Origin of the sequence: Chryseobacterium sp., assembly GCF_029240215.1 — a bacterium.
Taxonomy (GTDB): domain Bacteria; phylum Bacteroidota; class Bacteroidia; order Flavobacteriales; family Weeksellaceae; genus Chryseobacterium.
In genome coordinates this window covers 1-57,671 of sequence record NZ_JARBTK010000001.1, presented here as the reverse complement: position 1 = coordinate 57,671, position 57,671 = coordinate 1, and the positions used below count along the sequence as shown (strand labels likewise).

At 34.1% G+C, this 57,671-nt stretch carries 54 protein-coding genes, 1 tRNA gene and 1 pseudogene (1 of these 56 running past the window's edge); 36 read left to right on the top strand and 20 right to left on the bottom strand.

Annotation, left to right across the window (positions count from 1 at the left end; translation table 11 throughout):
- Window positions 1–1,260 carry the 5' end (the start) of a DNA translocase FtsK gene (locus K0R77_RS00280; protein ID WP_300346090.1) on the bottom strand. Its footprint begins 1,269 nt before the window's first position, so the window shows 1,260 of its 2,529 coding nt (coding positions 1–1,260); it begins with the start codon at window positions 1,258–1,260; its stop codon lies beyond the left edge, outside the window.
- Between the two features lie 236 nt (window positions 1,261–1,496).
- On the opposite strand from K0R77_RS00280, the gene ccsA reads away from it, so the two are divergent.
- The 3 genes from ccsA (at window position 1,497) to K0R77_RS00265 (ending at window position 6,296) form a co-directional block, all read left to right on the top strand.
- A complete protein-coding gene (gene ccsA / locus K0R77_RS00275; RefSeq protein ID WP_300346088.1) occupies window positions 1,497–4,763 on the top strand; it encodes a cytochrome c biogenesis protein in 3,267 nt (1,088 codons plus the stop codon).
- A 276-nt stretch (window positions 4,764–5,039) separates the two neighbouring features.
- Window positions 5,040–5,906 (top strand): SPFH domain-containing protein, encoded by an 867-nt coding sequence (locus tag K0R77_RS00270; RefSeq protein ID WP_300346072.1) that lies wholly within the window; start codon window positions 5,040–5,042, stop codon window positions 5,904–5,906.
- Window positions 5,907–6,101: 195 nt separating this feature from the next.
- A complete protein-coding gene (locus K0R77_RS00265) occupies window positions 6,102–6,296 on the top strand; it encodes an Arc family DNA binding domain-containing protein (protein ID WP_300346067.1) in 195 nt (64 codons plus the stop codon).
- A gap of 41 nt (window positions 6,297–6,337) precedes the next feature.
- Here the strand turns inward: K0R77_RS00265 and K0R77_RS00260 are convergent, their stop codons facing one another.
- Window positions 6,338–6,532 (bottom strand): hypothetical protein, encoded by a 195-nt coding sequence (locus tag K0R77_RS00260; protein ID WP_300346060.1) that lies wholly within the window; start codon window positions 6,530–6,532, stop codon window positions 6,338–6,340.
- Between the two features lie 130 nt (window positions 6,533–6,662).
- On the opposite strand from K0R77_RS00260, the gene K0R77_RS00255 reads away from it, so the two are divergent.
- The 10 genes from K0R77_RS00255 to K0R77_RS00210 all read left to right on the top strand — a co-directional run bounded on the left by K0R77_RS00255 (window position 6,663) and on the right by K0R77_RS00210 (window position 18,177).
- Window positions 6,663–8,213 carry an aldehyde dehydrogenase family protein gene (locus K0R77_RS00255; RefSeq protein ID WP_300346058.1) on the top strand — a complete coding sequence of 517 codons (1,551 nt, stop codon included), beginning with the start codon at window positions 6,663–6,665 and terminating at the stop codon, window positions 8,211–8,213.
- 102 nt (window positions 8,214–8,315) lie between these two features.
- Window positions 8,316–9,641: an L-lysine 6-transaminase gene (lat, locus tag K0R77_RS00250; RefSeq protein ID WP_300346056.1), complete on the top strand. Its 1,326-nt coding sequence runs from the start codon at window positions 8,316–8,318 to the stop codon at window positions 9,639–9,641.
- A gap of 63 nt (window positions 9,642–9,704) precedes the next feature.
- Window positions 9,705–9,935, top strand: coding sequence for a DUF2007 domain-containing protein (locus tag K0R77_RS00245; protein ID WP_300346039.1), 231 nt, complete (start codon window positions 9,705–9,707; stop codon window positions 9,933–9,935).
- Between the two features lie 173 nt (window positions 9,936–10,108).
- The gene (locus K0R77_RS00240; RefSeq protein ID WP_300346032.1) at window positions 10,109–10,627 is read left to right on the top strand and encodes a GNAT family N-acetyltransferase; all 519 of its coding nucleotides are present in this window, start codon (window positions 10,109–10,111) and stop codon (window positions 10,625–10,627) included.
- A gap of 192 nt (window positions 10,628–10,819) precedes the next feature.
- A complete protein-coding gene (locus tag K0R77_RS00235; RefSeq protein WP_300346027.1) occupies window positions 10,820–11,284 on the top strand; it encodes a transcriptional regulator in 465 nt (154 codons plus the stop codon).
- A 2-nt stretch (window positions 11,285–11,286) separates the two neighbouring features.
- Window positions 11,287–12,471, top strand: coding sequence for an efflux RND transporter periplasmic adaptor subunit (locus tag K0R77_RS00230; protein WP_300346024.1), 1,185 nt, complete (start codon window positions 11,287–11,289; stop codon window positions 12,469–12,471).
- Window positions 12,471–15,617, top strand: a complete 3,147-nt coding sequence (locus K0R77_RS00225; protein WP_300346018.1) for an efflux RND transporter permease subunit — start codon at window positions 12,471–12,473, stop codon at window positions 15,615–15,617. Before K0R77_RS00230 ends, K0R77_RS00225 begins: the two co-directional genes overlap by 1 nt.
- A 21-nt stretch (window positions 15,618–15,638) precedes the next feature.
- Window positions 15,639–17,054, top strand: a complete 1,416-nt coding sequence (locus K0R77_RS00220) for an efflux transporter outer membrane subunit (protein ID WP_300346016.1) — start codon at window positions 15,639–15,641, stop codon at window positions 17,052–17,054.
- A 233-nt stretch (window positions 17,055–17,287) separates the two neighbouring features.
- A complete protein-coding gene (locus K0R77_RS00215) occupies window positions 17,288–17,695 on the top strand; it encodes a GNAT family N-acetyltransferase (protein WP_367182676.1) in 408 nt (135 codons plus the stop codon).
- Window positions 17,695–18,177: a MarR family transcriptional regulator gene (locus K0R77_RS00210; RefSeq protein ID WP_300346014.1), complete on the top strand. Its 483-nt coding sequence runs from the start codon at window positions 17,695–17,697 to the stop codon at window positions 18,175–18,177. Before K0R77_RS00215 ends, K0R77_RS00210 begins: the two co-directional genes overlap by 1 nt.
- Before the next feature lie 76 nt (window positions 18,178–18,253).
- Here the strand turns inward: K0R77_RS00210 and K0R77_RS00205 are convergent, their stop codons facing one another.
- From K0R77_RS00205 to K0R77_RS00195, 3 genes are all read right to left on the bottom strand, one after another.
- Complete coding sequence (locus K0R77_RS00205) at window positions 18,254–18,625, bottom strand: hypothetical protein (protein WP_300346012.1); 372 nt, start codon at window positions 18,623–18,625, stop codon at window positions 18,254–18,256.
- A 24-nt stretch (window positions 18,626–18,649) separates the two neighbouring features.
- A tRNA-Ala gene (locus K0R77_RS00200) sits at window positions 18,650–18,723 on the bottom strand.
- A 133-nt stretch (window positions 18,724–18,856) separates the two neighbouring features.
- Complete coding sequence (locus tag K0R77_RS00195) at window positions 18,857–19,507, bottom strand: hypothetical protein (RefSeq protein ID WP_300346010.1); 651 nt, start codon at window positions 19,505–19,507, stop codon at window positions 18,857–18,859.
- 162 nt (window positions 19,508–19,669) lie between these two features.
- On the opposite strand from K0R77_RS00195, the gene K0R77_RS00190 reads away from it, so the two are divergent.
- From K0R77_RS00190 to hisIE, 14 genes are all read left to right on the top strand, one after another.
- Window positions 19,670–20,239 (top strand): C40 family peptidase, encoded by a 570-nt coding sequence (locus tag K0R77_RS00190; RefSeq protein WP_300346008.1) that lies wholly within the window; start codon window positions 19,670–19,672, stop codon window positions 20,237–20,239.
- Between the two features lie 134 nt (window positions 20,240–20,373).
- Entirely contained in the window at window positions 20,374–21,186 is an 813-nt protein-coding gene (locus K0R77_RS00185; RefSeq protein WP_300346004.1) for a 2,3,4,5-tetrahydropyridine-2,6-dicarboxylate N-succinyltransferase, read from the top strand.
- A gap of 26 nt (window positions 21,187–21,212) precedes the next feature.
- Window positions 21,213–22,379 (top strand): glycosyltransferase family 87 protein, encoded by a 1,167-nt coding sequence (locus K0R77_RS00180; RefSeq protein ID WP_300345998.1) that lies wholly within the window; start codon window positions 21,213–21,215, stop codon window positions 22,377–22,379.
- Between the two features lie 95 nt (window positions 22,380–22,474).
- Window positions 22,475–23,404, top strand: coding sequence for a glycosyltransferase family 2 protein (locus K0R77_RS00175; protein ID WP_300345996.1), 930 nt, complete (start codon window positions 22,475–22,477; stop codon window positions 23,402–23,404).
- Window positions 23,405–23,406: 2 nt separating this feature from the next.
- The gene (locus K0R77_RS00170) at window positions 23,407–24,183 is read left to right on the top strand and encodes a polysaccharide deacetylase family protein (protein WP_300345995.1); all 777 of its coding nucleotides are present in this window, start codon (window positions 23,407–23,409) and stop codon (window positions 24,181–24,183) included.
- On the top strand, window positions 24,180–25,277 hold the full coding sequence (locus K0R77_RS00165) for a glycosyltransferase family 1 protein (RefSeq protein WP_300345994.1): 1,098 nt from the start codon (window positions 24,180–24,182) through the stop codon (window positions 25,275–25,277). Before K0R77_RS00170 ends, K0R77_RS00165 begins: the two co-directional genes overlap by 4 nt.
- A gap of 245 nt (window positions 25,278–25,522) precedes the next feature.
- Window positions 25,523–26,380 (top strand): ATP phosphoribosyltransferase, encoded by an 858-nt coding sequence (gene hisG / locus K0R77_RS00160; RefSeq protein WP_300345993.1) that lies wholly within the window; start codon window positions 25,523–25,525, stop codon window positions 26,378–26,380.
- A 1-nt stretch (window position 26,381) separates the two neighbouring features.
- Window positions 26,382–27,659 carry a histidinol dehydrogenase gene (hisD, locus tag K0R77_RS00155; RefSeq protein ID WP_300345992.1) on the top strand — a complete coding sequence of 426 codons (1,278 nt, stop codon included), beginning with the start codon at window positions 26,382–26,384 and terminating at the stop codon, window positions 27,657–27,659.
- A gap of 2 nt (window positions 27,660–27,661) precedes the next feature.
- Window positions 27,662–28,687: a histidinol-phosphate transaminase gene (hisC, locus tag K0R77_RS00150; protein WP_300345991.1), complete on the top strand. Its 1,026-nt coding sequence runs from the start codon at window positions 27,662–27,664 to the stop codon at window positions 28,685–28,687.
- A 2-nt stretch (window positions 28,688–28,689) separates the two neighbouring features.
- Entirely contained in the window at window positions 28,690–29,784 is a 1,095-nt protein-coding gene (hisB, locus tag K0R77_RS00145; RefSeq protein WP_300345990.1) for a bifunctional histidinol-phosphatase/imidazoleglycerol-phosphate dehydratase HisB, read from the top strand.
- Window positions 29,785–30,363, top strand: coding sequence for an imidazole glycerol phosphate synthase subunit HisH (gene hisH, locus K0R77_RS00140; RefSeq protein ID WP_300345989.1), 579 nt, complete (start codon window positions 29,785–29,787; stop codon window positions 30,361–30,363).
- Window positions 30,364–30,365: 2 nt separating this feature from the next.
- On the top strand, window positions 30,366–31,088 hold the full coding sequence (gene hisA / locus K0R77_RS00135; RefSeq protein ID WP_300345988.1) for a 1-(5-phosphoribosyl)-5-[(5-phosphoribosylamino)methylideneamino]imidazole-4-carboxamide isomerase: 723 nt from the start codon (window positions 30,366–30,368) through the stop codon (window positions 31,086–31,088).
- A complete protein-coding gene (hisF, locus tag K0R77_RS00130; RefSeq protein WP_300345987.1) occupies window positions 31,081–31,833 on the top strand; it encodes an imidazole glycerol phosphate synthase subunit HisF in 753 nt (250 codons plus the stop codon). Before hisA ends, hisF begins: the two co-directional genes overlap by 8 nt.
- Window positions 31,830–32,414 carry a bifunctional phosphoribosyl-AMP cyclohydrolase/phosphoribosyl-ATP diphosphatase HisIE gene (gene hisIE, locus K0R77_RS00125; RefSeq protein ID WP_300345986.1) on the top strand — a complete coding sequence of 195 codons (585 nt, stop codon included), beginning with the start codon at window positions 31,830–31,832 and terminating at the stop codon, window positions 32,412–32,414. Before hisF ends, hisIE begins: the two co-directional genes overlap by 4 nt.
- A 31-nt stretch (window positions 32,415–32,445) precedes the next feature.
- Here hisIE and K0R77_RS00120 read toward each other — a convergent pair whose 3' ends face one another.
- The 12 genes from K0R77_RS00120 to K0R77_RS00065 all read right to left on the bottom strand — a co-directional run bounded on the left by K0R77_RS00120 (window position 32,446) and on the right by K0R77_RS00065 (window position 45,127).
- A complete protein-coding gene (locus K0R77_RS00120; RefSeq protein WP_300345985.1) occupies window positions 32,446–33,627 on the bottom strand; it encodes a M28 family peptidase in 1,182 nt (393 codons plus the stop codon).
- A gap of 119 nt (window positions 33,628–33,746) precedes the next feature.
- Entirely contained in the window at window positions 33,747–34,922 is a 1,176-nt protein-coding gene (locus tag K0R77_RS00115) for a M28 family peptidase (RefSeq protein WP_300345984.1), read from the bottom strand.
- A 109-nt stretch (window positions 34,923–35,031) separates the two neighbouring features.
- Window positions 35,032–35,376, bottom strand: coding sequence for a 50S ribosomal protein L20 (gene rplT, locus K0R77_RS00110; protein WP_267599069.1), 345 nt, complete (start codon window positions 35,374–35,376; stop codon window positions 35,032–35,034).
- Window positions 35,377–35,493: 117 nt separating this feature from the next.
- Window positions 35,494–35,691, bottom strand: coding sequence for a 50S ribosomal protein L35 (rpmI, locus tag K0R77_RS00105; RefSeq protein WP_300345981.1), 198 nt, complete (start codon window positions 35,689–35,691; stop codon window positions 35,494–35,496).
- Window positions 35,692–36,013: 322 nt separating this feature from the next.
- The gene (infC, locus tag K0R77_RS00100; RefSeq protein ID WP_115596428.1) at window positions 36,014–36,514 is read right to left on the bottom strand and encodes a translation initiation factor IF-3; all 501 of its coding nucleotides are present in this window, start codon (window positions 36,512–36,514) and stop codon (window positions 36,014–36,016) included.
- Window positions 36,515–36,683: 169 nt separating this feature from the next.
- Window positions 36,684–38,603, bottom strand: a complete 1,920-nt coding sequence (thrS, locus tag K0R77_RS00095) for a threonine--tRNA ligase (protein ID WP_300345979.1) — start codon at window positions 38,601–38,603, stop codon at window positions 36,684–36,686.
- Between the two features lie 165 nt (window positions 38,604–38,768).
- Window positions 38,769–38,951, bottom strand: a complete 183-nt coding sequence (locus tag K0R77_RS00090) for a hypothetical protein (protein ID WP_300345978.1) — start codon at window positions 38,949–38,951, stop codon at window positions 38,769–38,771.
- 11 nt (window positions 38,952–38,962) lie between these two features.
- The gene (locus K0R77_RS00085) at window positions 38,963–39,568 is read right to left on the bottom strand and encodes a DUF4230 domain-containing protein (protein ID WP_300345976.1); all 606 of its coding nucleotides are present in this window, start codon (window positions 39,566–39,568) and stop codon (window positions 38,963–38,965) included.
- Window positions 39,565–40,137, bottom strand: a complete 573-nt coding sequence (locus K0R77_RS00080; RefSeq protein WP_300345975.1) for a thioredoxin family protein — start codon at window positions 40,135–40,137, stop codon at window positions 39,565–39,567. Before K0R77_RS00080 ends, K0R77_RS00085 begins: the two co-directional genes overlap by 4 nt.
- Before the next feature lies 1 nt (window position 40,138).
- Window positions 40,139–40,606: a nucleoside triphosphate pyrophosphohydrolase family protein gene (locus tag K0R77_RS00075; RefSeq protein ID WP_300345973.1), complete on the bottom strand. Its 468-nt coding sequence runs from the start codon at window positions 40,604–40,606 to the stop codon at window positions 40,139–40,141.
- 255 nt (window positions 40,607–40,861) lie between these two features.
- Entirely contained in the window at window positions 40,862–43,792 is a 2,931-nt protein-coding gene (locus tag K0R77_RS00070; RefSeq protein WP_300345971.1) for a reprolysin-like metallopeptidase, read from the bottom strand.
- Between the two features lie 195 nt (window positions 43,793–43,987).
- The gene (locus K0R77_RS00065; RefSeq protein WP_300345969.1) at window positions 43,988–45,127 is read right to left on the bottom strand and encodes an acyl-CoA dehydrogenase family protein; all 1,140 of its coding nucleotides are present in this window, start codon (window positions 45,125–45,127) and stop codon (window positions 43,988–43,990) included.
- Window positions 45,128–45,318: 191 nt separating this feature from the next.
- Between K0R77_RS00065 and K0R77_RS00060 the strand changes: the two genes are divergently transcribed.
- The 6 genes and pseudogenes from K0R77_RS00060 to purF all read left to right on the top strand — a co-directional run bounded on the left by K0R77_RS00060 (window position 45,319) and on the right by purF (window position 51,502).
- Window positions 45,319–47,184, top strand: a complete 1,866-nt coding sequence (locus K0R77_RS00060; RefSeq protein WP_300345967.1) for an endonuclease — start codon at window positions 45,319–45,321, stop codon at window positions 47,182–47,184.
- Window positions 47,185–47,498: 314 nt separating this feature from the next.
- Window positions 47,499–48,104: a SatD family protein gene (locus K0R77_RS00055; protein WP_300345966.1), complete on the top strand. Its 606-nt coding sequence runs from the start codon at window positions 47,499–47,501 to the stop codon at window positions 48,102–48,104.
- Between the two features lie 2 nt (window positions 48,105–48,106).
- On the top strand, window positions 48,107–48,802 hold the full coding sequence (locus tag K0R77_RS00050) for a DUF3307 domain-containing protein (protein ID WP_300345965.1): 696 nt from the start codon (window positions 48,107–48,109) through the stop codon (window positions 48,800–48,802).
- 21 nt (window positions 48,803–48,823) lie between these two features.
- A complete protein-coding gene (purC, locus tag K0R77_RS00045; RefSeq protein ID WP_300345964.1) occupies window positions 48,824–49,543 on the top strand; it encodes a phosphoribosylaminoimidazolesuccinocarboxamide synthase in 720 nt (239 codons plus the stop codon).
- A gap of 35 nt (window positions 49,544–49,578) precedes the next feature.
- A pseudogene (locus K0R77_RS00040) lies at window positions 49,579–49,938 on the top strand (four helix bundle protein).
- Window positions 49,939–50,002: 64 nt separating this feature from the next.
- Window positions 50,003–51,502: an amidophosphoribosyltransferase gene (purF, locus tag K0R77_RS00035; protein WP_300345963.1), complete on the top strand. Its 1,500-nt coding sequence runs from the start codon at window positions 50,003–50,005 to the stop codon at window positions 51,500–51,502.
- Between the two features lie 83 nt (window positions 51,503–51,585).
- On the opposite strand, the gene K0R77_RS00030 is transcribed toward purF, so the two are convergent.
- Window positions 51,586–52,239 (bottom strand): porin family protein, encoded by a 654-nt coding sequence (locus K0R77_RS00030; protein ID WP_300345961.1) that lies wholly within the window; start codon window positions 52,237–52,239, stop codon window positions 51,586–51,588.
- Between the two features lie 253 nt (window positions 52,240–52,492).
- Complete coding sequence (locus K0R77_RS00025; RefSeq protein ID WP_300345960.1) at window positions 52,493–53,485, bottom strand: 3-dehydroquinate synthase family protein; 993 nt, start codon at window positions 53,483–53,485, stop codon at window positions 52,493–52,495.
- A gap of 390 nt (window positions 53,486–53,875) precedes the next feature.
- Between K0R77_RS00025 and K0R77_RS00020 the strand changes: the two genes are divergently transcribed.
- Window positions 53,876–54,841, top strand: a complete 966-nt coding sequence (locus K0R77_RS00020) for a pseudouridine synthase (protein WP_300348213.1) — start codon at window positions 53,876–53,878, stop codon at window positions 54,839–54,841.
- A gap of 204 nt (window positions 54,842–55,045) precedes the next feature.
- Here K0R77_RS00020 and pncA read toward each other — a convergent pair whose 3' ends face one another.
- Window positions 55,046–55,651: a bifunctional nicotinamidase/pyrazinamidase gene (pncA, locus tag K0R77_RS00015; protein ID WP_300345959.1), complete on the bottom strand. Its 606-nt coding sequence runs from the start codon at window positions 55,649–55,651 to the stop codon at window positions 55,046–55,048.
- A 389-nt stretch (window positions 55,652–56,040) separates the two neighbouring features.
- Between pncA and K0R77_RS00010 the strand changes: the two genes are divergently transcribed.
- Together K0R77_RS00010 and K0R77_RS00005 are read left to right on the top strand one after the other, a co-directional pair.
- A complete protein-coding gene (locus K0R77_RS00010; RefSeq protein ID WP_300345958.1) occupies window positions 56,041–57,183 on the top strand; it encodes a DEAD/DEAH box helicase in 1,143 nt (380 codons plus the stop codon).
- Window positions 57,184–57,327: 144 nt separating this feature from the next.
- Window positions 57,328–57,618: a hypothetical protein gene (locus K0R77_RS00005; RefSeq protein ID WP_300345957.1), complete on the top strand. Its 291-nt coding sequence runs from the start codon at window positions 57,328–57,330 to the stop codon at window positions 57,616–57,618.
- Window positions 57,619–57,671 lie beyond the last annotated feature (53 nt).

The following is a 57,671-nucleotide window of genomic DNA, read 5'->3' as shown; positions in this document are numbered from 1 at the left end:
TTTAATTGCAGAAACTCTGATTCCCGCTTCCGGTACGATTTCGTATAAAGTAACTGTTGGTCCGATGGTCGCTTTAATTTCAGCAATTCCAACATTGAAGTTCTTTAGTAATCCGACAATTTTATTTTTGTTTTCTTCTAATTCTTCTTTATTAACCGAAATTTCTTCATTTCCGTAATCTTTCAGCAAATCTAAAGTTGGCATCTGGAATTTAGCCAGATCCAAACGATGATCATATAAACCGTGTTTTTCAACCAGATCATTCGACTGCTTTTCAGAATCATCCAAAATCTCAACAGCAGGAGCAACTTCTACATTAAATTTAATTCCATCCGATGACGAAGTAGAAGGTTTCATATCAAAAGCTTCTTCATGTTTCGCAACAGGAATTACGGGTTTTGTGTTTAAATCTAAACTTAAAGGTTGCGAAAATTCTTTTTTATCCTCTTCAAATGAAGTTTGATTAGGAGTAACAATGGTTTCTACACTGGAAGCCGGCAGAATTTCGACAGAAGTTTTTGTTGATTTTGAAGAATCTTTTGTTTTAGAGTTTTCAGAAAGATCAGTTACTGTAATATTCGGTGAGTTTTCCTGAATTTCATTTTCAAGTTCTTCATCTGCTTCAAAATTTTCACTGGAATTCGGCATCATTGATTTTACTCTGCCAATCGTATTTTCATTGATTTCATTAAATTTTGATTTGATTGAGCTTGGACGAAGATTAAATTCAAGAATAAAATACAAAGCAATACTTACTATTAAAACCAACCAAAGACCAACACTTCCGATGATTGCATTCAGAGAATCCATAATCTGATAGCCGTAAACTCCACTCAGAACTCCTGCATTTCCCTGACCTTTTGTGATGGCTCCGAAAAAAATAGGAAGCCAGCAAATGAAAAATAAAGAATGTCCGAAAGTCATCCATGGTTTAAAGATTTTTTTCTTCAGGATCATTGTCCCGAAAACCACAAAAAGAAATGCAACAATAAATGATGCAACCCCGATGCTTTCAAAGATAAAGATATTGCCCAGCCAATCGCCTAATTTTCCAAAAATATTGGAAGATTTTATGCTTTTATCAAGCATTGTTCCGGCTTGGCTCTGATCTGATTTCCAATTCATTAGATACGAAATGAACGACAGCGCAAGGACTCCCGAAAAAACGATGAACGTCAATCCGAAAAAGATGCGCGGTTTTGATAAGATCTTGCCTTTTTCAGGCGACTCGGTCTGTGGTTTTTGTGTTTTCTTTTCCATAATGTCAATCCTGGCAAATTTAGTGTTTTTTTAATATTGTCATTATTTTTTTTCATAAAAACGAAGTCGCTTTTCTATGTTGATTCACAGATAATTTAGATTTTTAAGAATGATTTTAAGGTTATTAAGAATGATTCAAAATAACACTTTCATAGGCTTCTGATGACAAAAAACAGCTTTTTTTCTCTCCCTTTCGTTTTATCATCCTTATTTTTGCATGTCAAGTAAAAAAAATCATGAAGAAGATCCAGGATATTCTTATTTCAACCAGAACAATGGCTATTCTATTGCTGGTTTACGCATTTTCTATGGCGTACGCAACATTTTTAGAAAACGACTATGGAACGCCCACAGCGAAAGCATTAATCTATGAAGCTAAATGGTTTGAACTGATCATGGTTCTTCTGATTCTGAATTTCATCGGAAATATTTCACGTTACCGTCTCTGGAAAAGAGAAAAATGGCCGGTTTTGGTTTTCCACCTTGCATTCATATTCATTTTTATTGGAGGGGCAATTACAAGATATATCAGTTTTGAAGGTCAAATGGTGATCAGAGAAGGAGAAACTTCTAATGAGATTGTTACGGATAAACATTTCTTTAAAATTAAAATAGAAGAAAAAGGTGATGCGCTTGACTATCAGGATATTCCTTATTTGATGTCGCCATTGCACAAAAATTTTGCTGCCACCTATGATTTCCACGGAAAGACCGTAAAAGTAAAAACGCTTGACTATGTTCAGAGAAAAAAAGACAGTTTAATTGCTGATCCAAACGGTGCGGAATATCTTCATCTGGTTTCCACTGCTGAAACCGGAAGACAGAATATTTATATCAAACCAGGTGAAACAAAATCAATCAACGGAACTTTAGTAACCTTCAACAGAGCTATTGACGGTGCCGTTGAATTCAGAAAAGAAAATGGGCAGATTTTAATTAAGACTCCTGTCAATGCCAATTACATGACGATGGCAACTCAGGCAACGGGAACTACTGTGAAAGATCAGTTCCAGCCTTTGGTTTTGAGAAGTTTATATACAATTAACGAATTAAAATTAGTTGTTCCCGAAGGTCTCAGAAAAGGTAAATTATTGGCTTTTGAAGGCGACAGAAAGAAAGATCAGAATGTTCCTGATGTAATGACCATTGAGCTTCAAGGTCCAAAAACTAAACAAATTGTTGATCTATCCGTAGAAAGAGGAAATCCAAATGCGTACAAACAGATTAATATAGATAATCTGAATATCATGGTTGGTTTTGGTCCGAAAATTTACAATACTCCATTTGCAATAAAATTAGATGACTTTGTAATGGAAACATATCCCGGAAGTTCATCTCCAAGTGCATATGAAAGTCATGTTAAAATTATAGATCAGGGAAAACAGACCCCTTATAAAATTTATATGAATAATGTGTTGAATTATAAAGGATACCGTTTCTTCCAGTCTAGTTTTTCACCAGACAGAATGGGAACTGTTTTATCTGTAAATCACGATTTCTGGGGAACTTTAATTTCTTATATAGGATATGCATTTTTATTTGGCGGAATGTTTGTGATCTTCTTCTGGAAAGGAACTCACTTCTGGAAATTAAACAAGATGCTGAAAGACATCAACAAGAAAAGAGCAGCAGCAATTCTGCTTCTATTTTTAAGTTTCGGCTTAAATGCACAGAAAATTGAGACTCATGGAAACACAGATGGAAGTAGAGAACATGTACATGTAGAAGGAGACGGTCATACGCATGAAGCGCCTTCGGAAACACATAAGCCACAGCCAAGTGTACAACAAAATTCTGTGGCTGCACCTTTAACGAAAATGAAAATGATTTCAGCAGACGAGATCATTGCAAGAAATAAAATCAGTAAAGAACACGCAGATAAATTCGGATATCTTTTGGTTCAGAATTTCGAAGGTAGAATTGTTCCTACAAACACCCAGGCTTTAGATGTTTTAAGAAAATTGTACAAAAAAGATGCGTTCAGAGGTACAGACGGAAAATATCTTACCGCAAATCAATGGTTTTTATCCGTAAACACAGATACTCCAAGCTGGACAATGGTTCCGTTGATTAAGATCGATTCAAAAGGAGGTAAAGAACTTTTGGAGAAAACAAAAGCTGACGAAGACGGGTATACTTCGTTGATGAATCTTTTTCCTGCCGATGCTAATGGAAACCTGACTTACATCTTAGATGAAGACTACAATAACGCTTTTCGTAAAAAAGCTTCCGAGCAGACTGAATATGACAAACAAGTCATCAAAGTAAACGAAAGAGTTCAGATTTTTAATGAATTTTTCAGCGGTCAGTTCATGAGAATTGTTCCTGTAAAAAATGACCCGAATCACACTTGGCATTCTTGGCTTGACCAAAAAATGGAACCGGATATGGAATCTCAGCAAGTAATGGGACCTTATTTCGCAGAAGCTCTTCAGGCTCAGAAAACAGGTGATTGGACCAAAGCTGATGCAGAATTAGCAAAGCTTTCAGCTTATCAGCAGAAGTGGGGAAAAAGCGTAGTTCCTTCTAAAACTAAAGTTGACCTGGAAGTTTTCATGAACGAGGTGAATCTTAACTTCAAACTTTTAATTTTCTATACAATTATCGGAAGTTTATTGCTGATCTTAGGTTTTGTGGAATTATTTAAGTCTAAAAAACTTTTAAGTAAAATCATTAAAGCAATCATTATTTTAGGTGTAGTTGGATATTTTCTTCATTTCCTAGGATTGGTTGCAAGATGGTATATTTCTGGTCATGCACCTTGGAGTAACGGCTATGAAGCGATTATTTTCATCTCATGGGTAGGAATTTCTGCTGGTTTAGCTTTGTATAGAAACTCAAATGCCTTAATTCCGGCTGCCGGATTTATGGTAGCTGTAATCATGATGGGGTTTGCTCATGGAGGTTCAGCTCTTGATCCGCAGATTACACCATTAGTTCCTGTTTTGAAGTCTTATTGGTTGATTGTACACGTTGCAATTATTACTTCGAGTTACGGTTTCTTTGCACTGTCAATGATCATTGCGGTAATTTCATTGGTTTTCTACATTATTTCAGATAAGAATTTATTTAAATTTCATAATGATACTACGTTAAAAGAATTGGCAATCGTTTCTGAAATGTCTTTAACGATCGGACTTTTTGCTCTTACCGTAGGGAATTTCTTAGGTGGAATCTGGGCCAATGAATCTTGGGGAAGATATTGGAGTTGGGATCCGAAAGAAACTTGGGCATTTATTTCGATTATGGTTTACGCTTTTGTTATACACATGAGATTGGTTCCTGGATTGAGAAGTAGATGGGCATTCCACGTTGCAACGATGTTTGCATTTTGCTCAATGGTCATGACCTATTTTGGAGTAAATTATTACTTAAGCGGGCTGCATTCTTACGCAGCAGGAGATCCTGTTCCGGTTCCGGCTTGGGTATATATTGGTTTAGGAACAATGTTGTTATTATCAATAGTTTCTTACTTCAAGTTTGTTGCCTTAAAGAAAAAATAAATTAAAATTTATTGATAAAACAGAATCCCTGAAATTAATTTTTCAGGGATTTTTTATTTCATGCAGTTTGTCATTCCGCAGGAATCTAAGCAACAGCTATCTCACCTTTAAACTGTTGTGATTCCTACGGAATGACAAACTGTGTGAATATTTTTATAAGAATCTCTCATGTTAAGATTATAAAAAGAAATTTATTTGATCAAAAAAACTTATAATTCAAAACTTATTTATATCTTTATGATATCAAATTAATATCATTTTAAAAATAAAAAAATCATGGAAAAAGTTTTAAAACCAATGTCAGGCTATCTTGCCCTTGTTATTTGTTTAGTATTATTGGCAGCTTCCGGCTATCTGTTTATTACCGGAGTTGAAGTCAGCATCACATTTGTTATTCTTGCAATAGCTTGTTTTTTATTGAGCTGTTTCTTTATGAAAGGTTTGATGATTATTCAGCCAAACCATTCGAGAGTTTTGAATTTCTTTGGAAAATATGTAGGATCGGTAAAAGATAACGGACTGTTTTTTATCAATCCTTTATACTCATCACAAAAAATGTCTTTGCGTTCGGAAAATCTTCAGGGACAAACGTTAAAAGTAAATGACAAAATGGGAAATCCCATTGAAATTGCAGTTGTAATGGTGTGGAAAGTAGGCGATACTTATAAAGCAGCATTTGATGTTGAAAGATATTCAGATTTTGTGAAAATGCAGAGTGAGGCGGCGGTTCGTCATTTGGCAATGAGTTTTCCTTACGATAACTTGGAAGATGATCATGCACCGATTACATTAAGAGAAGGTGGCGATAAAATCAATTCTATTCTTGAACAGGAACTGACAGACCGACTTTCAAAAGCAGGAATTATTATTCAGGAAGCAAGAATTTCTCACTTGGCTTATGCATCAGAAATTGCAGGAGCAATGCTTCAGAGACAACAGGCAACAGCAATTGTAGCAGCGAGAACCAAAATTGTAGAAGGTGCAGTCGGAATGGTAGATTTAGCTTTGAAAAAATTATCAGAAGAAAATATTGTTGAATTGGATGATGAAAGAAAAGCTGCGATGGTCAGTAATTTAATGGTCGTCCTTTGCGGTGAAAAAGCAGCACAACCCATTCTAAATGCAGGAACCTTATATAATTAAGATTAATACTAAAGCTTAGGTTAATTTTAGCATAATAATTAAACCTTTGTATTCTTCGTTAAGTGAAACGCCTTTGCGAACTTAAAAGCAGCTAGTAGTCAAAAAATCTTTGCGGACTTTGCGTTAAAAATTACTATTATATTAAAGTAGATAATTAAATTTAGCTAAAAAAGCCAACAGAATAATTCAAAAAAAATGAAATCTCAGAACCCTAAAAACTCTTCAGAAACTCCACCGAAAGGCAAAAAATCTTTTGTCATCAGGATTGATGAGTCTACTTATAAGTTACTTGAAAAATGGGCAAATGATGAGTTCAGGAGTGTAAACGGGCAAATGGAATATTTGCTGAATCAAAGTTTGATAAACTCCGGAAGGAAGAAAAAAGAATAAAAATATTGATTAAGTCAAGCAAAGAGCAATCTTTGCTTTTTTTATTGAAAAATTCCGGTAAAATAACCGCTGATGATCGACCAGAAATTTTTACCTAAAAAGTAAATAAGCGTAGAAGTAATAATCCCTTTTACCGTAAAAAAGATAATTCCGGCAACACCGAATTTTTTCAGCATCTTCTTCCAGCGAGAATTTTTCTCTTCTGTAGGTTCGTTTACAGATTTATTGGTTTCCATTTCAAGAAAGATTTATCCTGCAAAGATAAAGATGTTTATAATCATTCCAAATAAAAATAGCTTTAAATCATTAAAATTTCATCAGTCTCAGAAATATTTTTATCTTTAGACAAAACGAAAAGTAACATTTATGTCAAAAAAAGTCAAAGATTTCGGAATTGAAAAATCTTTAAAAAACCTCGGAATAAAAGCTGAAAATAAAGGTACTTCTACAGGAGGTAAATTTTTCGCTTCCGGGAAAACCATTGAAAGTTATTCGCCATCAGACGGAAGATTAATTGGTAAGATAAAAACATCAGCAGAAAAAGATTATGACAAGGTAATTGAAACTGCACAGGATGCCTTTAAGGAATTCAGAATGATTCCTGCTCCTAAAAGAGGAGAATATGTAAGACAATTGGGTCTGAAATTAAGAGAATATAAAGATGATTTAGGAAAACTTGTTTCTTACGAAATGGGGAAATCTTTGCAGGAAGGTCTTGGCGAAGTGCAGGAAATGATCGATATCTGCGACTTTGCGGTTGGTCTTTCAAGACAGCTTCACGGTTACACCATGCATTCCGAAAGACCGGGACACAGAATGTATGAGCAATATCATCCGCTTGGAATTGTTGGTGTCATCACTGCTTTTAACTTTCCTGTTGCAGTTTGGGCATGGAATACAGCTTTAGCATGGATTTGCGGAAACGTTACGATCTGGAAACCGTCAGAAAAAACTCCTTTCTGTGCAATTGCCTGTCAGAATATTATGATGGAAGTTTTAAAAGAAAACAATCTTCCTGAAGGTATTTCAAGTGTTTTGGTTGCAGATCACGAGATCGGACAATTATTGGTGGAAGACAAACGTGTTTCATTGATTTCTTTCACCGGATCAACTAAAGTGGGAAGAATGGTTTCTTCAAAAGTAGCTGAAAGATTCGGAAAATCAATCCTTGAATTAGGCGGAAACAATGCCATTATCATTTCTAAAGATGCCGATTTGGATATGTCAATTATCGGAGCCGTCTTTGGAGCGGTAGGAACTGCCGGACAAAGATGTACTTCTACAAGAAGACTGATTATTCATGAAGATGTCTATGATGAAGTGAAAAACCGTCTGGTAAAAGCTTACGGACAATTGAAAATTGGAAATCCTTTAGATGAAAACATGCACGTTGGACCACTTATTGACGTTCATGCAGTCAATCAGTACGAAATGGCGATTGAAAATTGTATTCAGGAAGGCGGAAAATTTGTTGTGGAAGGCGGAGTTTTAGAAGGAAAAGATTATGAATCAGGATGCTACGTAAAACCTTGTATTGCGGAAGTTGAAAATTCTTTTGAAATCGTACAGCACGAAACTTTTGCACCGATTTTATATTTAATTAAATACAAAACCTTAGAAGAAGCAATTGCAATCCAGAATGATGTTCCTCAGGGATTGTCTTCTGCAATTATGACCCAAAATCTGAGAGAAGCGGAATTATTCCTTTCACAGGCAGGTTCAGATTGTGGAATTGCCAACGTGAATATCGGAACTTCGGGAGCTGAAATCGGTGGAGCTTTTGGTGGTGAAAAAGAAACAGGAGGAGGAAGAGAATCCGGTTCTGACGTTTGGAAATACTACATGAGAAGACAAACGAACACCATCAATTATACAACCCAACTTCCTTTAGCACAGGGAATTAAATTTGATTTATAAAGCTTTAATTTTAATCATTAAAAAATTAAAGATTAAATAATCAGCAGTGTCTAATTTTTCAATTTTCAATCTTTTAATAAAATATTTCAATTCACACAAAATATGGAACACACAGTAGAAACAAAAATAAATAAAGTAAAACAAACCGTAGGAAAACACGTTTTGGCAGATGGTTTTGACTTTGTTATGGATATTGAAAACTCTCATGGCTCCTGGATTCATGATTCTATTACAGGTAAAAATTATCTGGATATGTTTTCAATGTTTGGCTCAGCGTCGATTGGTTATAATCATCCTTATCTGGTTGAAAGATCAAACTGGCTGGGAAAAATGGCAATCAATAAACCTACTTTGGCAGATGTTTATTCTAAGGAATATGCAGACTTTTTAGATACTTTTGAAAGAGTGGTAATGCCTCAAGAACTTCAATATGCTTTTTTCATTGAAGGTGGAACTTTAGGCGTTGAAAATGCAATGAAAGCTTGCTTCGACTGGAAAACAAGAAAGAATTTTGATAAAGGTCTTGACATTGAAGCTGGGATCTGCATCCATTTCAGACAGGCTTTTCATGGGAGAAGCGGCTATACTTTAAGTTTAACCAATACTTCAGATCCAAGAAAATATCAGTATTTCCCGATGTTTGAATGGCCGAGAATTTTAAATCCGAAATTAACTTTTCCTATTACGGAAGAAAATCTTGAGGAAACCATCAATAATGAAAGATTGGCTTTATTAAATATTGGCGAAGCTATTTTGTCACATCCTGATAAAGTTGCCTGCATTATTATTGAGCCGATTCAGGCTGAAGGTGGAGACAATCATTTCAGAGATGAGTTTTTTGTTGAATTACGCAAGCTTTGTGACGAGCATGAGATCCTGTTAATTTTCGACGAAGTACAGACAGGAATCGGAATTACAGGAAAAATGTGGGCATTTGAGCATTTCAGCATAAGACCTGATATCATTTCTTTTGGTAAAAAAACGCAGGTTTGTGGTGTTTTGGCAAACAGAGAAAAATTTGATGAAGTTCCCAATAACGTTTTCAGAGAAAGCTCAAGGATCAATTCAACTTTTGGAGGAAACTTTATTGATATGCTTCGTTTCCAATTGGTGATGGAAGTGATTGAGAAAGAAAATTTAGTTGAAAATGCAAAAGTTGTCGGCGAATATCTATTGGAAGGTTTACAAAATCTAGCTCAAAAATATCCTGAAAAAATTTCTAATGCTAGAGGAAAAGGCTTGATGTGTGCAATAGATTTGCCTACGCATGAGCAGAGAAATCATTTGAGAGAAATCTTATTTGACGAAGGCTTGATCATCCTCGCATGTGGTGATCAATCAATACGTTTCAGACCTCACTTGAACGTTACTCAGGAAGAAATTCAGATTGCTTTAGATAAAATTGAAAGTAATATTAATAGAATTTAAAATTTCAAAATTTGGAATTCTGAAAAAAAAGTTCTATATTTAGATACTCAAAATGTATATTATATGGAACGCAACACGAGAGTATCTGTTTTTGAAAGCGATAAACCTTCAGAAATTCAGTTGATCAAATCAAAATTAGAAGAGGCGCAGATCACAAATGCCGTAGAAAATAATTATCTTACGTTCACGACAACGCCTACAGCAACATCGTTGAAAGTAATGGTAGATTTGCAGGATGAAAAAAAAGCATTTGATGTAATTGATGCTTACCTTCAACAAAATCAGAATCAATAAAAAACAATTTCATAATTTTAAATTTTACTACTTCGGAACCGAAAATTAATACAATTAGTTTTCGGTTTTTTTTGTCAAATTTTAAAAATGAAATTATAAATATTGTGAAAGAAATAATTATTGATCAGAATCTTTTAATACTAAAACTTTCAAATCATTAAAAAATAAACTCAATGACTCAGGATAACACCATTGAATTCAGAAAAGCAGAAATTCGGGATAAAGATATAATCTGGGAAATCATACAGCAATCAATCGAAAGACGAAGAATCGACGGCAGTACTCAATGGCAGAATGGTTACCCAAATCAACAAACCATAGAAAGCGATATCTCAAAAAAATTCGGATTTGTTCTTACAGTAAATCTTGAAATTGCAGTTTATGTAGCTTTAATTTTTAACGATGAGCCGGCTTACAGTACAATCGATGGAGCGTGGCTTACAGACGGTGAGTTTGTTGTGATTCACAGGGTTGCAGTTTCTGAAAAGTTTGCAGGACAAGGTCTGGCTAAAAAGCTTTTTGATTATATTGAAGACTATACAAAAGCTGAAAACGTTCACAGTATTAAGGTTGATACCAATTATGACAATGCTGCAATGCTTAAAATTTTGGAAAATAAAGGATACACTTATTGTGGTGAAGTTTTTCTTTCTGGAGGAGTTCGAAAAGCATTCGAAAAGATATTGATTTAAAAAACATCAAAAGGTTAAATCTGTTTTGATTGATTCTTTTAGAAACTATATATTCATAAACTCTATTGGCTTTGTTCGTTTAGTTCCGAACTAAGTTTTACTTTTGCTCAGAATTAATATGCTATGAATTGTAATTGTCAACAATTAACTTAAACAATTATATAGCCGCTGTTAAAAAATAAATTTCTACCTATGAATAAAAGTATAGAAATTGACGAAAAGATTTTTCAGGATGCAGTAAAATTTTGCAGCACGATGTTTAATCTTCCGCCATTGGCTTCTAAAATCTATTCCTACCTTATTTTTGATTTTGAAAAGGTAGGAATTACTTTTGATGAATTTGTGGATGTTTTTGCAGCAAGCAAAAGTTCGGTTTCCACCAATATTAAATTGCTGCTCAATGCTCAACTCATTATTGATATAAATAAGATAGATGAGCGCAAAAGGTATTTCTACACCAACAGCGATTACAAGAAAGTAAGGTTTGAAAAAATTGTTCAAAAAATGCAAGATGAGCTCAACTTGATTGAAGACCTTCGAAAATTCAGAAAATTTAAAAAAGTAGATGACAAAGATTTTGAAGACAAAATGGAAGTCTATAAATCTCTTTTAAATAAAAACATCATAAATATTCAGGAATCTCTTAATAAACTATAAAAATGACAAACAAGCTTATACTATTTTCTGTAGCAGCATTTTCTTTAACTGCCTGCAAAAAAGAAGCTCCGAAACAGGATGGTCCAAAAACTTTTCCTGTAATAGCGGTAGAAAATAAAAATATAACGGGTTACGATATTTTCCCGGCAAGTATAGAAGGCAGAGTGAATAATGATGTTCGTGCAAAAATTCAGGGATATATTACCCAGGTTTTGGTGGATGAAGGTCAATATGTAACAAAAGGACAGCCATTATTCCGCCTCGAAACCAATACTTTAAATGAAACTGCAGCGGCAGCAAAAGCAGGAGTCGGTGCAGCACAGTCAAATATTGCCGCAGCTCAGGCCGCAGTAAATGCAGCACAAGTAGAAGTCAACAAGCTTAAGCCATTAGTTGAAAAAAACATTATCAGCAATATTCAGCTTCAGACAGCTCAAGCCAATCTTTCTCAAGCTCAGGCTCAGGTTCAGCAGGCAATTGCAGCAAGACAACAAGCGAGTGCCAATTATAAAGGAGCAGCGGCGAACGTAGATTATTCTATCATTCGTGCACCTATTTCCGGAGTTATCGGTAAATTACCGTTAAAAGTCGGAAGTTTAGTTGGACCAACAGATCAAACTGCCCTAACAACAATTTCAGATACTTCAGAAGTATTCGCTTATTTTTCAATGAATGAAAAAGAATATTTTGATTTTCTAGAAAAATCTGTAGGAGCAAATGTTCCTGAAAAAATTAAAAACCTTCCGATGGTGGAGTTACAATTGGCTAACGGAAGTTTATATCCTGAAAAAGGAAGAATTGAAGCCATTACAGGTTCTATTGATGAAACAACGGGAACTATTCAATTCAGAGTTGCATTTAAAAATGCGCAGAAACTTTTAAGCAACGGAAACAGCGGAAGTATCAGATTTCCTAAAACATATGACAACGTTTTGGTCGTTCCGGAAAGTGCAACGTATGAGCAGCAAGGTATTGTTTACGTTTATAAAGTTGAAAAAGACACTGCAAGAAATGCCGTTGTTGAAGTAATCGAAAGAATTGACAATTTAGCTTTAATAAAATCAGGCTTGAAAAAAGGTGAAGTGATCATTGCCGCAGGAACAGGAAATATAAAACCGGGAACTGCCGTTAAACCTAAAAAAGTCAGTATGGATAGTCTCGTTCAATCAGTAAAACCGAAATTCTAATGATAAAAAACTTTATTAACAGACCGGTTTTATCCACTGTAATCTCCATCCTGATCGTTATTCTCGGTGTTTTAGGACTTACAGCACTTCCGGTTACACAGTATCCCGACATTGCACCGGCAACGGTGAGTGTAAGAGCAAATTATACAGGAGCGAACGCAGAAACCGTAATGAAAAGTGTTGTTGTTCCTTTGGAAGAACAGATCAACGGTGTTGAAGGAATGGATTATATTACTTCAACTGCCGGAAACGACGGTTCAGCGCAGATTCAAGTGTTTTTTAAACAAGGAGTTGATGCAGATATTGCCGCAGTAAATGTACAAAACCGTGTTGCGAGAGCATCTCCGTTACTTCCGAGTGAGGTGACGAGAGCAGGTGTTGTTACACAGAAACAACAGACAAGTGCATTGATGTATCTTTCTTTTTATTCTGAAAATAAAAATATAGATGACGTCTATCTTCAGAACTTCTTGAATATCAATGTAATTCCGAATCTCCAGAGGATTAATGGAGTAGGTGAAGCCAATGTTTTTGGTGGAAAGAACTACTCAATGAGAATCTGGCTAGACCCTGCTAAATTGGCAGCATATGGAATAACACCAAATGAAGTTACAACTGCCATCAACGATCAAAGTAGGGAAGCTGCAGCAGGTTCTTTAGGACAAAACAGCGGAAGTTCTTTCGAATATATCATTAAATATGTTGGAAAATTCAGCGAAAAAGAGCAGTACGATGACATTATCATCAAATCTCTTCCGGACGGACAGAATTTAATGCTGAAAGATGTTGCGAAAGTAGAATTAGGAGGTCTTTCTTATTCCGGAGTGGGTGAAAACGGAGATAACCCATCCATCAGTATGGGGGTTTTCCAGACTCCCGGATCGAATGCTCAGGAGATTATTGAAAACATCAAAAAACAGCTTAAAGAAAATGAAAGTTCATACCCTGAAGGTGTAAAATATACATTTAACTTCGATACCAACGAGTTTTTGGATGCATCTATTGAAAAAGTAATCCATACTTTGATCGAAGCATTTATTTTGGTATTTATCGTAGTTTATATTTTCTTACAAGATTTCAGATCAACACTGATTCCGGCAATTGCGGTTCCGGTATCGATTGTGGGAACATTCTTTTTCTTAAATCTATTCGGATATTCATTAAACTTACTGACGCTTTTCGCTTTGGTACTGGCAATCGGTATTGTGGTCGATGATGCGATCGTCGTCGTCGAAGCCGTACACGCCAAGATGGAAAATGGTATTTCAAATGCGAAGAAAGCGACCGTTGAGGCGATGGATGAAATTACAGGAGCGATTATCTCTATTACTTTGGTAATGGCGGCGGTATTTATTCCGGTAACGTTTATTACAGGACCAACCGGTGTATTTTATCAGCAGTTTGGTATTACGCTGATTATTGCGATTATCATTTCTGCAGTAAATGCATTGACTTTAAGTCCCGTTTTATGTTCGCTTTTCTTAAAACCACACGAAGAACATCACGAAGATTATAAGAATAAAAATTTCATTCAGAAATTCTTTTATAAATTTAATATTGGTTTCAAAACTGCCACAGAACGTTACGGTAGAGGATTTAATTTCCTTATCAAACATAAGTGGGTGACTTTGGTAATTCTTGTTGTTACATGCGGAATTATCTATTGGGCAAACGGTAGTATGAAAAAAGGGTTTGTACCTACCGAAGACCGAGGGATTATTTTCACAGACGTACAGCTTCCTCCGGGAGCATCAATGGAAAGAACGTATAATGTTTTGAAAACGTTGCAGAAAAATGCATTGCAGATTCCGGGAATTCAGAATGTAACCATATCTACAGGACGTGGGCTGCTTTCCGGAAACGGAAGTAACAACGGACTTGCTTTTGTTAAATTAAAACCATTTGACGAAAGAAAAGGTGACGGTTTATCTTCAGAAGAAATTTCTAAAAGGTTATTCGGATTGGTTGGTAAAGTTCCTGATGCAAAAGTTGTCTTCTTTCAGCCGCCAAGTGTACCGGGATTTGGTAACAGTGCAGGTTTTGAGATGGTTCTTTTGGATAAATCTGGTGGTGATTTTGCTGAATTGGATGCCAAAACAAATGAATTTATCGGAAACTTGATGCAAAGACCGGAAATTGAATTTGCACAGACCTCATTCAATACAAAATATCCGCAGTATATGATGGAAATTAATGTTCCGTTGGCTAAACAAAAAGGAGTTTCTGTAAATGATATTTTGTCAACTATGCAGGGATATATCGGTGGAATTTACGGTGCTGATTTTACCAAATACGGGAAGCAGTTCAGAGTAATGATTCAGGCGCTTCCTGAAAACAGAGTCAATGCAGAAAATCTTAACCAATATTATATTAAGACAAGTTCCGGAGAGATGTCACCGATTTCACAGTTTGTAACATTGACCAAAACATATGGTCCGCAGTCTGTAGGTCGTTACAATTTATTTACTTCTGTAAAAATTACCGGAGCAAATAAGGCAGGTTTCAGTTCAGGTGACGCAATTACTGCCGTTCAGGAAGTTGCTAAAGAAACACTTGACCAGAATTACGATGTAGAATTCACGGGTCTTACAAGAGAAGAATTAAGTTCTGGATCTCAGACTTTATTGATCTTTGGTTTAAGCTTGGTGTTTGTGTATTTCATTCTTTCTGCTCAGTATGAAAGTTATATTCTGCCTTTCGTGGTTGTGATTTCATTGCCTTTAGGAGTAATGGGGGCATATTTCGGACAGAAAATCATGGGGCTTGAAAACAATATTTATTTTCAGATTGCTTTGATCATGCTTGTAGGATTACTTGCCAAAAATGCAATTTTGATCATTGAGTTCGCTGTTCAGAGAAGACATCATGGTGAGTCGATTGTAGATTCTGCAATCAATGCTGCGAAAGCAAGATTAAGACCTATTTTAATGACTTCGCTGGCATTTATCTTCGGGTTGTTACCATTGGTTTTAGCGAGCGGAATTGGTGCCGTAGGAAATAGATCTATTGCAACAGGTGCAGCAATCGGATTATTAATAGGTACTATTTTAGGTGTATTTGTTATTCCTGTTTTGTACGTTGTTTTCCAGACTTTACAGGAAAAAATAAAACCGATCAAACATGAAGACATCAATTTAGCTGAATAAGAAATCTTTAAGATTTAAATAATGAAAAATTTATCAATAATTATAAAAGGAACTGCTTTTTCAGTGCTCACCACAATAGTGATTACCTCTTGTCATGTAAGAAAAGAGTACGAGAGACCTACAGCTGTTGTAGATGAAAAACTGTTCCGTACCGATATGCTTCCGCAGGACAGTGCAAGTATCGCCAATGTTTCATGGAAAGAAATTTTCACAGATCCTGTTCTTCAGAAACATATTTCAAAAGCTTTAGAAAATAATTTAGATATAAGAATCGCTCTGCAGAATATTACCTCTGCAGAAGCGTATCTTAGACAAAGCAAAGCAGCTTATCAACCCACGCTTTCTGTAGGACCGGGATATACGTTTCAGACCCAGTCTCTGAATACCCAGTTTGGGCAGATCATTGGGGAAAGGCGTTATGTCAATCAGTTTGACATTACCGGATCGATCGGTTGGGAAGCTGATCTTTGGGGTAAACTGAAAGCGCAGGAAAAAGCACAGTTAGCGACTTATTTAGGGAGTGTTGCGGCGCATCAAACTGTAAAAAGTGGTTTGGTATCTTCAATTGCATCAAGCTATTATCAATTGCTTACTTTGGATGATCAGAAAAGAATTATTCAGGAAACAATAAAAGTCCGTGAGAATAACCTTGAGACGACAAAAGCACTAAAAGTTGCCGGAACTCTTACAGAAGTTGCCGTACAGCAAAGTGCTGCACTTGTGTATAATGCGCAATCTTTACTGATCGATATTGACACACAGATTCAGATTTTAGAAAATACCATGAGTCTTTTGATGGGTGAACCTTCACAGACCATTGAAAGATTAACCTTAGAAGCCCAAAAACTTCCTGAAAGCTTTGCTTTGGGTTATCCTGCTGCTTTGCTGGCAAATCGTCCGGATGTAATGCAGGCTGAATTTAATTTAATGAATGCATTTGAACTGACCAATTCCGCAAAAGCACAATTTTACCCTACACTAAAACTAACAGGAAGCGGTGGATTGCAATCCGTAGATATTGACCATTTATTCAGTGTAAATTCCCTGTTTGCAAGCATTGTTGGAGGTTTGGTACAGCCAATTTTAAATAAAAGACAGATCAAAACCAATTACGAGGTCAGTCTGGCAAATAAAGAAACAGCTTATTTAAACTTTAGAAAAACCGTTCTCACAGCAGGAAAAGAAGTATCTGACGCAATAAGAGTATTCTCGGTACAGGATTCTTTTATTGATCTTAAGACAAAAGAGCTCAATGCCTACAAAAACTCTGTAGAGTATTCTCAGGAATTGGTAAACTACGGTATGGCAAACTACCTCGAAGTTTTAAATGCCAATGTAAATTCTTTAAATGCAGAGCTTAATATTTCTAATGCCCGATACAGCAAAATGAAAGCTGCAGTAGATTTATATAAAGCTTTAGGCGGTGGCTGGAAATAAATCAAATTAATATAAATTCTTTTAAACGTATGCTGTTTTCAGTGTACGTTTTTTTATTACTTAAAATTTTAGAAAAAAGTTTTAAAATATTTTTCATATTATTTGTTTATACGTAGTTAACTACGTAGTTTTGAACATAATTAAAATTTATGTTAAAAATTCAACCGATCAAGGATACATATTCGGAAGCTGTCATCGATTTAATTCTGAATATCCAGTAAGAAGAATTCAATATTCAGATTACAATTGATGATCAACCTGATCTCCTTCATATCAATAATTTTTATTTATCAAATGGCGGAAACTTCTGGGGTGCATTTATAAATAATCAACTTGTAGGAACAATTGCATTAGTAAAATTTGATAAAAAATCTGCTGCAATCAGAAAGATGTTTGTAAAAAAAGATTTTAGGGGAAAGGAGCATGATATAGCACAAAAACTTTTAAAAACACTTATTTTTTATTGTAACGAAAATGGTATCGAACAGATTTATTTAGGGACTGTATCTGTGCTCAAGGCAGCTTTGCGGTTTTATGAAAAAAATCACTTTATTATTGTTGAAAAAGAATTTTTACCTGAAAAATTTCCTTTGATGGAAACTGACAATGTTTTCTGTTTTCTCAATTTAAAATCTAAATAATGAATGTAATTGACCAATCAGGGATTTTAGCTTTATCAACAAGATTACAGAGACTTAGCGAACAATTGCGCAAAGACGGAGCTTTGATCTATAAAGAATTTGGAATTGACTTCGAACCCAAATGGTTTCCGGTAATTTTCACGCTGCATCATAAAAAAATACTGAGTGTCGTCGAAATTGCAAATGAAATAGGATATACCCATCCATCAACGATCAGCCTGTTAAAAGAACTCGAAAAGCAGAAAATAATCATTTCTAAAAAAGATAAATCTGATGAGCGTAAACGTTTGATAGAACTTTCATCAAAAGGAATTGAATTAATCAAAAAAATACAACCTGTCTGGAAACTGATCTCAACAATATTGAGTGAGATTGCAGACAATGAAAACCATTTGCTAAAAGCAATTGAGGAGGTAGAAGAAAAAATTGCAGCTCAGTCATTTTTTCAGAGAGCGTTACAAATGAAGGATTTCAATAAATAGTTTTCGTTTATATCATTTATCAAAAAAGACCTGTAAACAAAATGTTTACAGGTCTTTTTGTTTTATAATTGAGAAATTATTTATTCTTTTCACCAGTCCAAGCGCCGCTTCTTGTTGGTGTTGGTACAGCATTCGTCCAGTTTCCGTTTCCTTTTTTATCAAGATCCAGGGTTCCTACAAACTGTCCGTCTGCAGGCAATCCTAATTCTGCCGTTAATTGTCCTGAAGCATCCAAATGACCAGAGATATTATAATTCTCATTATTAGTCTCAGAATGCATTGTTCCGGTAACATTACCATCATTAGCCACTACAAAATTCCATACTCCTTTATCACTTCCTGTGTATGTACCAGACCAGGTTCCTATGTAGTCATAGATCGTTTCGTCATCTGCGGTACATCCTATTAATAAAAAAGTCGTCACTAAAAGTAAAAAAAGTTTCTTCATAGCCTTGATAAAGTTTTGTTTAAGTGGAGAATACGGGGATCGAACCCGTCACCTTTAGACTGCCAGTCTAACGCTCTAGCCAGATGAGCTAATTCCCCTTTGTTTCTGTGCTTTTCACACGAAGCGGTACAAAAGTAAGTAATTAAACCATATTTGCAAATATTTTGTTAAATTTTATTTAAGAAGTTGTTTAAATAAATACAATATCCATTTTTTTAAATCTTTATATTTTCAGACAAATCCCATATGTGCAATTTTTCCTTCTTTTTTTAAAACCGCAAAATGAAGCAACAATTCTTCCTCTGAAAAATGTTTTTCAAAAACATATTCGTTCAGCAGCTTTTCCGTTTGTATTGTTTGTTTAAAATGATCAGATTGATAATGATCAAAATCAATATTTATGGTTTCTATAATAAGCTCATCAAAGCTAATATCTTTATTTAAAACCAAACTTTTATCCCATAATCCCTCAAAAATTGACGCTGAGTTTTCAAGATTTTCAATCAGTCCAAACTGGAATTTTTTCAGCAATTGCATTCCATGCTCTGTCAAAAGTCCGTTTTTAACACACCTTTTTCCTTTTTCTGAGATAGCATCCAGATCTTTAATTTCAGTCATCAGTTTTGCAAATCTTTGGTAGAGTAGGGCATCATCAGATTTTTTGATATACACTTCAAGACACTGTCTTATAATCTTACCAATCTTTGAACAGTGACCAAACTCAGAACTGTTTTGACGGACTTTTTCGTAGGAAGGGCTTTTCTTAAATGCATTTTTATTGAAACCACTTTTTTTCCGAACAATATTTTTACCATTAAGATTATAAAAAACCAGATCTCCCAGAGATCCGTTGAGTTTTATCAAACTTTCATATGTTGCCATTGATCAAATTAAACCTCAAATATACAAATTAATACTTAATATTATAATTTTAACATATAATTATAATATAGTTATAGTATAGTTATAGTATAATTATAGTATAATTAAATTTTATTTAGTAAATTTGTTTTGGCAACCTATTTAATATAAAATCAACGGATTATGAACTCAGGAAAACTATATTATCAAAAAACTTTGAAATACTTTATGTTTTTGTTAGTTTCTTTAATGATTATATCTTGTGGAAGTTCAAAAAATGTTGTGAAATCAAAAGCTTCTTCAAATAAAATAATAGCAAAATCAGAAAATCTAAGAAAACTTGATTCTAAGTTTGATGGTAAAATATCCGGTTCAGTAAAAGATATTTTGCATGATGCAGAAAAATATCTGGGAACTCCTTATAAATTCGGTGGAAATTCATCTTCTGGTTTTGACTGTTCAGGATTAACAACAAAAGTTTTCGATGATAATGGTTTGAAATTACCAAGAAGATCAGCAGACCAAGCAAATGCGGGGAAAAACATTGACGTAGAAGAAATAAAACCTGGCGATTTACTATTTTTTGCAACAGCGGGTAGAAGTAAGGTTTCTCATGTAGGAATTGTACATACGATAGAAAATAATGGTGAAATAAAATTTATTCACGCTTCTACATCAAAAGGTGTTATCATTTCATCTCTCAACGAAAAATACTGGAACAAAGCATATCTTCATGCACAGAGAGTTTTATAATGTGTAATTATTCATATTAAAGCTTTATTTTTTTTACATAAAAACCATTTTCAAGGTTGCAAGTTTAAAAGGGTTTTGCGTAACTTTTTTGTATATTTGGCGGCATAATTATTAAACTGATTTAAACTTAAAACATGTCATTACAACAAACTATCGAAAACATCTGGGATAATAGAGATTTATTACAAAACGAGGACAGCAAAGCCACTATTAGAGAAGTTATTTCTCTTTTAGACTCGGGAAAGCTTCGTGTTGCTGAACCTACAGAAAACGGATGGCAGGTAAATGAATGGGTAAAAAAAGCAGTGGTAATGTATTTCCCGATCCAGACAATGGAGACTATTGAAGTCGGTCCGTTTGAATTTCACGATAAAATGCCTTTGAAAAGAAATTATGCTGAAAAAGGAGTAAGAGTCGTACCTCATGCAGTAGCTAGAGAAGGTTCTTTCATCGCATCGGGTGTAATTTTGATGCCTTCTTATGTAAATATTGGAGCTTATGTAGACTCAGGAACGATGGTTGATACTTGGGCGACAGTTGGAAGTTGTGCGCAGATTGGTAAGAATGTACATTTGAGCGGTGGTGTTGGAATTGGTGGTGTTTTAGAACCGCTTCAGGCTGCACCGGTAATCATTGAAGACGATTGTTTTATCGGTTCAAGATGTATTGTTGTTGAGGGAGTGCATGTTGAGAGAGAAGCTGTTTTGGGAGCAAATGTTGTTTTGACGGCTTCAACTAAAATCATCGACGTTACAGGTTCAGAGCCGATTGAAATCAAGGGGAGAGTTCCTGCGCGTTCAGTGGTAATTCCAGGAAGTTATACAAGACAATATCCTGCAGGAGAATATCAGGTTCCATGTGCTTTAATCATTGGTACAAGAAAGGAATCTACAGATAAAAAAACGTCACTGAATGACGCTTTGAGAGAAAATAATGTTGCGGTTTAATTATATTTAACCTAAAACTAAAAACCTTGAAAGAAAAATTTTTAAAGTTTATTTTAAACCCCAAGTATATATTTGGGGTTTATCTTATTATAGCAATCGTTACGGCTATTTCAAAATACTTTAGAGGTAATGCAATCAATAATTACCTCATTTTTAAATACACGTATTTCAATACTCTTCTTGAGAAAAATCTCTATTTACAATATCCAGAGCATTTTCAGGATTCCAATCATTATGGGATTTTCTTTAGTGCATTGATTGCTCCATTTGCTTTAATGCCCGATTGGTTGGGAATTTCTCTTTGGAATGTGGCTAATACTTTCATCTTTATTTATGCTATTCATAAACTTCCTTTTTCTGATGGTAAGAAGGCTTTATTTGCACTATTATGCTTACAGGAATACATTACAGCAGCTTTAAGTTTACAGTTTAATATTGCTCTTGTTGGATTATTGATGTTGTCAGCAACTTATATTTACGAAAAGAAAGAAGTAAAATCAGCCACTGCACTCATGGTTGGAGTTTTTGTGAAAATCTATGGAGTTGTAGGCTTGTCACAGTTTTTCTTCATAAAAAATAAAACTAAATTTATCATCGCCGGAATTGTGATTGGGTTATTATTCTTTGTTTTTCCGATGATTTATTCAAGTCCTGAATTTGTAATTCAGAGTTACAAAGACTGGTCGGTTTCGTTGGCAGAGAAAAATGCACAGAATCAGAGTTTAAACAGTTATCAGGATATTTCTTTGATGGGTTTTGTAAGAAGAATTTTGGGAGATGCTTCGATCTCCAATCTTGCTTTTTTAGCATTTGGTTTACCATTATTTGCATTGCCATACATCAGAATCAAGCAGTATAAAAATTATGCTTTTCAGTTAATGATTTTGGCTTCTACCTTATTGTTTTTGGTGTTATTCAGTTCAGGTTCAGAATCTCCCACTTACATTATTGCAGTTGCCGGAGTGATGATCTGGTTTTTTTTACAGAAAGAAAGATCACCGTTGGTTATTGCGATGCTTGTTTTTGTAATTATTCTGACAAGTTTTTCACCTTCAGATTTATTTCCGAAATCCATCAAAGTCAATTATATCGTTAAATATTCCTTAAAAGCGGTACCTTGCATTGTGGTTTGGTTCAGAATAATTTATGAACTGATGTCAAGAGATTTTGAAAAAGATTACAGTCTGAAATAGTATCAAAATGAAATCGCAATTACAGATTTTCAAACAAATGTTTAAAAGTAATAGGCGATTCCATATGACCATTAAAAAACAATAAATATCTACAGATGAAAAAAATATCTATTGTAGTTCCGGCCTATAATGAAGAAGGAAATGTTGCTTTGATTCACAAAAAAATCAAAGAAGTTTTTTCAGAATTACAGAATTATGATTTTGAAATTATTTTTGTAAACGATGGAAGCAGAGATCAGACTCAGCAAGCGCTTGAAGATTTATCAAACAAACACAGCGAGGTTAAGTTTATCGAATTTTCTAGAAATTTTGGACATCAACCTGCCGTAAAAGCCGGAATGGACTCCGCTTTGGGAAATGCTGTAATTTCAATGGACGGCGATCTTCAGCATCCTCCGGAACTGATTCCAAAAATGATTCAGAAATGGGAAGAAGGATATGATGTAGTTTTGACGGTCAGAAAATATCCCAAAGAAATTTCGTTCTTTAAACGAAAAACTTCAGATTTTTTCTATAAAATTTTATCCGGTTTATCTGATGTAAATCTTACAAAAGGTGGCGGTTCAGATTTCAGATTAATGGATGCAAATGTGGTTGAAGTCATGAGAAAATTCAATGAAGATGATCTTTTTTTACGCGGATTGACAAGCTGGATGGGCTTTAAGCAGATTGCATTAGACTTTACAGCATCTGAACGAGTTTCTGGAGAAAGCAGTTACAACCTTAAAAAAATGATCACCTTTGCATTTACAGGAATCACTGCATTTAGTGTAAAACCTCTCTACATTGCTGCTTATTTAGGATTCTTATTTTCAGGCTTTTCGGTGATCGGTTACGCTGCTTATGTCATTCATTCTTTTGTTACAAAAACAGAAATTTCAGGTTGGGCGTCATTGATTATGACCATCGTTTTTTTTGGTGGTTTACAGCTTATTATTTTGGGAATTATCGGAATTTATTTAGGTAAAATTTTCAAACAGGTGAAAGCAAGACCCAATTATATTATTAAAAATAAAAACTTTTAAAAATGGTATTGTTAAGTTTTGACATCGAAGAATTTGATATGCCATTTGAATATCAAGGGAAAATTTCCTTTGAAGATCAGGTTTCAATTTCTCAGATCGGTTTAGAAAGAATTTTAAATATTCTTAAAAAACACAATGCAAAAGCTACTTTCTTCTCGACCGTAGTTTTTGCAGAAAACAGTAAATCACTTATTGAAAGATTACTTAGTGAAGGTCACGAACTGGCTTCTCATACCTGGTTTCATTCCGAATTTGAAGTAAAACATTTAAAAGAATCAAGAGAAAAATTACAGGAATTATTTTCAACAAATGTTACGGGATTAAGAATGCCAAGAATGATGCCTGTCGATAAAAAAGAAGTTGAAAAAGCCGGATATTTGTATAATTCGTCAATAAATCCAACTTTTCTTCCCGGAAGATACAATAATTTGAAAGTTTCACGAACCTATTTTAAAGAAGAAAGTGTCACTCAAATTCCGGCTTCGGTTTCCCCAAATTTTAGAATACCTTTGTTTTGGCTGAGTTTTCATAATTTTCCATTAAGTTTCTATAAAAAATTAGCTTCTGATTCTTTGAAAAAAGATAAGTATCTCAACATTTATTTTCACCCGTGGGAATTTGCTGAAATTAAAAATCCGGAGTTCAAACTTCCAGGATTTACCGTTAAAAAGTCAGGAAATGAAATGGTTGAAAGATTTGATGATTTCGTTGGCTGGTTAAAAAATAAGAATTATAAATTCGGAACTTTTCAGGAATTTCAAAAGCAGATAGAATCATGAAGATAGCTTACGATGCAAAACGTTTCTTTCACAACACTTCGGGTTTGGGAAATTATTCCAGAGATCTGGTAAGAATACTTTCAAAATATTTCCCCGAAAATCAATATCTTCTGTTAAATAAAAACAAATCTGAAAGAGGAAATTCTATTCTAGAAAATTCTAATGTCCATTTTGTCGAAACATCAAAAGGAAACTTTTCGCGACAACTCAAAATGGGTAAAGATGCCCAGAAACAAAATGCTGATATTTTCCACGGACTTTCCGGAGAATTGCCTCTAAAATGGGACAAAACTCCGATCAAAAAAGTGGTTACTATTCATGATCTTATTTTCATGAGATATCCGCAATATTATTCTTTTTTTGACAGAAAAATTCACTTTTGGAAGTTCAAAAAATCCGTAGAAATGGCTGATAAAATCATTGCGATTTCGGAGCAGACGAAAAGTGATATTATTGAATATTTAAAAGTTCCGGAAGATAAAATCGAAGTTATTTATCAAGGTTGTCATCAGGCTTTTAAAGAAAATCAGACTGAGGAATTCATTCAGAAAACGAAAGAAAAATTCAATCTTCCTGAGAGATTTATTTTAAATGTCGGAACGATTGAAGAAAGAAAAAATCTTTTAAATATTGTAAAAGCAATCGACAAAACTGAAATTCCTTTGGTTGTTGTCGGTAGAAAAACAAAATATTTCACCAGAATAGAACAGTACATCAAGAAAAATAAATTAGAAAAACAGATTCATTTTTTGGAAGGAGTTTCGATGGATGAACTAGCTGTCATTTACAAATTGGCAGATATTTTTGTTTATCCAAGTTTTTTTGAAGGTTTTGGGATTCCAATTATTGAAGCATTATTTTCAAAAACGGTAACGGTTACAAGCAATACAAGTTGTCTTCCCGAAGCTGGCGGAAAAGATTCTGTTTACATTGATCCAAAAAATTACTTAGATATTCAGTCAAAAATAAAATTTCTCTGGGCAAATGAATCTGAGAGAAAACGCCGTGCGGAAAGGGGTTTCGAGTTTGTTCAAAAGTTTAATGACGAACCCATTGCAAACGAGCTAATGAATCTTTATCAAAAAATTCTTTAAAAAAACCTTGGTCAGTTAAAAATTAGTTCTACATTTGTAGCATAAATATTCAACAATGAAACCCAATTTTTTAACAGTACATCATTATCATCATCTCTGCTAAGACGGAATTGATTGATATTTGTGTTAAAAAATATAATGATAATTTAAACCGTCTGAGTCTATAGACGGTTTTTTTGTTTCCTGAATTCTCCTCAGAAATCTCAATAATTACTTTCCATTACTCAGACACAAGAAAATTGAAAATGAGTAAATTAAAAATTGCAATCCAAAAAAGCGGTCGTCTTTACGAAGAATCTCTGCAGCTTCTCAAAGATTGTGGAATTTCTGTCAACAACGGAAAAGACCAACTAAAAGTTTCAGTCGAAAACTTCCCAATGGAAATAATGTATCTCAGAAACTCAGATATTCCTCAGTATCTGGAAGATGGAGTAGTTGATATTGCGATCGTTGGCGAAAATCTTTTAGCTGAAAAAAATAAAGAAATCGAGATCGTTCATCAATTAGGTTTTTCAAAATGTCGTGTTTCTTTGGCCGTTCCAAAAGATGTTGAAACAGATAGTCTTCAGTATTTTCAGGGGAAAAAGATTGCCACTTCTTATCCAAATACTTTGAAGCAATATTTACAGGAAAATAATATTGAAGCAGATATTCACGTGATTTCCGGTTCGGTAGAAATTGCTCCCAACATTGGTTTGGCAGACGGAATCTGTGATATTGTAAGTTCTGGAAGCACTTTATTTAAAAATGGTTTACGAGAAACTCTTACCATTTTGAAATCTGAAGCCGTTTTAGCTAAAACTTCTCAACTCAGTTCCGAAAAAGAAAAGACTTTAGAGAAACTTTTATTCAGAATCAAAGCTGTTTTAAAAGCTAAAAACTCAAAATATATTCTGATGAATGTTCCCAATGAAAAAATCGCTGATATTTCAAATGTACTTCCGGTACTGAAAAGTCCAACCGTAATTCCTTTGGCAGAAAACGGTTGGAGCAGCATTCATTCGGTAATTGATGAAGAACGTTTTTGGGATGTCATTGATGAATTGAGAGAAAACGGAGCGCAGGATATTTTAATAATTCCAATCGATAAAATGGTTATTTAAGATGAATATACACCAATTTCCCAGTAAAAATAGCTGGAACGAACTGATAAAACGTCCGGTTTTTAAAAGAGAAGAAGTTTCAGAAATCGTTTCAGGAATTTTCGATGAAGTACAAAAATCCGGCGATAAAGCATTGTTTGATTTCAATAAAAAATTTGATTCGGTTGAAATAGTAAATCTTTCTGCTTCATCAAAAGAAATAGAAAATTCCGCTCAATTAATTTCAGAAGAATTAAAAAATGCCATTCAACAGGCAAAAGAAAATATTACAAAATTTCACGCTTCTCAAGATAATGAAATTCAGAAAATTGAAACAACAAAAGGAGTAATTTGCTGGAGAGAAAATCGCGCCATTGAAAAAGTCGGCATTTATATTCCTGGAGGAACTGCACCATTGTTTTCGACAGTTTTAATGCTTGCAATTCCTGCGCAGTTAGCTGGTTGCAAAGAAATTATTCTTTGCACACCACCAGACAAAAACGGAGACATCAATCCTGCGATTCTCTACACGGCACAACTTTGCGGAATCACTAAAATATTCAAAATTGGTGGAGCTCAGGCAATTGCAGCATTGACTTTCGGTACAGAAACGATTCCTAATGTTTATAAAATTTTTGGTCCGGGAAATCAGTTTGTTGTTGCAGCAAAAGAACTGGCTCAGAATTTTGGTGTTGCGATCGATATGCCTGCAGGACCGAGCGAAGTTTTAATTATTGCAGATGAAAACGCAGTTCCTGAATTCTGTGCGGCAGATCTTCTTTCACAGGCAGAACACGGAAGTGACAGTCAGGTGATTTTTATCTCGACTGATCTTAAAGTTTTAAACGAAACTATTAAAGAAGTTAAAAAGCAGATTAAAAGTCTCCCAAGAAATGAATTTGCTCAGCAATCTTTAGATAATAGTCATTTTATTTTAATTAAAACTATCGAAGAAGCTCTTGAATTTAGCAATTTATACGCTCCGGAACATTTGATTTTAGCAATTAAAAATTTTGAGAATTATATTTCTTCAATTCAAAATGCTGGTTCTGTTTTTCTAGGAAATTATTCATGTGAAAGTGCAGGAGATTACGCAAGCGGAACCAATCACACATTACCTACGAATGGTTTTGCTAAAAATTACAGCGGAGTTTCATTAGACAGTTTTGTCAAGAAAATTACATTTCAGAATTTATCAAAAGACGGACTTCAAAATTTAGGCAAAACCATAGAAATAATGGCAGAAGCGGAAGGTTTAATTGCCCATAAAAGTGCCGTTTCAATCAGATTAAAAAAGTAAAAATGACAACAATAAATATCAATAGGTTTGTTCGAAAGAATATTTTAGAACTTCAACCTTATATCAGTTTCAGAGATCAAAATGAATTTGCCAATCCTGTTTTGATGGATGCCAATGAAAGTCCGTTTGGTGAATTCAACCGTTATCCTGATTCTACTCATCAGAAAATCAGAAATCAGATTTCTCAGTTAAAGAACGTTTCAACAAAACAAATTTCAATCGGAAACGGAAGTGATGAATTGATCGATTTGATCATCAAAATTTTCTGTGAACCTAAAAAAGATTCTATTTTAATGATGAATCCTTCGTTTGCGATGTATGGTTTTTACGCATCAATCAATGAAAATTCAGTTTTAAAGCTTCAGTTAGACAAAAATTTCGAGATTCAGAAAGAAGATTTTATAAAAATAATTGAAGAAAATCAACCAAAAATTTTCTTTTTATGTTCTCCCAACAATCCGACCGGAAATTCGATCAGAGATATTGAATTTTTTATCGAAAATTTCAACGGAATTGTTGTTGTAGATGAAGCTTACATTGAATTTTCGGATGAAAGATCAGCGATCGAATTAATAGAAAAATACCCCAATCTTATTGTCCTGCAAACGTTTTCAAAAGCGTGGGGAATGGCAGGAGCGAGAGTCGGAATTGCTTATTCTTCGGAAGAAATCACTCAATTAATTTATACTGTTAAAGCACCGTACAATGTGAATTCTCTAAGCTTGGATCTGGTTTCGGAAAGTCTTGAAAACGTAAGTGAATTTCAGAGTAATTTAGAGCAGATAATTGCGGAAAGATCTTGGTTAAAGGAAGAATTTAAACAGATTAAATGCATCGAAAAAGTTTTTCCAACCGATGCCAATTTTTTTCTTATCAAATTTAAGGATGTCGAAACTGTTTATCACAAATTGTTAGAAAACGAAATTCTTACAAGCAAAAGATTTCCTCAAATTCCGAACTGCATTAGAATAAATGTTGGTAACAGAGAAGAAAACATCCAATTAATTAGTGCTTTAAAAAATATTTAAAAATGAAAAAAGTATTATTCATCGATCGCGACGGAACATTAATTATTGAGCCACCAATAGATTTTCAGGTTGATTCTCTGGAAAAGCTTGAATTTTATCCCGGAGTTTTTCAAAACCTTTCAAAAATTGCAAAAGAATTAGACTACGAATTGGTAATGATAACGAATCAGGACGGTTTGGGAACTGACAGTTTTCCTTATGAAGATTTTATAAAACCACAGGAAAAAATGATGAAAGCTTTTGAAAATGAAGGTATATTCTTCACAGATGTTTTCATTGATAAAAGTTTTGAGCATGAAAATTTAAATACAAGAAAACCGCAAACAGGAATGCTTGGAAAATACATTCACGGAAATTATGATCTCGAAAATTCTTATGTAATTGGTGATAGATTGACTGATATTGAATTAGCAAAAAACTTAGGAACAAAAGCAATTTTCATCAGTGGAACGGCAAATGAAGAAGCTGAATTGACTACAAAAAATTGGAGCGAAATTTATCAGTTTTTAAAGCAAATTCCGAGAAAAGCTAAAGTATACAGAAAAACCAATGAAACAGAAATTGAAATTGAAGTAAATCTTGACGGAAGTGGAAATTCCGAGATTTCTACTGGACTTCATTTTTTTGATCACATGCTCGAACAAATCTCAAAACACGGGAATTTAGATTTAAAAATAAAAGTGAATGGAGATTTACAAGTTGATGAGCATCACACGATTGAAGACACTGCAATTGTTTTGGGAGAAGCTATTCTACAGGCTTTAGGCAAGAAAAAAGGAATTGAAAGATACGGTTTTCTGCTTCCGATGGATGATTGCCTTTCTCAGGTTGCAATAGATTTTGGAGGAAGACCGTGGTTGGTTTGGGATGTTGAATTTAATAGAGAAAAAATTGGTGAAGTACCTGCAGAAATGTTTTTTCACTTTTTTAAATCATTCACAGATTCTTCCAAATCAAATTTAAATATAAAATCGGAAGGAAATAATGAGCATCACAAGATTGAATCTGTTTTTAAAGCCTTTGCAAAAGCTATAAAAATGGCTGTAAATCAAACAGATCAGAATTTTAATTTACCATCAACAAAAGGAAGTTTATAAATGATTGCAATTATAAAATATAACGGCGGAAATGTAAATTCGGTTCAGAATGCATTAAACAGATTAGGCGAAAAATCTATAATCACAGATGATTTTGAATTGATACAAAATGCTGATAAAGTAATTTTTCCGGGAGTTGGCGAAGCTTCTTCTACGATGAAATTATTAAAACAAAAGGATTTAGATCAATTAATTTCAAAATTGACTCAGCCAGTTCTCGGAATTTGTCTCGGAATGCAGTTGATGTGTAGAAATAATGAAGAAGGAAACACGGTAGGAATGGGGATTTTTGATATTAATGTTAAAAAATTTCCGAAAGAAAATATCGTTCCACATATGGGTTGGAATATAGTTTCAGAGTTGAAATCGTCATTGTTTTCAGATATTTCAGAAGAAAATGATTTCTATTTTGTTCACAGCTATTATTGTGAATTATCGGATTTTACAACTTCTGTTTGTGATTATATTTTGCCTTTCAGTGCATCGTTGCAGAAAGATAATTTCTTTGCAACACAGTTTCATCCTGAAAAATCCGGGAAATTTGGAAATCAATTATTGAAAAACTTTTTAAAAATTTAATGATGAAAATAATTCCAGCCATAGATATCATCGACGGAAAATGTGTGAGACTTTCAAAAGGTGATTACAGCACAAAAAAAATCTACAACAAAAATCCTGTAGAAGTTGCCAAAGAATTTGAAGATTTCGGAATCAAGTTCCTACATTTGGTTGATCTTGACGGAGCAAAATCCAAACATATTGTCAATCAAAAAATATTGGAAAAGATTGCTAATGAAACTTCGTTACACATCGATTTTGGAGGCGGATTGAAAACAGAAAAAGATATTGAGATTGCTTTTAATTCCGGATCACAACAAATTACAATTGGAAGCATTGCGGTTCAGAATCCTGAATTTTGTTATGAAATGATTGACAAATACGGTTCTGAAAAAATAATTCTGGGAGCTGATTGTGAAAACCGAAAAATAAAAACTTTAGGCTGGCTTGAAGAAAGTGACAGAGACATCATTGATTTTATTCTGCAATATCAAGAAAAAAAAATAAAAAATGTGATCTGTACAGATATTTCAAAAGACGGAATGTTGGAAGGCGCTTCGACAGAATTGTATCAGGAAATTTTAGCAAAAACTAATATAAATCTCATTGCGAGTGGAGGAATCTCATGCATTGAAGACGTTTTCAAAATGAAAGAAATTGGCTGTTCCGGAACGATTATCGGGAAAGCTATTTATGAGAATAAAATATCACTAAATCAACTTCAAAAATTTATTGAAAATGCTTAAAAAAAGAATCATTCCTTGTCTTGATATCAAGGATGGAACAACTGTGAAAGGAATTAATTTTGTGGGTTTGATCAATGCCGGAAATCCTATTGAATTGGCAAAAAAATATGAAAATGAAGGCGCAGATGAATTGGTTTTCCTTGATATTACGGCTACTATTGAAGAGCGTAAAACTTTTGTTGAACTCGTAAAAGATATTGCAAAAGAATTGAGTATTCCATTTACAGTGGGAGGTGGAATTTCTACTGTGGAAGACGTAAGAAAATTGCTAGAAGCCGGCGCCGACAAAATCAGTATAAATTCTTCAGCCGTTAAAAATCCGAAATTAATATCTGATTTATCAAAAGAATTTGGAAGTCAATGCATCGTAGTTGCGATTGATACGAAACTTTTTAATAATTCTGATTGGGTTTTTGTGAAAGGTGGAAGAGAACGGACTTCTTTACAGACTTTAGATTGGACAAAAAAAGCAGAAGAATTGGGCGCAGGTGAAATTCTTTTAACCTCAATGGATGGTGACGGAACTAAAAATGGTTTTGATCTGAGAATCACAAAATTGGTTTCAGAAAGTATCAATATTCCATTGATCGCTTCTGGTGGAGCTGGAAAATTAGAAGATTTTGAAAATGTTTTTAACCAGACTAAAGCAACAGGAGCTTTGGCTGCAAGTATTTTTCACTTTGGAGAAATCAGTATTAACGAATTAAAAGAAGGATTAAAGTTAAAAAAATTGGCAGTAAGATGATAGATTTTAATAAAACAAATGGTTTGGTTCCTGTTATTATTCAGGACGACAGAACTTTACAGGTTTTGATGTTGGGCTACATGAACGAAGAAGCATTTGAGAAAACAAAAGCAGAAAAAATAGTCACTTTTTTCAGTCGTTCAAAAAACAGATTATGGACAAAAGGTGAGGAATCAGGAAATTTTTTGAAAGTAAAAAACATAGCGATAGATTGCGATCAGGATACAATTTTGATCAAAGCTGTTCCTGAAAATATCGTTTGTCACACCGGAAGTTTCAGTTGCTTTGGAGATAAGGAGACGAAAGGTTTTTTATATGAACTGGAAGAGAAAATCGGTCAAAGAATTGATGACAAAGTTGAAGATTCATATACTTATTCACTCTATCAAAAGGGAATCAATAAAGTTGCTCAAAAAGTGGGAGAGGAAGCTGTAGAATTGGTTATTGAAGCTAAAGATAGTGATGCAGATTTATTTAAAAATGAAGCCGCAGATCTTCTCTACCATTTTCTGATTTTACTGAAAACCAAAAACTTTTCATTACAGGAAATCGAAGAAATTCTTTTGGATCGTAATCAATAAAAAAACCTGCAAAAAGCAGGTTTTAAGTATATTATTCAATCACAACCTTTCTTACGACTGTATGATGATCAGTGATAATTTTTCCTAAATAAACACCTTTTGTAATACCCGAAATATTGATTTTAGTTTGATCTTTTTTTGATAAAAAAGAATGACCAAGCAAATCTGTTAACTCAAATGAGAAGTTTTTTGTATTTTTTGGAAGTTTAATATTCAGAAATTCCTTTGCAGGATTGGGATAAATCGTTGCTTGTTCCAATTCGTTTGCGGAGTTTTCATCTGTACTTAAAATTGAAGTTGTGGCAACTGCGAAATGTTGAAGCGCACCCACTGAAGCTTTTCCAACATTGTAGATATAGACAGGATCTGTATTCGCAAAGGTATCATTTGCGGTGTGAGGATAATTGCTTCTTAACTTCTCGAAATAACCCGTAATCACTTCACCCTTCAATTCAAATGGAATATAATCTGTATCTTCAGCTTCATCAATATCTGTTAAAAGTGGTGAATAAAGACTTGTAAGAGTTACCAATTCCTGAGTGGCAGCAACAGAAGCTGCAGTATTATTAGGATTTCCTCCCATATCTTCATCACAATAAATCGTATTGTTAATGTTACCCATTTTTCCTCCTACCTGATCAAGATTAAAAACCAATTTGATGTCTAAAACACGATTTGTTCCTTGATAAGCAACTGTATTCGCATAATGAGTGCTTCCTCTTAAACCTTGCTCTTCGCCTGAGAAATGAATAAATTTGATTGAATATTCTGTAGGAATATCTTTTAAAATTCTTGCAGCTTCCAGAATGATTGATGTTCCGCTTCCATTGTCGTTGACTCCCGGTCCGTTGATACTATCAAAATGTCCGCAAATGATCACAAATTTATTTGGATAAACTGTTCCTATTTTTGTAATCACTAAATTTTTAGAATTAACGGTATTGCTTCCGGAAGTATAAGAAAACGGATCTTCTACAATCTGACTTGTAGAATAGCCGTAAGAAAGATATTTATTTTTGATCCAGTTAAATGCATTAACGTTATTTGCAGAACCTGTAGTTTTGATTCCGAAATTTGAAAATTCCTGTAAATTTGTAGTAATATTGGTCTGTGAAACTTGGTTTGCACGGTTTTGATAAGCCTGAATAAAGTTCTGAGAATAAAAATTCTGTATACCTAGAGACAAAACGATAAGACTTAAAAATTTTTTCATTTTATGAATTTCGGCAAATATATAAATAAAATGATTCCAAACGAAAGTAAGGAATCATTATTTTTTTATTTTATAAAAAGTTTGAATTGATCAATGATTTTTAAAAAATTCAATTTATCTTATTTATCGATGATTATTTTTTTGGTGATTGTTTCACCATCAGATTTTATTGTACAAAGATAAACTCCGTTAGGTAATTTAGAAACATTAATCTTGCTTTCGTTTCCATGAGTTGAAATTAATTTTCCGCTCATATCATTGATTTCAAGAGAGAAATTTTTAATGTTAGCTGGAAGTTCTACATTCAGAATATCTTTAGCAGGATTAGGATAAATTTTTATTGATTCTAACTTATTTACAGCAGTTTCATTAGTACTCAAAACAGAGGTTGCCACAGCAAAGTGTTGTAGTGCTCCAACTGCAGCTTTCCCTACATTAAAAACGTAAACAGGATCAATATTTGCAAAAGTATCATTGACAGTGTGTTGATTTCCGCTCACCGGAGTTTCGTAAAAACCTGTAATAATATCTCCCTTAGCTTCGAAAGGCACATAATCTGACGCATAAGCATTTGACAAGGTGGTTTGAAGAGGAGAATACAAAGTCGTACAATTTGCCAATTGCTGAGTCATTGCAAGTGACGGTGCATTATTGGCTGTACCTCCAGTTGAAGTTTGATCGCTTTCACAAACAATCGTATTGCTTGGATTTGAAATTTTTCCTCCAACTTGGTCAATATTAAAAACAACTTTCAAATTAAGTTGACGAACATTATTAATAAAAACAACATTATTCACATAATGATTACTTCCAATCAAACCCTGTTCTTCACCAGAAAAATGAATAAACTTTACCGAGTATTCTGTAGGAACATCTTTTAAAATTCTTGCAGCTTCCAATAAAATAGAAGTTCCGCTTCCGTTATCGCTTACTCCGGCTCCTGTAATGGTGTCGTAATGTCCGCAAATGATAACATAAATATTTGGATAAACTGTTCCTGTTTTAGTAATAATTAAATTCTTAGAAGTTGCACTTCCGTAAGTAAAAGTATCTTCTGTAATCTGGCTTGCATCATAACCATACGTTTGATATTTTGCTTTAAGCCAATTAAGTGTATTTGTATTCGCTGTAGAACCTGTCGTTTTTACACCGAGATTCGAAAATTCTTGAAGCAGCGCGGTAATATTCGTTTGAGTAACCTGATTAGCTCTCGTCTGATAAGCCTGAATAAAACTTTGAGCATGTAAACTGTAGGTAGCTAAAGAAAGGAGTAGAAGAGTGGATAATTTTTTCACTTTAAACGTCGATTTTATACTTTGAAGTAATTTTAAGCAAATGTAGATAAAATAAAAAAATCCTGAGCAAAAAACTCAGGATTTTATATTGATAACAAAAAATTTTACATTATTTTACTTGATCTACAACTGCTTTGAATGCTTCAGGATAGTTCATAGCCAAATCAGCTAAAACTTTTCTGTTTAATTCAATGTTGTTCTTTTTAAGAGCTCCCATAAACTGAGAGTAAGACATTCCGTGCTCTCTTGCTCCTGCGTTGATACGCATGATCCAAAGTGATCTGAAGTTTCTCTTTTTCTCTTTTCTACCACGGTAAGCATATTGCATTGCTTTATGTACCGCGTTTTTAGCAACAGTCCAAACGTTCTTTCTTCTACCGAAAAAACCTTTAGCTTGTTTCATTAATTTTTTTCTGCGAGCTCTAGAAGCTACGGCATTTACTGATCTTGGCATAATTTAAATTGTTTTTTTGAAAAGGGCGGTAAACTGTTTCATTACACTTATCTGCACCGTTTCAGGGTTAAAATGTTGAATTGTTATTCTTATAAACCGAAAAATGATTTATAAAAACTACTTAATTGCTAATTGACGTTTAACGCTTTTTTCGTCCACTTTCGCAACGTAAGAAGTAGTAGTAAGATTTCTCTTCTGCTTAGTTTCTTTTTTAGTTAAGATGTGGCTTTTGAAAGCATTTTTTCTTTTAATCTTACCAGTTCCGGTAAGTTTAAAACGCTTCTTAGCACCTGATTTCGTTTTTAATTTTGGCATTGTTTGCTTTTTTATGTTTTTGTTATCAATACTTTAGCTATCGACTAAAAGCTTTTGGCTATTAGCTTTCTGGGCGTGTCCCTCAATCGTTCATTCCGCTACGCTCCATTCACTCATTCGGGATCAGGCTATTCATTTCAAGTCCTCGCTCTACCGCTTTTGCCGGCTCCTGCTGTGGGCTTTCCATTACTATCCTTCACGCAGATAATTGGTTTGCAAAATTACGAAAAATTATCATACAAAAAGAGACTTTCATTAGAAAATCTCTTTTTGTATATTTCCGTAAGACAATGAGTAGGAAACCCATCATCATGTTATCAAATTATTTAGCTGGTTTTTTAGGACTCATCATCATAATCATTCTTTTTCCTTCAAGTTTAGGAAGCTGATCTACTTTCCCAACATGCTCAAGTTCCTGAGCCAATTTAAGAAGTAAAATTTCGCCCTGATCTTTAAAGATAATTGAACGTCCTTTGAAAAATACGTAGGTTTTCAATTTTGAACCTTCTTCCAAAAACTTTTCAGCATGTTTTTTCTTAAAATCATAATCGTGCTCGTCAGTCTGAGGTCCGAAACGGATCTCCTTTACAACCACTTTGATTTGTTTTGCTTTGAGCTCTTTTGTTTTTTTCTTTTGCTCGTATAAAAACTTTTTATAGTCTAATATTCTTGCAATGAAAGGTTCAGCTTTGTCTGAAATCACGACCAAATCAAGCTCTTGTTCTTTGGCAATTTGTCTCGCTTTGTCAATCGGGAAAATTCCCGGTTCTACGTTGTCGCCCACTAAACGAAGTTCTCTTACGCGAATCTTATCGTTTATCATGTGTAAGTCCTCCTGTGGTGGACGTCTTTGTGGGCCTCTGTTGTTAAATCTTTGTGCTATCGCTTTATAATTTTATTGGTTAATAACTATTTAATTAAAATATTCAATGATTAAAAAATTAAAGATTATTCACTAATTTGAATTTTTAATCCTTTAATTGTTTAATAATTTATACTGTTGCTTCTTTTTTGAAGTGCGCTACAAACTCATCCATGCTCATTACTCCAAGATCGCCTTCTCCACGTCTACGTACAGAAATTGTGCCATCTCTTTCTTCATTTTCTCCTACTACAAGCATGAAAGGAATCTTTTTCAATTCTGCATCACGGATTTTTTTACCCGTTTTTTCGTTTCGCTCGTCAATCAATCCGCTAATATCGTGATTTTCTAAAAATTCTGAAACTTTTTTAGCATAATCTACATATTTTTCACTGATTGGCAGTATGGTAAACTGATCCGGACTCAACCATAATGGGAAATCTCCGGCAGTATTTTCTAATAAGATCGCAATAAAACGTTCCATAGAACCAAACGGTGCTCTGTGAATCATGATCGGTCTATGCTTCTCGTTATCGCTTCCGATATAAGTAAGGTCGAATCTTTCCGGTAAATTGTAATCTACCTGAATAGTTCCTAGCTGCCATTTTCTGCCTAAAGCATCTTTCACCATGAAATCTAACTTAGGACCGTAAAATGCAGCTTCACCATATTCGGTAACCGTGTTTAATCCTTTTTCCTTTGCTGCAGTAACGATTGCATTTTCTGCTTTTTCCCAGTTTTCGTCAGAACCTATATATTTTTCTTTATTATCAGGATCTCTTAATGAAATCTGAGCTGTAAAATCTGCAAACCCAAGCGAACCAAAAACATAAAGAACCAAATCAATCGTTTTCTTAAATTCGTCCATCAACTGATCCGGAGTACAGAAAAGGTGAGCATCATCCTGAGTAAAACCCCGAACTCTCGTTAAGCCGTGAAGTTCGCCACTCTGTTCATATCTGTAAACCGTTCCGAATTCTGCATATCTTTTTGGTAAATCTCTATAACTCCATTGTGAAGTTTTGTAGATTTCACAGTGGTGAGGACAGTTCATCGGTTTCAGCATAAATTCTTCTCCTTCATTCGGAGTTTTGATAGGCTGAAAGCTATCTGCACCATATTTATCCCAGTGACCGGAAGTTACATACAGTTCTTTTGCACCGATATGTGGTGTCATTACAAATTCGTATCCTCCTTTTTTCTGAGCATCAGAAAGGAAATTTTCTAACTTTTTTCTCAAAGCAGTACCTTTTGGCAACCATAGTGGTAAACCTGCACCTACTTTTTCTGAGAAAGCGAAAATTCCTAATTCTTTACCTAATTTTCTGTGATCTCTTCTTTTAGCTTCTTCTAATAATTCAAGATATTCAGTCAGTTCTTTCTGTTTTGGGAAAGAAATACCGTAAACTCTTGTTAATTGTGGGTTTTTCTCATTTCCTCTCCAGTAAGCTCCCGCAGCATTCAAGATCTTTACAGCTTTCACAATTCCGGTATTTGGAATATGACCTCCACGACAAAGATCTGTGAAATTATCGTGCGTTACAAAGGTAATTTCACCATCATTAAGATTAGAAATCAATTCTACTTTATAAGGATTATCTGCATATGTCTCTAATGCTTCAGCTTTAGAAACAGGATATAGTGAAAATGTTGAAGCTTTTTTAGCATTTTCTAAAACTTTCTTTTCAATTTTCTCAAAATCTTTTTCAGACAAAACTTCGTCACCGAAATCTACATCATAATAAAATCCGCTTTCAATTGCCGGACCGATCGTTAATTGAGCATTTGGATAAAATTCAAGGATTGCCTGCGCCAAAAGGTGGGCAGAAGAATGCCAGAAGGCTTTCTTACCAAGATCATCATTCCATGTCAAAAGCTGTACCGTAGAATCTGTGGTGATAGGCGTGGTAACTTCGACTTGTGTACCGTTTACAACTGCGGAAATGGTATTTCTAGCCAATCCCTCGCTTATCGATTTTGCCACATCCAAAGGAGTAACTTCTCCTTCAAATTCTCTGACGCTATTGTCTGGAAGTGTAATTTTTATCATTGTTTACTAAGAAATTTTAAGTTGCAAAAATACGCATTTTTTACTTCTTTAAGAAATCATAGCATGATAATTCATAAAAAATACAATTTATTTTAAATTTTGACGTTAATGAAAATTTCAATTAATGATTTTCTTAATATTTTAAACAAAAAAAATACTAAGTTTTCACTTAGTATTGTCTGTTTTCCCCGATTTGTTTTTCGAAGCTTTCTGTACATCTTCTTTATCTACATCGGGAGGATTTTGTTGTTTTGAAGATGCAGGAATATTCTGAAAATCTTCATTTTGCTTTTTTGTTTCTGCTGAATTGGCAGAACCTTTTTTTACATTATCGTCTTTTGAGCCCATTGTTTTGAATTTTAGAGTCCGAGAACACCGAGTTTTCCGGTTTTATCTTCTATTGTATAATTCAAAGCCTTTGCCAAAACGAAAATATTATTAAGATTTTCCATCAATTGTTGGCGTCCTTCATTTCGAAGTTTGTTTTGATCAACAGATTTGATAGCAGTCTGCTTTGCTTTCTGCTGTACATTTTTGATGTCTTTTTCTGAAATTCTGTTGATGAAAGAATCGTCCATCGACTGTATTTCTACGCTTGGTGTGATTCTGATGTCTGCATTGGGCAATTCTGTAATTATTAATTTTTTATTGACAGAATCTACTTCCATTTTCATTTTATTCAGATCATAGGAAACCTGTGCATTTGTTTTGGTGTATGTGATGATGCTGTTGCTCGTCATTTCTCTTCCGAAAAATTCATACCCCATTTTGGTTTTCTGCATCGATGAAATATCCTGCTCCAAGACAACCATTTTATTCATCTTGGAAATTTGATTGGTTAAAATGTAATAATCAGATTTTTCTGTTTTCTCACTTATATTGAAGCAAGATCTGAAACTGAAAAACAGAATCAACATCAGGAGAATTCCCGCAACGAACGGAATAACAAGTTTTAAATTTCTCAATTTTCTTTTTTAAATATTTCCTTGATCACCGACTTATCATCTTTCTTTAGAATCTCAACAAGATCTCTTTCAATGTATCCTGTTGTCGGCATTTCAATAATCCTTCCAATTTCCTTGCCATATTTTTCTACGATAATAGTAGGAACCTTTTGGATGTTATATTTTGATTCATCGCCTGTAGGAGACTCTTTCTTACGGTTAACCGCAATGATCGTCAATCTGCTGTCCGGAAATTTTACTTCTTGTAAAATTTTCATTAATCTTGGGAAATCTCTATGGCTATCTTCACACCAGGTTCCCATAAAAACGATCAAATTATAAGAATTGATTTTATTTTTCTTCAATTCCCCAACAGCTTTTTGATCTAAAGCATATTCGTTGAATTCTTTTGTGTACCATTCAGAATAAGGTTCTTTTAGAAATTGCTCTTTCAACTGATGTCCTAAAAGCATTTTGCCGTCATTCGTAGTTTCAACTTCACGGTTAACTACAACTTTCTGAGCGTTTAGCTGCTGAGTCGCAAATGCAAATGTTGAAACAACAAGTATATTGGTAATAATTTTTTTCATCTTAATTTTTGATAATTGTTTTTAAATCAGCAGGAGAGTAGTATTTGTTCTTTAAAACCTTATGATCAGATTTTCTGTATACATTGAATTTTTCACCTGACTTTTCGTAGAAAGATTCTACGTCTTTTTCTTTATAAAATTCTACTGTCTCGTTCGCTTGTTCTTCATTATCGCAAGCTTTAGACATATTTGAACGCTGAACTTCGTTGAAAAGTTCTACAAATTTATCACCTAATCCAAACTCTAAGACCGCACCGCTCAATACATACTGCAAATCGCATAATGCATCAGCAATTTCTACTAAATTTTTATCTTCAATTGCCTGTTTTAGTTCATTTAATTCTTCCTGTAAAAGCTCAACTCTCAAGTCACATCTTTCCTGAGAAGGAATTTGGGGAGTTTCTAAAATAGGAGCTTTGAAAGTGGTGTGGAATTCTGCTACCTGGTTCAGACTGTCAATTTTATCCATGAAATTTTTAAATTTAAAGCAAAGATAAAAATTAGGAATTAGAAATTAGGAATTAGGCATTAGGTTTTTGTGCGTTTTTCAGGAAGAACCTATTTTTTTATTTTGATAAATGCTTCGACCGCTTTCCTTAGTATGAAATTTAGAAAAACAATTTCTAATTTCTAATTTCTAATTTCTAATTAATTAAAATAATTTATTCGTCAAAAAAAAGACTGCCATTTTCAGACAGTCTTTTCTAAGTTTAATTTTTAATGATTAATTTTTGATAAATCTTTTTGAGATTTCTCCAATCTGGATCGTGTAAGCTCCCGTTGTAAGGTTACTTACATTTACTGTGCCTCTTTCGAGTTTTCCTGAGTTAATTAGTTTTCCACCCATATCGAAGATTTTATAATCTTCAGTCGTCGTATTTGAAATATTTAAAATATCTCTTACAGGATTCGGATATAATTTAATATCTGTCATTAAATTTTCAACATTAAAATCATCCCCTCTTCCTGATGAAATAATATTTAAAGTATAATCTTCAACCTGTCCGTAAGTATAAGATCCACAAGATGATGAAGGAACAGAATTGTACTGCATCATGACTCTCATTCTTGTACTTCCAAGAGTTGCTGTTGAAGGAATCGTAATTGATCCTGTCACAGGAGTTGTTTGCGAACCTGTTTTCGTCCATGCTAATTCTCCGCTGTCAGTAAAATCACCATCTTTATTATAGTCGATATAAACTGCGTATGCTTCATTATATTTAGTGGAAGTCCAAACCGGTGTGATAGAAATTGTATTTGCCGTTCCTCGGGTAACATTTGTTGAAATTGAAGTGAAGTTTTCATAACCTGCAGTTCCAGTAGAAGTATTATTGATGGTACCAAATGTTACGTTTCCAATTCTTTCATCTGCGGTATTTGTCGCAGATGCTGTACAATAAGTAACAGTACTTCCGGCGAGAGTCGTTACGGTTGCCGTATTACTTGCTGTAGAAACATTTCCTGCTGCATCTTTAGCCCTAACCGTGAAACTGTAAGTTGTTGAAGGCATTAAACTTGTAACAGTATACGTTGTAGAAGCTGTAGAACCAATAAGTGAAGCTCCCTGATAAACATCGTAACCTGTAACACCAACCGCATCTGTTGCTCCACTCCATGAAAGATTGGTGCTTGTAGAAGTTGTTCCTGAAGCCGAAAGAGTAGGAGCTGTAGGAGCAACCGTATCTGTACTTCCTGAGCCTGCATTTACAGAAATATTGGCATTATTCACGTCAAAGAAAATATGATTACTTCCTTTTACCATAATCCTCCCGGTGGTTGTAGAAACATTCGGAATCGTAACTGCCTGTGAACCGTCATTTGGAGTTCCTGCCAATAAGGTTGTCCAGGTTGTCCCGGAATTTGTTGACCAAAGAATATCTACATTAGCAGCATTTACGCCGTTTGCTGTTGTTCCGGCAACATTCCATGTTACGTTTTGAGAACTTCCTCCAGTGTAAGTTGTTGCCGAACCCTGAGAAGTAATGATGAAAGGTCCTGCAGTTGCATTTACAGTAACTTTAGCATCATCAGAATTGTTTCCCGAACCTCCTGCTCTGTTATCACGAACTGTAAATCTGAAATTTAAAGATCTTGCTACAGAAGAAAGAGCCTCTACATTGATTTCTGAGCCTGCAGTAGTTGTTGCACCCGCTAAAACAGATGCCATTCTTGGGAAATATCTTACAGGGCTCGTTGTAGGAGTCCATGATCTGAATGTTGGTCCGCTTGCTTTTGTTGCACTTGCTGCAGAGCTTGCTCCGGTTTGAGAAGAAGAAGCATTATCTATTTGCTCCCAAATATAAGTTAATGAATCTCCGTTAGTATCAGTTCCGGTTCCTGTAAGCATAAAAGGTGTGCTTTTCGGAATTGTATAATCTAAGCCTGCATCTGCAGTAGGAATTGTATTTCCGGTAGAAGTGCTTACAGGACAGGTTTTAGCTTTAATATTATTCGTGATCTGCTGAATGCTTATCGCATGAAAGAAAGAATCTGAATGTGGTTGAATATCCTGGCTTGTAATTCCTGCATAACCCATAATTGTTGATCCTGAACCAGGTTCCATATTGACACCTGTTCCCTCATTGCTCATTGAGAAAGTGTGATTTCCTCCAAACTGATGACCTAATTCGTGGGCTACATAATCGATGTCAAAATTATCACCAGATGGAATTCCGTCTGCAGGAGAGGTGTAACCGCTGCCTTTTGAACCGTTTACACAAACACAACCGATGCAGCCTGCATTTCCGCCACCTCCGGAAGCTCCGAATAAATGTCCTACATCATAGTTTGCTTCACCAATTACAGACGTTAAAGTTGACTGAAGCTGAGAATTCCAATTACTCATTTGTGCAGCTGCAGAATAAGGATCTGTAGAAGCATTAGTATAAATTACCGCGTCATTATTGGCTATCAAAACCATTCTTGCTGCAAAATCTTTTTCAAAAACGCCGTTCACACGAGTCATTGTATTATTCATTGCTGCCAAAGCTAATGCTTTTGTACCTCCGAAGTAAGTTGTATACTCTCCTGTTGAAGAAAGAGCCAATCGGAATGTTCTTAATTTAGCATCATCTGCGTTTGGTCTTGCTTCGAGAGCTGAAGTGCTGATTCCTTTTTGGGCAACATCGATAACAGTGCATTCGAAAGTATTTAAATTGTCTTTTTTATCAGACTTTTTATAAACCACATACGAAGAAAGATCTTTTGTGTACGGTTCAATGAAAACAGCCGATTTATCACCATAAATTTCCATTGAAGATAATCCCAGAGGAGAAATACTGAAATATACCGTAGAATTCGGATCATCAAGACCTTCACCAACATAAGATTTAATATCCGGATATTTTGCGGCAAGCTGAGGATCAAAATTTGAATTTTCTCTTACTTTAAAGTTTTCTAATTTTCCTTCAGAATTTGGGAAAGAAATAATAATTTCTGATTTTTCCCAGGCAGCTAATCTCTTTGGAGCTTTTGCAAGAACGCTTTTTAGCCCGTTGATATCTAGCTGATAAATTTTTGGATTGAGAATGTTTGTTTTGTTTTCAAAAACATCTGTGTTTTCTTTTGTAGATCCGGTTGTCCAGAGACGGTCGGTTTGTGCGAAAGAAATACCTGACATGACAAGCATTCCTATCAGCAATAATTGTTTTTTCATAAAATTATTATTTTGATTGTGGAATATCAAAGCTAATAAAATTTTAGTTACGAAAAACAAATTTTTTTAAGAAAATTTTAGATATTTAACATAAATAATTATGCATTACATTCAATGCTTAGTAAAACATTTCTCGCATAAACAAAAAATAGCACACGAAAAACACGTGTGCTATTGAATTTTATAATAATTTAATTATTTTGTAATCTCTCTACCGATAACTAATCTTTGAATTTCTGAAGTTCCTTCTCCGATTGTACAAAGTTTAGAATCTCTGTAGAATTTCTCAGCAGGAAAATCTTTTGTATATCCGTAACCTCCAAAAACCTGAACAGCATTGTTTGATATTCTTACACAAGCTTCAGAAGCGTACAATTTTGCCATTGCACCTTCTTTAGTCATTTTTTGCTTAGCATTTTTCAATGTTGAAGCTCTTTGAATCAACAATTCAGCAGCATCGATTTCTGTTGCCATATCAGCCAACATAAAGTTGATTGCCTGAAATTCAGAAATTGCTTTTCCAAATTGTTTTCTCTCCTGAGCATATTTTAAAGCAGCTTTGTAAGCTCCTCTCGCGGTTCCTAAACTTAATGCAGCAATAGAAATTCTACCGCCATCTAATATTTTCATAGCCTGTTTGAAACCTTCACCAACTTCTCCTAAACGGTGAGAATCTGGTACTCGAACGTTATCAAAGATAAGTTCTGCAGTTTCTGAAGCACGCATTCCTAATTTATTTTCTTTTTTTCCGGAAGTGAAACCTGCCATTCCTTTTTCAAGAACGAAAGCAGTGGAATTGTTTTTTGCACCAATTTCTCCTGTTCTCGTCATGACAACAGCAATATCCCCTGAAATTGCGTGAGTGATAAAGTTTTTAGCACCATTGATAACCCATTCTTCACCGTCTTTTACAGCAGTTGTAGACATTCCGCCAGAATCAGATCCTGTGTTATGCTCTGTCAATCCCCAAGCTCCGATTACTTTTCCGGTAGCTAACTGAGGAAGCCATTTGTTTCTTTGCTCTTCGTTTCCGAACTCATAAATATGATTGGTACACAACGAATTGTGAGCTGCTACAGAAAGTCCGATAGAAGGGTCTACCTGAGAAATCTCATCCAAGATGGTAACATACTCATGATAACCCAAACCAGAACCACCATACTGCTCAGGAATTAGGATTCCCATGAAGCCCATATCTCCTAATTGATGAAATAATTCTTTAGGAAAAGTCTGGCTTTCGTCCCACTCCATAATATTGGGTCTGATATTTTTCTCAGCAAATTCTTTTGCTGTTTCAGCTATCATTTTAATGTTGTTGATAGTTTCTGTATTCATATTAGATAATAGTTAGTGCCCAAAGATACTTAAATTGCCGAAATACGAAAAAAAATTTACTTAAGTATAAAAAAGTCAGTCTAAAGTTTTATATATCAATTTTTTACACTCTTAAATTTAACATAACATTAATGATAATATTTAATTACAATTGTATTAATTTCATAATTTAGCAAACCAATTTTTAAAGAATGAAAAAATTTCTATTTCCTGTTTTATTCATTTCAACGTATGCATTTGCTCAGATTCCTGCGGGATATTACGATGGAACTTCAGGACTTTCAGGTTATGCGCTGAAATCAAAAGTTCATGATATTATTTCTGAAAAAAATATCAACCGACATTATGGTGATCTTACCAACTACTATAATCAGACTGATTTAGATAAATATTATGACCACGGCGCTACAAATACTACTATTTTATTGGATATGTATTCTGAAATTCCAACAGGACCTGATGCTTATGAATACACAACAGCAAATATTATCGGAAGTGCAGGTGCGGAAGGTTTAGGCTGGAATAGGGAACATATGATGCCTCAAAGTACATTTTACAGCAATTACCCGATGTATTCGGATTTGTTTTATGTAGTTCCAACCGATGCGAGAATCAATCAGTTAAGAAGTAATTACCCTTACGGAATTGTAGGTTCTACCATATATTATACGTTTACGAATTCTTCAAGAATCGGTAATTGCGCCATTCCAGGAATGACTTATACAGGTCGTGTTTATGAGCCTATCAATGAATTTAAAGGTGATGTTGCGAGAAGTTTACTATATTTTGCAGTAAGGTATGAAGGAAAATTAGGCAGTTTTAATTTTAATAACAATACAAATCCTGCTTCCGACACCAATCCTTTGGACGGAACTGAAGAAAGAGCTTTTGATCCTGCTTATATTGCAATGCTTCTTCAGTGGCATACTCAAGATCCTGTTTCTCAAAAGGAAATTGATAGAAACAATGCTGTTTATAACTTACAGAGAAACAGAAACCCTTTTATTGATAATCCTTCTTGGGTAAATGCAATTTGGGGACAGACTCCGGATACGGTTGCACCACAGACTCCGGCAAATTTAACTGTAACTCAAAACAGCGCTTATTTTTCATCATTAAGCTGGACACCGAGTACAAGCACTGATGTTATAGGATATAAAATTTATCAGAACGGAACTTTAGTTGGAGCGACGAAAAATACAACGTTCAGTGTAGACCATTTAATGCCTTCTACAACCTATACTTTCACAGTTAAAGCTTATGACAACGGATATTTATTATCATCAGACAGCAACGTAGCTTCAACAACGACTTTGGCATCGGATATTTATGCTAAAGATTTATTTGTTTCAAAATACCTGGAAGGAACATCCAATAATAAAGCTTTAGAAATCACCAATAAAACAGGACATCCAGTAAATTTAAGTGACTACAGATTATCTATTCAGTTCCCAAGCGGAACCAATTATTATTTCCCTGATCCGTATGAATTGGAAGGAATTGTTCAGAATAACGAAACTTTTGTTGTCTTAAATCCTGATGCAAATTTCTCTTGCTATACTATAAATCAGGCAAAATTTGTAACGGCTGCTCCACAAATGACTTATTCGGGAAGCCAATATTTAGAATTAAGATACAAATCTACAACTGTTGATGCAATCGGGGTTTCAAGTACAAATAATTCTTCTGTTTTGGGTAATGTTTCTTTATACAGAAAATCGACTGTCAATCAACCGACAACCACCTTTAACCTTGGTGAATGGGATTCATATGCAAGTAATTATTGCCAGAACTTAGGAACTTTAGCAACTTCTGATGTGATTCTTACTCAAAATAATGAGTTTAAAATTTATCCAAACCCTGTTAATGACAATATTTTCGTTAACGGAAAAACGGATACTATAAAAAAGGCTCAGATTTTAGATTTTTCAGGAAAAGTAATTTCTACCGAACAAAATCCTTTTAAAAATAAGAAAAACATTTCAGTTCAAAATTTAACAACAGGTTCTTATTTATTGAAATTAGATGATAAGGTTTATCAGTTTATTAAGAGATAAGATTTTAGATTTTTAGATAAAACTAAAATTCTACAGCATTTTCATTCTGTTTGTCATCCTGAAAGGATCTTAACAACGTAATTCAATTCGAAAACTTAGTATAGATCCTTTCAGGATGACAAACTTTTTATTAAACGCGCGCGGAGCATTTTAAATATAAAATAATCCATGATGTTATTTCTATTTTTGAATAAATCTCACAAAATGTTACTATTAAAACATCATCGATATAAGCAGATTCACTAATAATCAATATCTATAAGTGTATCTGCTTATATTTTTTATTTATAAGTAATTATGCTTATATTTGCAAAATGATAGCGGTACTTACCGGAGACATTATAAATTCACAACACGCAGAAACAGAAGTTTGGATTACCAAGCTTAAAAATCTTCTCGAAAATTGGGGAAGCGCACCTCAAACATGGGAAATCTACAGAGGCGACGAATTTCAGTTTAAATGTCATATTGATGAAGTTTTCTGGCGTTTCTTAGCCATAAAATCTCTCATAAAAAGTCAGGAAAATCTAGATGTAAGGATTGCCATTGGTATTGGTGAAGAAAATTTTTCATCTGAAAAAATCACAGAATCCAACGGAACAGCATATGTAAATTCCGGAAGATTATTGAATGATTTAAAAAATGACGGGCACACAGTTGCTATCAAAACTTCCAATGATTCTTTAGACAGAGACTTGAATATTTTGTTGAAATGGTCTTCGAAAGATTTCGATAACTGGACGATGGCGACTTCCGAAATCATTCACGAAATGATTATGAATACTGACATCACTCAGGAAGATCTGGCAAAGAAATTCGCAATTTCACAATCATCAATCAGCCAGAGACTGAAACGCGCAAACTACGAATTAATCGTAGAAACCAATCAATATTTTAAAAAGAAAATTTCCGAACTGTAAGCATGATTTTCACTAAACTCATATTGGCACATTTACTTGGAGACTTTATTCTCCAGCCAAATTCATGGGTAGCTGATAAAGAAAGCAAAAAACTGAAGAGTAAATATTTGTACCTTCATGTTCTGATTCACACCGTTTTAAGTTTTATTTTCCTTTGGGATCTTCAGTTTTGGTGGGTAGCGGTTTTAGTAGGAATTACACATTTTATTATTGATGCTGCGAAACTAAGTTTTCAGACTATTAAAAATAAAAAAAGTTGGTTTTTTATCGATCAGGCTCTTCATACTTTAGTGATTACAGGAGTCTCTTTTTATTTTAATGAATTCAGTTTTGAATTTTTAAAAGATCAGGAAATTTTAAAAATATTGATGGCAGCTTTGTTTTTAACGACCCCAGCTTCAATTTTCATCAAAATATTATTGTCTTCGTGGACGCCCGTTCCAGAGACAGCAGATAATATACAAACCGAATCTCTATCAAGTGCCGGAAAATATATTGGAATTTTAGAACGTTTACTGGTATTCACTTTTATTTTGGTGAATCACTGGGAAGGCGTTGGTTTTATGGTGGCTGCAAAATCTGTTTTCAGGTTCAGCGACTTAGCACAGGCCAAACAAAGAAAATTGACAGAGTATGTATTAATAGGTACACTTTTGAGCTTTGGATTGGCAGTTTTAACAGGAATTTTAATTAAATAATAAAAATAAATCTAGTAAGAAATGGAAAAGAAAGAAATGTTGTACGAAGGTAAAGCGAAACAAGTATTTGCTACCGATAATCCTGATCAAGTTGTAGTTCGTTTCAAGGACGATGCTACTGCATTTAATGCTCAAAAAAGAGGATCTGTTGATTTGAAAGGTGAAATGAACAACGCCATCACAACTTTGATCTTTGAATATTTAAATGAAAAAGGGATTAAGACTCATTTCATTAAACAATTGAACGAAAGAGAGCAATTGGTGAGAAAAGTATCTATCATTCCTTTAGAAATGGTTGTAAGAAACTATTCTGCAGGAAGTATGGCTCAAAGATTAGGCGTTGAAGAAGGAATTAAATCTCCTGTTACTATCTTCGATATCTGCTATAAAAAAGACGAGTTGGGAGATCCGCTTATCAACGATCACCACGCTGTTTTCTTAGGTGCTGCAACATACGAGGAGCTTGATGAAATGTATGAATTAACTTCAGACATTAACGAAATTTTGATCGATCTTTTCGATAAAATGAACATCATCCTGGTTGATTTCAAAATCGAATTAGGAAAAACTTCTGATGGTGAGATTATCTTAGCAGACGAAATTTCTCCTGATACTTGCAGACTTTGGGACAAAGACACGATGAAGAAATTGGATAAAGACAGATTCAGAAGAGACTTAGGAGAAGTTACTGAGGCATATGTAGAAATCTACAACAGATTGAAAAATTTACTTGGTAAGTAAATTTTTAGAAGTTAGAAGTTAGATATGAGGTTAGTATGAAATCGCACCGGATATAAGATCTTAAAGTTTGGAGTAAATCAATGGCTTTAGTAAAAGAAGTTTATTTGGTTACTGTAGAATTGCCAAATGAAGAAAAATTTGGTTTACTGTCTCAAATTAGACGATGTGCTGTTTCAATACCTTCAAATATTGCAGAAGGAGCGGGAAGAAATAATAAGAATGAATTTTATCAATTTCTTGGAATTGCGTTTGGCTCAACTTATGAATTACAAACTCAGTTACAATTATTAATAGATTTAAATTTTATTTCCGAAACTAAAATAATCCCTTTAAAAGAACTTTTAACTGAGATACAGAAAATGATTTATTCATTAAAGACAAGTTTAAAATTATAATTGAAGTTAACTTAGACTAATTTCTAACATCTAATATCTAACTTCTAATTTAGAAAAAATAGAAATGAAAAGTTTAGACATTCATAAAAGTGAATATTTAAAACAATTTGAAACTCAAACCTACGGAAGAAATCTTTTCAGAACGCAGGAAGAAGAAAGGCTTGACGCTCCGAATGAGGAGTGCGGTATCTTCGGAATGTATTCTGATGATGATTTGGATACGTTTTCTCTTTCACAGTTCGGGCTTTTTGCATTACAGCACAGAGGTCAGGAAGCATGTGGTATTTCTGTTTTAAAAGACGGAAAAATCACCAATATGAAAGATGAAGGGTTGGTTTTAGATGTTTATAAAGAGATTCAGGATCCTGAAACTTTTATGGGAAATTCTGCAATCGGTCACACTCGTTACACGACTGCAGGAGACAAAAAGAAGTATAATTTTCAGCCATTTTTCGCTAAAAACGAATATGACCAGATTATCCTTTCTATAGCGCATAATGGTAATCTTACCAATGCAAAAGAATTAAAAGCTGAGTTGGAAGCTGAAGGCGTAGTTTTCAGAGCAACTTCAGATTCTGAAGTGATTTTAAGATTAATTCAAAAAAATCTTGATTTAGGTCTTCGTGGTGCTATCAAAGCAACGATGGAGAAAATTGAAGGGGCTTATTCGGTTGTCGGAATGACGAGAAATAAGTTTTTCGCATTCAGAGATTTCAACGGGATCAGACCTTTGGTTTTGGGAGCAATTAACGAAAATTCTTACGTTGTCGCTTCTGAATCTGTAGCTTTAGATGCTGTCGGAGCTCAATATGTTCGTGATATTTTACCGGGAGAAATCATTTATACGAATGAAAATGAGCCTGGAAAATTGAATTCTTACATGGTTAACGAGGCAAAAGGAAAGCAAAGAATCTGTTCGTTTGAATATATTTATTTTGCAAGACCTGATTCAACTTTAGAGAATATCAATGTTTACGAGATCAGAGAGAAATCCGGAGAAAAAATCTGGGAACAAGCTCCCGTAGAAGCAGACATCGTAATTGGCGTTCCGGATTCCGGAGTTCCTGCTGCAATTGGTTTTTCTAAAGCTTCCGGAATTCCTTTCCGTCCGGTTTTGATCAAAAACAGATACATCGGAAGAAGTTTCATCGTACCTACTCAGGAAATGAGAGAAAGGGTAGTGAACCTTAAATTAAACCCAATTATTTCTGAAATCAAAGGTAAAAGAGTAGTTATCATTGATGATTCAATAGTTCGTGGAACTACTTCTAAAAGATTGGTTAAGATTTTAAAAGAAGCAGGTGTAAAGGAAATTCACTTCAGAAGTGTTTCCCCACCAATTATTGCACCATGTTACTTGGGAATTGATACACCTTCAAAAGATGATTTGATTTCTGCAAATATGTCAACTGAACAGCTTAGAGATTATTTGGGAGTAGATTCTTTAGAATTTTTAAGTACAGATAACTTAAAAGCAATTTTAGGTTCTTCTAATCACTGCTTTGGATGTTTTACAGAAGAATATCCGGTTGCAAAAGGTGAGGAGATCGAATTATTCGGTTAAAAATTAAATGATTAAATATAAAAATGTCAGACTTAGAAATTAAGTCTGACATTTTTTATTGAAATAAAATTTGTTTAAAATTCTTAGAATTTAAATGCTAAACCAACTGCAAAGTTGTTGTTTCTTACAGCATCAGAACCATTTGGTCTGTCTTTAGCAACATCGGTAACACCAGCTGTATATCTGGCTGTAATGCCTATATTATCTGTAAAGTAATAACCTGCACCTAGACCAATACCTAAATTGAACGTATTCAATTGGTCTTTATAATCTCCAGTAGTATTTAAAGGATCGTTATTGCTTTCGTTTTTCAATTTATTTTTAGCACTTACTAAAAATCCGAATTCCGGTCCTGCTTCAACATAAAGATTTGGAATAAAATTATATTGGAACATCAAAGGAATTGCAACATAATCTAAATGTCTTGCATATGAAATTCTATCGTTTGAAATTGGGGCTCTATAGTCATATTTGTCACCATACTGTGTGTATATAACCTCTGGCTGAATGCTGAAAGACTCAGCTACAGGAATTGTTGCGAATACACCAGCATTAAAACCTATTTTAGATCCTTGATCTTCCAATGATCCATCATCTGATAACGATGAGACGTTCATACCGCCTTTGATACCAAATCTTACGTCTGATGAAGATGCTGATCTTGTAGTAGTCGTTGTTGTCTGAGCGAATGCTAATGAACCTGCTGTAATCGCTAGTCCTAAAATTAACTTTTTCATAACTTAAATTTTTAATATTTACTATTTTCTAATTTTAAATTTTACTGACAAACTTTTTTTGAGTTTGACGAATGGTATCTTTCAAATTGTTTGCCAAAAATTAAAAATATGATAAAAATCAGTTATGAATAAAGAATAAAATCATACAAATCTAATCGCAATCAATTGTTTCACAGTAAATTACATTTAATAAAACACTTGTTTAATTTAGTTGAAAATATTTTTAAATTATGATGAAAAATTGCAATTAAATTTAAAAACCGCTAAGTTTTTTATAAAAATCCAGTGACTTTTGAATGTTTTTTGTGGTACACTCATAATCAAATACACAAGATCCAATTCCTGAAAGTAAAGAAAAATTGATTTTACTTTCTACATTTTTTTTGTCATTTAATAAGAGGTTGAAAATATCTTCTTCTTTAAAATCACTCAGATCTATGAAAGAATAATATTTCTGAATATTATCAATAATCATTTCTGAATCTACTTTACTTATTAAACCTTCTAAATAAGAAAGATGAGTTTCGCAAATCATTCCGAGTGCTACAGCTTCACCGTGAAGAATCGGACTTTCTTTTTCTAAACACAGGCTTTCTATCGCATGACCAATGGTGTGACCAAAATTCAAAGTTTTTCTTATATTTATGTGCGGAACAACACCTTCCGTATCAATCTTCTGAATCTGAATCAGATTTTCCCAATGAGCTTTGTCTGCGATTAGCCCATGCTTCAGCATTTCAGCAAAACCGCTGCGCAATTCTTTATAAGGAAGCGTTTCTAAAAACTGAGGATATACAAAAATCTGCTCCGGAAAACTGAAAGTTCCCACCATATTTTTATAATGCATCAGATCAATTCCCGTTTTTCCACCAATAGATGCATCACACATTGACAATAGAGTAGTCGGAATATTAATAAACTGAATTCCTCTTTTGTAGGTAGAAGCAATAAAACCACCCATATCGGTAATTACTCCGCCACCAAGATTGATGATCAGAGCTTTTCGGTCAGCTTTCATTTCTGTCAAAATTTCCCATAGTTGATTGACTGTCTGAATGTTTTTCATTTCCTCACCCGGCTCAACTTCCAAAATTTCAAAACTGATTTCGGTTTCCAAATTTCCCAAAAGTATTGGAAGACAATATTCATGGGTGTTTTCGTCTACGAGAATAAATATTTTGCTGAATGTTTTCTCGGTAAGAAAATAGTTGAGCTGAGAAAAATTTTGGTCTAAGAAAGTAATCATTTTATACTTTTTAATTATATTAAATAAGGAACAATTGTACAAAGTTATGATTCTTAATTTTTAACTCGTAACTAAATTACTATCTTTGCAAAAATATTTAGAATGAGCAGAGACAATAATAATTCAGGAAGACCAAAAAAACCGAGATCTTCGACAAGAAATTCGGACAGTCCTCGCTCTCCTAAATCTGGAAATTCTTCAGACTCAAAATCTTTCAAAAAGCCATTTTCTAAAACTGGTGGTAGAAGTTTTGAACCAAAAGATAAAGATGAAAACGGCTCATCAAAATTTGAAAAAAAGCCATTCAGCAGAAGTGATAGAGCCACAGACAGCTCCAGACCTTTTAATAAACCCGATTCTAGGAGATCTGATACCAGTTATGAGAGTCGAATGGAAAAGAAATACTCAAAAACTGAAAAAGAACCATTTGTATCTAATCAAAGTGAAGAGAGAAAGTCTTTTGGTAAAACCAGCTTCAAGAGAGGTGGTGAAGGAAGAAGCAGTTCAGATGTGAGAGGAAAGTACGAAAGAGGCAGTTTAAAATACGGAAGAAAACCAGGAAGCGAAAAAACTGACAGAGATGATGACAGAGCAAGATCTTTTGTACAGAAAAGAAGATTCAAAAAGGTTGAAAAAGACGTTCACAAAGATACAATTCGTCTAAACAAATATATCGCAAACTCAGGAATTTGCAGCAGGAGAGAAGCTGATGAATTGATTGTTCAGGGATTAGTAGAAGTTAACGGACAGGTAGTTACCGAAATGGGATATCAGGTTGAGAAAACGGACAAAGTAGTTTTCGACGGACAAGGCATCACTCCTGAAAAACCGGTTTACATTCTTTTGAATAAGCCAAAAGGTTATATTTCTACAACCAAAGATGACAAAGCAAGAAAAACCGTTATGGATTTGGTTGCGAATGCATCTCCGTATCGTGTGTTCCCGGTTGGAAGACTAGACCGTTCTACAACGGGAGTTATTCTTTTGACAAATGACGGACATATGACGAAGAAATTGACGCATCCATCTTTTGACGCTAAAAAGATCTATCACGTAACTTTGGATAAGAAATTGACCAATGAAGACATGAAGCTGATTGTGGAAGGGATTCGTTTGGAAGAAGGGATTGCTGTTGTAGATCAAATTTCGTTCATCGAAGGAAAACCTAAAAATGAAATCGGAATGGAAATCCACATCGGCTGGAACCGTGTGATCAGAAGAATTTTCCAAAGATTAGGATACGAAGTGGAAGCTCTTGACAGAGTAATGTTCGCAGGAATGACAAAGAAAAACATCAAAAGAGGGCACTGGAGAATCCTTACTGATTTGGAAGTGAATACTTTGAAAATGCTTTAAAAGTTATCAATTTTGATTTGAGTGATGAATTATTAGTTTAATTCATACTTTGAAGTTTTAAAATAAAAAAAGATGCAGAATTAATTTTCTGCGTCTTTTTTGCTTATTGTCTTCCTATTTGTCATTCCGCAGGAATGTAAACGCAGAGAAAAACATTGCTTAGATTCTACGGAATGACAAACTTGATATTTAAATCATAAAATCTTATCCCAAAACCGTCACTCCTTTCTGAATCATTTCAAAAATAGCATCTTTGGCATTATCCGGTTTTACGTTGACAGCTTTTGTTCCGTTAAAGTGAAGACAAGTGATATATCCGTTGGCAACTGCATCTGTTGCGGTAAATTTCACACAATAATCCATTGCTAAACCTACAATTTCAACCAATTGAATATCATGATATTTTAAGAAATCATCCAAACCTGTTTTCATAAAATGATTATTATCCTGAAAACCGCTGTAAGAATCAATTTCAGGATTCTTACCTTTCTGAATAATATGAGTTACTTTTTCTCTGTTTAAATCTTGATGAAATTCTGCACCGAAAGTTCCCTGCACACAGTGATCCGGCCACATAAACTGTGGAACTCCGTTTAAAATAATGCTTTCTCCCACTTTTTTTCCGTTGTTGCTGGCAAAACTTTTATGATTTGCAGGATGCCAATCTTGAGTCAGAACAATCTGATCATATTCATTTTCTTCCATCAGAGCATTGATGAAAGGAATTATTTCGTTTGCTCCAGGAACAGCCAATGCACCGCCTTCACAAAAATCATTCTGTATATCGACTATTATTAATGCTTTTTTCATATGCAAGTATTTATTATTTTTAAAGGACATATGGAATCTTAGCGATTTCATATTTTTATTATGATTGAATTTTATAATTTATTAAAATCTAATATTCAAAAAATTGTCCAAATTTTAATTATCGGACAAAACGGCATTTAGATTGAAAGTTTTCAACACAGATTTTATAAATAATAAAAACGACATTTAAATGAACATCCAGTTTGTCATTCAGGAGGAATCTCTACGAAACTTTATTTGCGATATGTAGATTCCTCCGGAATGACAAACTATATGAAGATTAATAGGTCAAAAAAATTTAAAGTCTTTATTTATTAAAATTGCTACAATCAGTACTTTCGCGATATAAACAAATACCAATAGCTTATATTTGCACAAATAAGTATTTTATGTCATTTGAGTCGTTAGGATTATCAAGCAATATTATTCACTCTGTTAAAAAATTAGGTTATCTGAAACCATTTCCAATTCAGGAGCAGGCAATTCCAGTTATTTTGCAGGGAAAAGACTTGGTCGGAATTGCACACACAGGTTCCGGAAAAACGGCTTGTTTTGTGATGCCAATTTTAGAAAAATTACAAAATGCAGAAGTTAAAAAAGACCGAAATGTTCAGGTTTTAATATTGGTTCCTACACGAGAATTGGCAATTCAGATTGATGAAGTTTTCAGAGCTTTTACAGAAAATCTGAAGCGTGAGATCGGTACCATGGCAGTTTACGGCGGTGTTTCTATCAATCCGCAGATGAAAGGATTGTTTGGAGTAGAAGTTTTGATTGCAACTCCGGGACGTTTATTGGATTTGATTGATCATAATGCGTTGAGTATTTCAGGAATTAAACATCTGGTGATTGACGAGGCAGATAAAATGTTTCAGTTAGGTTTTGGCGAAGAGATGAATAAGCTTTTCGGCATGATGCCTGTCATGAAACAAACAACGTTATTTTCTGCCACTTTGGATGATAAGGTTTCCGAAATGAAGAAACGTCTTTCAATGAATCCTGTTTTGATTGAAATTAAAAAAGAGGAAGTTGAAATTGACAACATCGAGCAACTTGCTTATCATGTTTCTCCCGAAAATAAAGGTCCGTTTTTAAGATATTTAATTAAAGAGAAGAAAGTTGAGAAAGCTTTGATCTTTGTTTCATCAACGAAATCAGCCGATAATCTGGTTGAAAAATTAAAGAAAAACAAAATAAAAGCCGTTGCTATTCACAGCCAGAAATCGCAGGGTGCCCGTAGAAATAATCTGGAAGAATTTAAAGTAAATGGTGCTCAGATTTTGGTTGCGACAGACCTGATTGGTCGTGGTATTCACATCGAATCTTTGCCATGCGTTATTAATTACGAATTGCCGCGTTCGCCTTTGGATTATATTCACAGAATTGGTAGAACAGGACGTGCAGGAGAAAAAGGAACTGCCATTAATATTCTGACAGATGACGAATTGCAGCATTTCAGAGTGATTCAAAAGAAAATGGGGAAGAAGGTAACTCTACAAAGAACCGAAGGTATAGATTTGCACGGTTATTAGTAAGAAATTTCAATGAATCAAAGCTTCAATTTTAGTAGAATTTGAAGCTTTTTTTATGCTTAGAATTCTCAAAATTTTTGATAAATTTACGCGGGTTAAAATTAAAGAACCCTCTAAAGCCAATTGCCACAGAAAACGATATTTATGAAAGAATTTACCATTGTTCGTGGATTATTTGATAACAGGAAACGACAGTTGATTTTAGATAAAAACTTTATCAAGTTTGAAAGTAAAGATCGTAAAGGAGATTTATTCACAGTTATCAACAAAGAAGATATTACAGGAATTAGATATGGAATTCAATTCATTAATGGCTACAGTTTCTACATCGGAAGAGAATATTTGATTTATATCAAAACTATTTCGAATCAGGAAATCAAAATTAATTTTTGTACGTCTTCAAACCAACTTAGACATTTTGGTTTAAATCCTTAAGGAGGATTTTCGGTTTATAAACTTACTAATTTTTGTTGGTTGTACATTTGTCT

What these genes read in the sequence shown, in the direction of transcription:
- K0R77_RS00195 (WP_300346010.1), bottom strand. Translation starts at nt 19,507, where the DNA reads ATGGCAACATATGAAAGTTTGATAAAACTCAACGGATCTCTGGGAGAT.
- rpmI (WP_300345981.1), bottom strand. Translation starts at nt 35,691, where the DNA reads ATGCCAAAATTAAAAACGAAATCAGGTGCTAAGAAGCGTTTTAAACTT.
- infC (WP_115596428.1), bottom strand. Translation starts at nt 36,514, where the DNA reads ATGATAAACGATAAGATTCGCGTAAGAGAACTTCGTTTAGTGGGCGAC.
- K0R77_RS00175 (WP_300345996.1), top strand. Translation starts at nt 22,475, where the DNA reads ATGAAAAAAATATCTATTGTAGTTCCGGCCTATAATGAAGAAGGAAAT.
- hisF (WP_300345987.1), top strand. Translation starts at nt 31,081, where the DNA reads ATGCTTAAAAAAAGAATCATTCCTTGTCTTGATATCAAGGATGGAACA.
- hisG (WP_300345993.1), top strand. Translation starts at nt 25,523, where the DNA reads ATGAGTAAATTAAAAATTGCAATCCAAAAAAGCGGTCGTCTTTACGAA.
- K0R77_RS00080 (WP_300345975.1), bottom strand. Translation starts at nt 40,137, where the DNA reads ATGAAAAAAATTATTACCAATATACTTGTTGTTTCAACATTTGCATTT.
- K0R77_RS00245 (WP_300346039.1), top strand. Translation starts at nt 9,705, where the DNA reads ATGGAACGCAACACGAGAGTATCTGTTTTTGAAAGCGATAAACCTTCA.
- hisC (WP_300345991.1), top strand. Translation starts at nt 27,662, where the DNA reads ATGACAACAATAAATATCAATAGGTTTGTTCGAAAGAATATTTTAGAA.
- K0R77_RS00065 (WP_300345969.1), bottom strand. Translation starts at nt 45,127, where the DNA reads ATGAATACAGAAACTATCAACAACATTAAAATGATAGCTGAAACAGCA.
- K0R77_RS00020 (WP_300348213.1), top strand. Translation starts at nt 53,876, where the DNA reads ATGGAAAAGAAATACTCAAAAACTGAAAAAGAACCATTTGTATCTAAT.
- hisIE (WP_300345986.1), top strand. Translation starts at nt 31,830, where the DNA reads ATGATAGATTTTAATAAAACAAATGGTTTGGTTCCTGTTATTATTCAG.
- pncA (WP_300345959.1), bottom strand. Translation starts at nt 55,651, where the DNA reads ATGAAAAAAGCATTAATAATAGTCGATATACAGAATGATTTTTGTGAA.
- K0R77_RS00050 (WP_300345965.1), top strand. Translation starts at nt 48,107, where the DNA reads ATGATTTTCACTAAACTCATATTGGCACATTTACTTGGAGACTTTATT.
- K0R77_RS00210 (WP_300346014.1), top strand. Translation starts at nt 17,695, where the DNA reads ATGAATGTAATTGACCAATCAGGGATTTTAGCTTTATCAACAAGATTA.
- purC (WP_300345964.1), top strand. Translation starts at nt 48,824, where the DNA reads ATGGAAAAGAAAGAAATGTTGTACGAAGGTAAAGCGAAACAAGTATTT.
- K0R77_RS00230 (WP_300346024.1), top strand. Translation starts at nt 11,287, where the DNA reads ATGACAAACAAGCTTATACTATTTTCTGTAGCAGCATTTTCTTTAACT.
- K0R77_RS00070 (WP_300345971.1), bottom strand. Translation starts at nt 43,792, where the DNA reads ATGAAAAAACAATTATTGCTGATAGGAATGCTTGTCATGTCAGGTATT.
- K0R77_RS00010 (WP_300345958.1), top strand. Translation starts at nt 56,041, where the DNA reads ATGTCATTTGAGTCGTTAGGATTATCAAGCAATATTATTCACTCTGTT.
- K0R77_RS00075 (WP_300345973.1), bottom strand. Translation starts at nt 40,606, where the DNA reads ATGGATAAAATTGACAGTCTGAACCAGGTAGCAGAATTCCACACCACT.
- K0R77_RS00030 (WP_300345961.1), bottom strand. Translation starts at nt 52,239, where the DNA reads ATGAAAAAGTTAATTTTAGGACTAGCGATTACAGCAGGTTCATTAGCA.
- K0R77_RS00225 (WP_300346018.1), top strand. Translation starts at nt 12,471, where the DNA reads ATGATAAAAAACTTTATTAACAGACCGGTTTTATCCACTGTAATCTCC.
- K0R77_RS00235 (WP_300346027.1), top strand. Translation starts at nt 10,820, where the DNA reads ATGAATAAAAGTATAGAAATTGACGAAAAGATTTTTCAGGATGCAGTA.
- K0R77_RS00055 (WP_300345966.1), top strand. Translation starts at nt 47,499, where the DNA reads ATGATAGCGGTACTTACCGGAGACATTATAAATTCACAACACGCAGAA.
- thrS (WP_300345979.1), bottom strand. Translation starts at nt 38,603, where the DNA reads ATGATAAAAATTACACTTCCAGACAATAGCGTCAGAGAATTTGAAGGA.
- purF (WP_300345963.1), top strand. Translation starts at nt 50,003, where the DNA reads ATGAAAAGTTTAGACATTCATAAAAGTGAATATTTAAAACAATTTGAA.
- ccsA (WP_300346088.1), top strand. Translation starts at nt 1,497, where the DNA reads ATGAAGAAGATCCAGGATATTCTTATTTCAACCAGAACAATGGCTATT.
- K0R77_RS00060 (WP_300345967.1), top strand. Translation starts at nt 45,319, where the DNA reads ATGAAAAAATTTCTATTTCCTGTTTTATTCATTTCAACGTATGCATTT.
- K0R77_RS00025 (WP_300345960.1), bottom strand. Translation starts at nt 53,485, where the DNA reads ATGATTACTTTCTTAGACCAAAATTTTTCTCAGCTCAACTATTTTCTT.
- K0R77_RS00005 (WP_300345957.1), top strand. Translation starts at nt 57,328, where the DNA reads ATGAAAGAATTTACCATTGTTCGTGGATTATTTGATAACAGGAAACGA.
- K0R77_RS00255 (WP_300346058.1), top strand. Translation starts at nt 6,663, where the DNA reads ATGTCAAAAAAAGTCAAAGATTTCGGAATTGAAAAATCTTTAAAAAAC.
- K0R77_RS00190 (WP_300346008.1), top strand. Translation starts at nt 19,670, where the DNA reads ATGAACTCAGGAAAACTATATTATCAAAAAACTTTGAAATACTTTATG.
- K0R77_RS00165 (WP_300345994.1), top strand. Translation starts at nt 24,180, where the DNA reads ATGAAGATAGCTTACGATGCAAAACGTTTCTTTCACAACACTTCGGGT.
- hisH (WP_300345989.1), top strand. Translation starts at nt 29,785, where the DNA reads ATGATTGCAATTATAAAATATAACGGCGGAAATGTAAATTCGGTTCAG.
- K0R77_RS00270 (WP_300346072.1), top strand. Translation starts at nt 5,040, where the DNA reads ATGGAAAAAGTTTTAAAACCAATGTCAGGCTATCTTGCCCTTGTTATT.
- K0R77_RS00260 (WP_300346060.1), bottom strand. Translation starts at nt 6,532, where the DNA reads ATGGAAACCAATAAATCTGTAAACGAACCTACAGAAGAGAAAAATTCT.
- K0R77_RS00185 (WP_300346004.1), top strand. Translation starts at nt 20,374, where the DNA reads ATGTCATTACAACAAACTATCGAAAACATCTGGGATAATAGAGATTTA.
- hisD (WP_300345992.1), top strand. Translation starts at nt 26,382, where the DNA reads ATGAATATACACCAATTTCCCAGTAAAAATAGCTGGAACGAACTGATA.
- rplT (WP_267599069.1), bottom strand. Translation starts at nt 35,376, where the DNA reads ATGCCAAGATCAGTAAATGCCGTAGCTTCTAGAGCTCGCAGAAAAAAA.
- K0R77_RS00240 (WP_300346032.1), top strand. Translation starts at nt 10,109, where the DNA reads ATGACTCAGGATAACACCATTGAATTCAGAAAAGCAGAAATTCGGGAT.
- K0R77_RS00170 (WP_300345995.1), top strand. Translation starts at nt 23,407, where the DNA reads ATGGTATTGTTAAGTTTTGACATCGAAGAATTTGATATGCCATTTGAA.
- K0R77_RS00220 (WP_300346016.1), top strand. Translation starts at nt 15,639, where the DNA reads ATGAAAAATTTATCAATAATTATAAAAGGAACTGCTTTTTCAGTGCTC.
- hisB (WP_300345990.1), top strand. Translation starts at nt 28,690, where the DNA reads ATGAAAAAAGTATTATTCATCGATCGCGACGGAACATTAATTATTGAG.
- K0R77_RS00205 (WP_300346012.1), bottom strand. Translation starts at nt 18,625, where the DNA reads ATGAAGAAACTTTTTTTACTTTTAGTGACGACTTTTTTATTAATAGGA.
- K0R77_RS00090 (WP_300345978.1), bottom strand. Translation starts at nt 38,951, where the DNA reads ATGGGCTCAAAAGACGATAATGTAAAAAAAGGTTCTGCCAATTCAGCA.
- K0R77_RS00265 (WP_300346067.1), top strand. Translation starts at nt 6,102, where the DNA reads ATGAAATCTCAGAACCCTAAAAACTCTTCAGAAACTCCACCGAAAGGC.
- K0R77_RS00120 (WP_300345985.1), bottom strand. Translation starts at nt 33,627, where the DNA reads ATGAAAAAATTTTTAAGTCTTATCGTTTTGTCTCTAGGTATACAGAAT.
- hisA (WP_300345988.1), top strand. Translation starts at nt 30,366, where the DNA reads ATGAAAATAATTCCAGCCATAGATATCATCGACGGAAAATGTGTGAGA.
- lat (WP_300346056.1), top strand. Translation starts at nt 8,316, where the DNA reads ATGGAACACACAGTAGAAACAAAAATAAATAAAGTAAAACAAACCGTA.